Below are 57,671 nucleotides of genomic sequence, written 5' to 3'. Positions count from 1 at the left end.
GATATACTACAAAAAGTGCCCGAACGCTCCAGAAGGGTTTTTGAAATGAGCAGGATTGAAGGTTTTAAGTATAGGGAAATCGCAGAAATCCTGGGCATATCATACAGAACTGTGGAGCAGCATGTGGCCATCACCATCAGAACCATTAAAAACAACCTTACAGACCATTAAATGATACTCTAAAAAACCATGAAGATGAAAAAAATTGTAATTATAGCCTTAGCATTGTTGTCCCAGTTGGTGCATGCAAGAGGTAATGATACCGCCATCCCTGGAAAACACGATCAAAATGATCGAATAAACATCCATATTGATTCGGGAAATGTGGAGGACGTCCTACAGTTGATCGAAAAACAAACGACCGTCAAGTTTATCTATGTGACCAATGATCCAATAGTTAAGCACCCCATTTCCATGGATATGGAGAATGTACTTTTGGAAAATGTCCTGGATGCCCTGAGCAAAAAAACAGGGGTCAGCTTCAAAAAGACACAAAACGGCATTCTGGTAAAATCAGCAATGGGATCAGTGGAGAAATCCATTTTTCAACAAACCTTGAGAGGTAACGTAAAAGATGAGGCAGGAATGCCCATGCCCGGGGTTTCCATTGTGGTCATTGGAAGTTCCAATGGGACCATGACCGATTGGGAAGGTAATTTTGCCATTGAAGTTGAAGGGTTGCCTGCACAGCTCCAAGTCTCCCATATCGGATATGAAAGCCAAACCATCACCGTGGACAACAACCAGCCTTTGAACATAAACTTGATAGGAAGTCTTTCTGAGTTGGATGAGGTAGTTGTGACCGGTCAGGGTGCCGGGATCAACAAGAAACGGATATCCAGTAAAGTGGAAGTGATCAAAGCGGAGGATCTGGAAAACATTCCATCACAACGAATCGACCAATTGCTTTCTACAAAACTTCCCAATGCCCAGATCAATTTAACGGGAGGGCAGGCCGGAGCCTCTTCATTGATCAGGGTTCGCGGGGTGAACTCCGCTTTTTTGAGCTCTACTCCCATTTTCTATATCGATGGGGTAAGAATGGACAACCTGAACACACGGAGTTCCCTGGGAGGTGGAAGCTCGCAAGGAGCGGCCATCAGTTCCATTGCCGATATCCCCATGGATAACATTGAGCGGATCGAATACATCAACGGGGGTGCCGCAACAACCCTATATGGCTCAGATGCCGCCAATGGGGTCATCCAGATCTTTACCAAAAAAGGAGGGGCACAAGGAACAAAGGTCACCTTGGAATTGCAGTCCGGGGTCGAGACACCTACCACGGATTTCTTATATTTTGATAGAAGCAAGGATCTCTTGTTCCAGACCGGGCTTTACCAAAAATACCATATAGGTATCAATGGAGGCAATGAAGGTTTTGGCTTCAGTTTTTCTGGAAACTATTTGGACAATGAAGGTTCACAATATGCTGATAACAATTCCAATCGAAAAATTGATTTCAGTACCGGATTCAGGGCCAAGTTGGGGGAGAAAGTAGTGTACAACAGCTCTTTCATCTTTGTGAACAATACATATAAGAGAAACCGTAACGGGAACCAAGGGGGGTACACCGGACTCTGGTTCGCGGAAAGCGGCTCTTCCTCCTTGCAGGGATTCAACAATCGTTTGGATGAAATGACCGACAGCGAGTTCGAAGAAATAAAAGCATATGTACATCGGGCAGAGGAATTACAGGACAATGAGATTAATGTGAACCGGTTCACCACTTCGCAGGCCTTTACATATAGGCCCATCAATGATCTTGAGTTCAAGTTTACGGGTGGTATTGATTACAGGGTACAGTCCGATCAAAATGTGCAGACCAATGAATACCTGTCCCACACCACCCAGTCTGAAATAAATGATGAGGGAAGTATTTCGAATGTGGACCGAAAATATTTTGGCATCACATTGGAATTTACAGGACAGCACAAGTGGGATATCGGGGACTTTTCCCTTATTACGACCATAGGTGGGCAGTTGTTCAGGAACAAGGACCACCAGATCAGGTATGTGGGGACCAATATCAGGGATGGGGCCAGAACTATCAGTGATGCGGCCATAAAGACCAGTGATGAATTTTTGGTAGAGGTATTGAACTATGGTGTTTATGCCCAAGAGAACATAGGCTTTAAGGATAAGCTGTTCTTGGATCTGGGAGTCCGTGGGGATAGGAACCCTTCCTTCGGAGACAATATCGGCACGCAATATTATCCCAAGGTGGGTCTTTCCTACTTGCCGAGTTCTGAATCCTTCTTGGAAAATGTAAGTTGGTTGAACTCATTGAGGCTTCGTGGAAACTATGGTGTCGCAGGAAACCTTCCACCGGCATTTGTCAATGAAAGGACCGTAGCCTTTAATGGTTTTCAAGGGGAACAGGCCGCTTTTTTTGCCAACCCCGGCAATGATGACCTTAAGCCTGAAAAAACGACCACGTATGAAGCAGGTCTGGACCTGGCAGTGCTGAACAATAGGATCAACCTTTCTGTATCCAGATATAGTGCCAAAACAAAGGATGCCCTTTTTTATGTGCCACCCACACCGTCCACAGGTTTTGACCAGAGCCAATTGTACAACGTAGGGGAGATAGAGAACAAAGGATGGGAAATCAGTGCCAATGTGGTTCCCTTTCGAACGGATAAGGGGTCCTTGAGCCTCAATCTTTCCGTTAATACGTTAAAGAACCAAGTGTTGAGTTCAGGGGGCATTGCTCCATTCAACATCAATGGTTTTAGTGCCCGCACCATTCAGACTGTTGTTGAGGAGGGGCATCCGGTAGGTTACATTAGGGGAAATTTCGGTGTTTTTGATGAAAATGGGGTACTGGAAAGTACCACCGCCCAATCCTATCTGGGAACAACCTTGCCGGATCTCTACGGAAATATGGGACTGACGTTCAACCATGGAGGGTTTTCCCTTTATGCCAATGCAAGCTATCAGAAAGGGGCTTTTGCCAATAGTTTTGACCAGCAGTTCAGGTTTTTGTATGGTGCCTCGGAAGATAAGATCCCTGCTGCCGAAATTGAGGAAAATGGTAGGTCCAACTGGTTGAACTTTACCAATAGGTTTGTGGAAAAAACAGATTTCATCAAAGTGCGGGACATTGGTGCCAATTATACCATAAGCCCAAAATCAAGTACTGTCTTCCAAAACATTGTCATTGGCGCGAACGTGGTGAACCCATTCAACTTTGCCTCGTCATCATTTGATCCCGAAGCCACCATCAGTGGGGCTTCAACAGGACAGGGAGGAGCTTCCACGGGCGGCATCTCATATGCGACCTATTCTGCTCCCAGACAATTCCTGACCTCACTTCGAATCAACTTTAAATAATCTACAAACATCCCAGAAAATGAGACCAAGAAATATTTTTCTACTTTATTTGTCCATGCTCTTTATTGCCTGTGTGGACAATCCAAATGTGACCGAGGACATTTATCTGAACACTCCAGCCCCATCCAAAAGTTGGGTGAACGGTCTGAAAAGACAATTGGCTTTGACCATGAACAGCGTGTTGATCAACACGGAAATGACCTCGGACAATTATTTTAACAATTACACCCTGTACAGCAAAGTTTTTGACGGCCCCGTCATCAGTTATACGGACATCGATGTGAATGCCCTACAACAAGAGATAGGTAGATTGCGCGAGATGGCAGACTATGGATTGGAAACAGTCGTTACATCTGATGAATCCGTTGAGGCCGAAAACATTTCCTATATGCACTTTTGCAGGGGATTCGCCCTTTTGTTGGCCGGCGAAAACTTTACTGGACTACCGATTGAGCCATTGGGAGAAGTCTCCGATTGGAAGACTTTATTGCAAATTGCCATTGAGGAATTGGATTTGGCCATAGCGCAGTCGTCCGACCCAGATGCACTGGCCGCTTACCAACTCCTAAAGGCCAGAGCCTACTATCGCTTGGGGGATTTGGGCAATGCCAAGACCTTGGCCAATTCCCTTTTGAACAACACCTCTTTGCTCTTCACTGTGAGTTTTGATGGGGAGAACGGTGTGGGGAACGAAATGCAGAATGCCACTTTTACCAGTACCCAAAACCGTTTTGCACCACTGCCACGGTTGGATTTTCTGGATCCCAAATATTTTGACGAGGGCACTGCTGCTTCTGACCAGAAACCGGTCAGTTTGGCCAAGGCAGAAGAAGCTTACCTTATTGTAATGGAAGCCCTGTTGGCAGAGAATGACCTCAGTGCGGCAAAAACCGTTGGATTGGACCTCTTGGATGTCGTTGGAGCCCGCCCCACAGATGTGTTGGATGACAGTAGGGAACTGAGAAACGGAACCAACAGAACGGATTATCCATTGACAGCCGTTCAGGTTCGGGAAAGTGAGGAGGATGTTTATAAGGATGGCTATATCTTGGACCGTCAGGCTGGGGACATTACCGTTTATACGGTTTCAGGGACCAAAGTCACCGATGCCGACATTGAGGCTGCCTCCAATACAGATGAACTTTTGTATCTGGTCTATAGATTGCGTCAGGAAATCTTCATGAGCGAAGGAAGGCGAATGAACGATCTTGGCATCCGTTATCCTGTCTCCCAGACCGAACAGCTGAACAATCCGAATGTCGATGATGCCTACACCCAAGCTGTGGTGCCCAGTTTTATCCCATTGGATGGTGGTTTGGATGATTTTACAGTGGACGAAACCACGGGGAACATTACCATACTGTTTGACATGAACCAAGTAATCGTGAACCATAAAACCTCCGAAGATGTTGCACCGTTTCATTAAACTGATCTGTTTTTTATTGGGATTGGTCTTTTTCCAGTCCGCATTCTCACAAGATAGGCCCGGGCATGTAGTGGTCATAAGCATTGATGGGTTCCGTCCAGAGTTCTATTTGGACAGTTCCATGCCCACACCCAATCTGCAGGAAATGTATAAGCAAGGTGTTGCGGCCAAGGAAGTGACCGGTATTTTCCCAACGGTCACCTATCCTTCCCACACTACTTTGATTACAGGTGCCACACCAAAAGACCATGGAATCTACTATAATACCAAGATAGAGGAAGATGGTTCAGCAGGGGGATGGGTTTATGACTTTAAAGAGATCAAGAGCAAGACCCTTTGGCAGGCAGCCAAAGAAAAAGGGTTGGTTACAGCCTCTGTCTCTTGGCCCGTTTCTGTAAATGCGGAATATATAGACTATAACATACCCGAATTCTGGTCTTTTGAAAACCCCATGGATCGTAGGGGGGCCACATCGGAAAAGGCCCATCCCAAAGGGCTGTTCGAGGAGGTGGTCAAAAATGCCACGGGTACATTGGAAATCAATGATTATAACCTCAGCTCCATGAGCATGGACCAAAATTTGGCGCGCATTGCCGGATATCTTCTGAGAGAATACAAACCTAACCTACTGACCATACACCTACCCCTGACAGACGGAGCCCAACACCGTCAAGGGAGAAAGGGGAATTTGGTGCGAAAAGCCATTGCCGGGGCCGATACTTCAGTGGGTATTATCCGTGATGCTTTGGACAAGGCTGGGATTGGTAACGAGACCGTTATCATTGTCACGGGTGATCACGGATTTGTGGATGTGCACACCCAAATAGCACCTAATGTTATTTTAAGACAGCATGGTCTCCATCAGCAAAGCGAAGGAAGACCCAAGGCATTTTTCTTTTCGGCCGGAGGGTCCGCATTCCTGCATTTGGAGGATGGGAACGATAGGAAGACACTTGAGCGGATCAAACAGATTTTTGCTGGACTGCCATTGGAAGTACGGAGCACATTTGAGATCATCGAGGAGGACAAGATTTCCGAACGAGGAGGGGATCCCCGGGCCAAACTGGCATTGGGCGCCAAAAGAGGGTATAGCTTCAGTAACGATGCAGATGGAGATCTAATGACCTATAAAAGGGGTGGTAAACACGGGTTTTACCCCAATTTCCATGATATTGCCACTGGTTTTGTGGGATACGGAAAAGGAATGCAGGAAGGGGAAATCATTGAGAGCATGTATTTGGAGGACGTTGGCAAGATCGTTGCGTCATTACTACAGATAGAATTGAACCAAGGCACTACATTTTATCATAGCACCATTAAAAAATAAGAAAGAAAAGTAGATTCCGATCCGTTTTTTGTTTGAGTTAGTTTAGTTGCAGATTGGCGCAGTCTTGAAAAGCTGCGCCATTTTTTTTCGACAAGCGATGGATTTCAAGGCATGCAGGTCATTTGGGGACAGATCTTTCTAAAAATGGGCCTTGTGCCACCACCGTCGTCCAATTGCGAAAAAAAATGCGAAGGAACCTAACGAAGGATCACTCGACCCGTATTTCATTGTGGGTGTCTGCCGTGGCTTTTCCCCAACTTGCAATGGCATCCAATACAGGAATCAAGGTCTTTCCAAAAGAAGTTAATTCATACTCCACTTTCAAGGGTGGTTTACTTGTATAGACCCTACGAGAAACCAATCCATCAGACTCCAACTCTTTCAATTGTAGGCTCAATGTCCGCTCTGTAATGGTGGGGATTTCCTTTTTGAGCTCATTGTACCTTTTTTTTCCACGCGTAAGGTGAATAAGAATCACAGATTTCCATTTACCTCCTATGTACTTCATGGTCAGGCTAGTAGTGCAAGGATACTTTTTATCGTCTATACAATACATATGTTAATTGTTTTCCAAATGTCAAACTATACAATTTGACCGTTATTGCAAAGATATAAAACTATATATATGTTTGTAACTATAAAAAGTATAGTTTAAAAATCGACAATGGATTTCACCAAAATTGCAAACAACAGGTACAGCACCAAAAAGTATGATTCCACTAAAAAAGTTCCCGAAGAACAGATTGAAGCCTTAAAAAACATCCTGAGACTGAGCCCATCATCCATCAACAGTCAGCCATGGAAATTTGTGTTTGTTGCTGATTTGTCATTAAAATCAAGACTGGCAGAGCATTCCTGTTTTAACCGACAGCGTATAGAGGAAGCGAGTCATTTGATTGTTTTTACGGTCACCAAGGACAAAACGGAATTTGAACATCAAATGACGGACTATTTGGCGGATGGCAGCATTGCCTATTATGAAAATTTTTTGAAATCGCTGTCCGAAGCGGAAATCAAATCTTGGCTTTCCTACCAAGTCTATCTGTCATTGGGATACTTTTTAGGGGCCTGTGCGTCAATGGATATTGATTCCACGCCCATGGAAGGAATCCAAAAGGATAAGTATGATGAACTGTTGCAACTGAAAGGGTATACTTCATTGTTTGCTGTTGCCATTGGATATAGGGACAAAGAGGATGCAAACCAACCAACGTTTCGACCCAAATCGAGAAGGGATATGGCTTCGGTAATTCAATCCATTTGACCACTGATCTATTCAAATATTATTAATTGGGGACTGCATAGACTGTCCCTTGAACCATTTATTTTTTTATTGACATGAAACACGTACATATCATCAATGCACACCAATATTACAAGGGAATCTCTGAAGGAGAATTGACCCGGACCTTGACACAAACTACCAAAACCTTTTGCGAGGAAATGGGATACACTTATACCATGACCACCATAGATGAGGGATATGCCCCAGAGGAGGAAGTGGACCACTATGTAAAAGCTGATTATATTGTATTGCATACCCCGGTTTATTGGTTCAATACTCCATGGATACACAAAAAATATGTGGATGAGGTCTTTAATGCAGGGCTGGGCTCCGGGAAATTGCTTACCGATGATGGACGCACCCGAAAAGATCCGAAAAAAAACTATGGGACAGGTGGGTTGATGCAAGGCAGAAAAATGACCATGGTAACCTCTTGGAACGCCCCTGAAGAGTTTTCAGGGAACAACGACCAATACCTGTTGAGTGGAAGGACTGCCGATGATGTAATGTACAACGTGGGGGTCAACTACCGTTTCTGTGGATTTGAGGTATTGCCCTTTTTCCATTGTTTCAATGTGATCAAAGACCCTCAAGTGGATTCCTACTTGAATGATTATAGGAAACATTTGAACACTTATCTTGTATAAACCCTTAAAACACAAATACGATGAAAGTTTATATCAGTGCCATTATTACCAGCAAACCCGAATTTCAGGACGAGGTCAGGGAGGCCCTAATGGATTTGGTCAAGGCGACCCAGCAAGAGGAAGCTTGCATCCTGTATGACCTCCATCAAGACATTGATGATGGAAACCGTTTCCTGTTCTATGAAATCTGGGAAGACCAAGAGGGATTGGATAAGCACAATAAAATGCCCCATATCAAAACCTTTCAGGCATTTTCCCAAGGAAAACTACAAGTTCCGGTGATGGTATATAAAGCAATGAAAATCTGAAATACGGTAAAACCATAGTTCTTTCAAATGGACTTTGGTTTGAATTTTATAATTTTGGGACATGAAGGAGAGTGAATCTTTACAGGAGTTTTACCAAAGGGTACCAAAATTGGGGCAGGGGGCCGGCGGCTTGAACAATTCGGGGGCCGGGCACATCAATGTATTCTCAAGGGATAAGTGTAGACTGATCAGTCCCTACATGCGCCGGGATTTTTACAAGGTCACCTTGATCATTGGAGAGGGAACCATACAATATGCCAACAAGTGGATTGCCATAGACCGCCCTGCACTGTTGTTTTCCAACCCCATGGTGCCCTATGCCTGGGAGGCCACTTCAGAAGAGCAAAAAGGATGGTTTGCCCTGTTCTCGGAATCCTTTCTCCTTAATGGGGTCCAATCGACCAGTCTCCGGGAATCCCCCCTCTTCCGTGTGGGCAGTGACCCGGTCTTCTTTTTGAATGATGGACAATTGGATGAAATCTCCAGGATTTTCCAAAGAATGGAAAAGGAAATGCAATCGGATTACCAATTTAAATATGATGTGGTCCGAAGTCATTTGCACTTGATCATCCACGAGGCTATGAAATATAATCCGGCCAACAGTTTTGAAAGGAGCTATAACTCATCGGAGCGAATCGCCTCCCTGTTTCTGGAATTGTTGGAGCGGCAATTTCCCGTTGATTTTCCCAATGCTCCGTTGGAAATGAAATCCGCCAAGGATTATGCGGCCCATTTGTCGGTACATGTGAACCATCTGAACCGTATGGTCAAAAAACAGACCCAAAAAACCACTACGGAACATATCGCAGATCGTGTGTTGCGTGAGGCATTGGCCTTGTTGCAGCATAGTGACCAAAGCGTTTCGGAAATTGCCTACAGTCTAGGGTTTGATAACCCGGCCTATTTTACCAATTTCTTCAAAAGTAAAATAGGGGTCTCCCCCAATCAGGCCCGGGAAACCTATGCTTGAATTTTATAAGTGATGCTTTGAATTTTATAAGCCAACATTGTTGGGCTGTAAATACCTTTGAACAAAAAAGCAGGAAACATGATTTATAGAAATTTAGGTAGTACGGATGAAAAATTGTCCGCTTTGGGGTTGGGCTGCATGGGGATGAGTTTTGCCTATGGCCCTGCCAATGATGACGAAAGCGTTAAGGTTTTGCACCGGGCATTGGACCTGGGCATCAATTTTTGGGATACGGCAGATATGTATGGCAATGGTGCGAACGAGCTTTTGCTTTCACGGGTATTGAAAGAACATAGGAACAAGGTGTTTTTGGCCACCAAGTTCGGTTTTCGGTTTCGTTCCAATATGGCCTCGGATAGCAATTCTCCCAATACGTATTTTGACGGATCTCCAGAATATGTCAAACAGGCAGTGGAGGCCAGTTTGCGGCGATTGGACGTGGACGTCATCGATCTCTATTACGCACATAGGGTAGATCCACAAGTGCCAATAGAGGAAACGGTCGGGGCCATGGCCGATTTGGTCAAACAAGGTAAAGTAAGGTACCTGGGATTGAGCGAAGCGTCACCGGAGTCTATTCGACGGGCCAATGCAGTGCATCCCATTATGGCCCTTCAGAGCGAATATTCGCTTCTTACACGAGGAGTGGAAGGGAAGATTTTGGACACCATAAGGGAATTCAAGATGTCCTTAGTGCCCTATTCCCCATTGGCGAGAGGGTTGGTGACGGACACTTTTAAAGTGGACACTTTGGATGAAAAGGACTTCAGAAGGACCTTACCGCGATATCAGGGAGAAAATTTGGACAATAACCTCCATCTTAAATCCGAGCTGCAAGAATTGGCAAGCCACAAGGGGATTACCATGGCCCAATTGGCCTTGGCCTGGGTCTTGAACCAGGGAGATGATATATTGCCCATACCCGGCACCCGGAAAATTCACAGATTGGAAGAAAATGTGAAGGCTGTCGATGTGGTATTGTCACAAGAAGAACTCCACTCCATTACGGTAATATTGGAAAAGTATCCCAACGTGGGCGAGCGTTATAACGAAGGGGCCATGCGCTTGGTGAACAATTGACCAAAAAAACCAAAAATCCCTAGAAGGGCGATCATAATTTTGTTTTTCATACTCCATTAAAAGTACATTTCATTGGTAACAAAACCATATACCGAAGTCAAAAGATTACATGCCGATCATAAGAAAAAGGCAACCCTGATATCTTTTTTGATGATTCCCCTATCCGGGCTGGTGACGGACATCTATGCGCCTTCACTTCCCACTATGGCTTCCGAGCTCCAGCAATCGGAAGGAGCGGTTCAATTGACCCTCACACTTTTTTTGTTGAGCTACGCAGTGGTCCAGTTTTTTGCGGGCAGTATCATGGATAGCTATGGGCGCTATCGTATAACGCTGATATCGCTCGTCTTGTTCATCTTGAGCAATGTGGTGATAGCAATGTCCACCAGTTTAGGCCCAATTTATGCCATGCGGATTCTACAAGGCATCGCCATAGGCTGTATCGGTGTTGCCAAACGAAGTTTTTTTGTAGATGTGCATGAGGGGGACAAAAGAAAGCACTACTTGAGCATCATGTCCATAGTATGGTCCATTGCTCCCATAGTGGCCCCTTTCATTGGGGGATACCTACAGCATTACTTCAATTGGCAGGCCAGTTTTTATGTGTTGGCGGGCTATGCCTCGGTATTGTTTTTCTTGGAACTGCTATATTCAGGGGAGACCGTTCCGGAATTTCGGCCCTTCAAAAGAAAGGCCATTCTTAAGGACTATGGGACCATGCTGCGAACACCCATGTTTTTATATGGGGTCATATGTAGTGGATTGTGCTATGGGACCATTATGATATTCAATTTGTCCGGAGCCTTTATCGTGGAGCATGGGATGGGATTTCCACCTGTGGTTGCAGGATATGCCTCCTTGATCATGGGGATAGCATGGTTGTTGGGTGGTTTTATAGGAAAAAGCCTTATCGATAGACCCTTTGTCCCCAAGCTTAGGATCGCCAATATATTGGGAATCGCGGTAACTATCTTGATGATTCTCAGTGCAACGGTTTGGGAAAACCTATATAGCTTGATTTTGTTTGCTTTTCTGGTACATGTAGGGGTAGGGTTTATCTTCAACAACTATTTTGCGTATTGTATCGGAAGGTTTCCGAAAATGGCAGGAATTTCGGGCGGTTTTATCGGTGGGTCCGCGTTTTTTATTACATCCATATCCAGTTATGCCATAGTTGGATTGGTGCATCCCCAGGATCAATCCGGACTGGGTATAAGCTATTTGGCCATGGCCATGTTGATTATGGTGATCCTGTTGTTTTTGGTAAGGCCAAAGAAAGCCTAGAGAAACAATGCAGGAGGCTTCAGTTTTTTATAAACCATTTTAACCAAAGCTTTTGGTTTTGATCTACACTTTAAAGAACCATTTGGGTTTCCCGATCTTTCAAATAGAGGGGGATGGTTTTTTAGAATCGGAACAAATCCATACTTTTGACAATCCATGGGGTGTCCTGTTAAAACAGGGCTGAGATCATACCCGGAAGTTGACCACTTCACACCTGATCCAGATAATACTGGCGTAGGGAATTTGGCAAGGCTGTTTTGGTCTGAGTTCCATTTTGGGTATCCCATAAATTTGTAAAAACCCTCGGGGCCCGATAAAAATGGATTTTTTTTCACAATTGACCGTATTGCAATGGCTTGGAACGGCCTTTGGCGTGGTTCAAGTACTCTTGGCCCGTCAAAACAATATCCACAATTATCTTTTTGGGATCATTGCTATTCTGATCAGTATCTGGGTGCTGTACCATTCCCGGTTGTACGCCGATATTTTGCTCAATCTTTATTATTTGGTCATGAGTATATATGGGTGGTTCTATTGGAAAATGGGAAAACAGAAACAAGAATCCCCCATTGCCTACGCCACCAAGAAAGAGCATGGTATTGCGATAGGGATAGTGTTGGGCTGCTTTGTCCTTATGGCCTACTGGTTGGCCGGACATACAGATTCCGACGTCCCTTATTGGGATGCCGTGGTCTGTGCTTTTGCCTGGGCCGGTATGTGGTTGATGGCCAAGCGAAAGATAGAAAACTGGATCTATCTGAACATCAGTAACCTTATATCCGTCCCACTTTTGATCTACAAGGAACTCTATGTCTATGCAGGGTTGACCACCTTCCTGTTTTTAGTGGCGATATCAGGATACATCAAATGGAAAAAGATTTTGGAGAGGAAAAAACAAGAGGATGGTCGGGGATATGCAAAAACTTAGAGGACTTTGTTTGGGGCAAGAAGAGTTCCCGCAACAGATCATCGATTGGATCGAACAAAACAACCTTTGGAACCTATGGGTGCCCAAGGCTTATGGGGGATTGGAACTGTCATTGCCTGAAGGATTGAAAAAGCTGAGGTCTCTTGCCCAGATAGATGGTAGTCTTGGGTGGACAGTGACCTTGTGCGGTGGGGCGAACTTCTTTATTGGGAATCTGGAGGGCAAAGTGGCCAGTGAAATCTTTGGTGATCAGGAAAGAACGGTATGCTTTGGAGGCAGTGGGGGTGTTTTTGGGGTTGCCGATAAATTTGGGGATGGCTATACCATCACAGGAACGTGGAAATATGCCACTGGGGCACCGTACCTGACCCACTTTACCTTGAATGCAAAGATCCAAGAAGGAGGAAAGGACCTACTTCTGGATAATGGCGATCCAATGATTCGATCTTTTGTCCTAAAAAGAGAAGATGTTAGGGTAGTCAAGGACTGGGATGCCATGGGACTGAAAGCTACAGCAACACATTCCTTCGAGGTCAAGTCCAAATGGGTCCATGGAAAATATAGCTTTATGTATAACGACCTGCATCTTCCCCATTCCATTTTCAAAATACCATTTTCTGTGTTTGCCGATTTGACATTGTGGGTCAATTACATGGGTATGGCCGCATATATTTTGGAGGAGGCCCAAAAACTATCGATTCCAGATGTACCCTTGGACAAGCTGCTTGCTACGATTACAAGCGCCGACCAAAGTGCGATGGGATTTGCAACCCATGTGCAAACCTTGGTTGATAGTGATGGGGAGGTGCCGGAATCCTTAGTGGCCAAAATACATGAAGAAGCTTCGAATGTTGTGGAGTCCCTTTCCCATGAGATCATAGCGTTGTATCCGTTTTTGGGTATCCGGGCGGCTAGGGAGGACCATCCATTGAACCAGGGATTCAGGGACTATTTTACGGCAACGCAACACCATATTTTCAGTAAATTGGGGAGAAGAGACAGAGGTAGGTGATAATTCTGACGTTCCGATCATTACAATTGAAGGCTAAAAACGGCGAAAAATGATTCGGCTAACACCAAATCATATCTAAAAAACATTGACATCAAAAGAGAAATGGTTCCCAAACAATTTCATCCTGCCCTAGAGCGATAATTGGGCCATCATTTTAAGTTTTATAGATGTTTTGCTTTTCGGACATGTCCCTGAAAAACTTGAACCGCGCGACGGTCTCTTCTTTAAGAATGTTCGCCATGCTATAAAAAATGGCATTTACCACACTGTATGCCCCGACCATTCCACCAAAGTAAAAACTATGGGAACTATTGATCAAAATGGAAAGGTCGCTATGTTCCAACAATGGGGAGAGATTACTGTCCACAATTGCCACAGTGGTCGCATTTCTTTCCTTGGCAAACTTTAGGGCATCGATGGTCTGGTTCTGACATTTGTCCAAGCAAATACCCACCACCACATCTTTTTCACTGAAATGATCCATGTTCAAGAAAAGTTCACCATGGTATTCGGTACTGGCATGGATTTGGGGTACCGCAGACCTACAGATACGTTCCATATATCTGGCAACCAAACCAATATGTGCCAGCCCAACAATGTAAGTGTGATTGGAACCGATTATGGCCCGCGCAATTTTTTCCATGACATTAAACTCCATGGACTCATAGGTTTTCTGTAGCATCATGATGTCACCCAAAATAGCATCTTGGGCCACTTTTTGGGGATTGCCCTGGGATTTGACTTCCTGGATCATTCCTGTAAATACCGAATCTACCCTAGTGAGCTGCACTTCTTGCTTCAAGAGCTCCCTCAATTCAAAAAAACCATTAAGCCCCACGGCTTTACAGGCCTTTACGACCGTAGCTGGGTTGACGCCCAAATGATCGGCAAATTCTTTCATACGCATCAAGACCACCTTATCTGGAAAATCCAAGGCAAATTGTATGACCAGTTTTCTTTTACCGGAAAGCTTCGAAATGCAGATATCCTTGATTTTCTGTATACTCATAATTAGCAAGTTAGTCAAATGAATTGATGTTGAAGATTAAAAAGCAATATTAATAATGCTTTCTTGTAAAAAACAATTATAGTGATGTCAATTAAAGTTTTTTTTATAATTTGTTGAATATTTATTCATGCGGGGACATAATTGTCATTGGTTAAAAGATAGTTGCAAAGCATACAAACTAAGGAATATGCCTGTGTTTATCTATTGTGATGGTTGTGGATTGAAATTGTTCAAATCCAAAATGGAGAGCCATGAAAAAGTATGACGTTCTTGTTATAGGAGGCGGAATATTTGGTGTTACCGCAGCCGTGGAACTGGCCAAACGAAAATATAAGGTGGGATTGTTGAATCCGGACACATTGCCGCACCACATGGCAGCATCGACAGATGTTACCAAGGCGGTACGTATGGAGTATGGATCGGACCGGGAATATTTTAAGATGGCCGAACGGTCCATCCAACTTTGGCGGGAGTGGAACAATGTCTTCGGGAAGGAACTCTACCACGAAGTGGGTTTTTTGATGCTTTGCAGAAAATCCATTGAAAGTGGGGAGCAAAGCTTTGAAAAGTTTAGCTATAGGGAATTGTTGCGCAACGGGTATGAGGTAGAGCAATTACCACCATCGGAAATCCGAAAAAGATTTCCTGCGATAAATGCACAAACATATTCAGAGGCCATCTATAACCCGATAGGGGGATACGCAAATGCAACACTAACGCTAACGACCTTGATGGCCCATGCAAGGGAACTTGGTGTACATGTCCATGAAGGGCAGACAGTGAACAGGATTGATACCGACACCGGTATGGTGAAAGGGGTTGGGACGATGGAGAATGAAAAATATGCTGCAGACCGCGTATTGGTGGCGGCTGGTCCCCATACCCCGGTATTGATGCCAGAACTGCGGCCCTATATGAAATCCACAGGGCACCCTGTTTTCTGGTTGAGGCCGAATGACACGAAAAAATTTAGTGGGGATAACTTTCCGGTTTTTACGGCAGATATTTCCAATACAGGATGGTATGGATTCCCTTACTTGGAAGAACAGGGGATTGTGAAGCTTGCCAAGCATTCAAATGGTAGCGAGATAGACCCGGAAAAGGGGGACAGACGGGTTTCCGATGCAGAGGTAGAGGAGATGAGGTCTTTTGTGAAGGAATCCTTTCCCGGGTTGGCAAATGCACCATTGGTGTATACCCGTAGGTGTTTATACACGGATACATTGGATGGGCATTTCTGGATAGATAACCATCCAACTATAAAAGGACTGTCCGTGAGTTCGGGAGGAAGTGGACACGGATTGAAGATGGCCCCGCTATTGGGCCCGATGGCTGCAGATATCGTGGAAGGGAAAACCCATGAATTTTCCAGTAGGTACAGGTGGAGGCATCTTACCAAGGATACGGTTCAAGTGGAAGAAGCAAGATATGTGATAGACCGTAAAATTTAAGAATATACGTTATTGCCTAGATCAAGACTGGCCAACCTTTAAAAATAACATGGACCAAAAGAGCTATCATAACGAAAATTACCTCGTTGAGCAGCTAAGAAAAGGCTCAGAGGAAGCCTATGGCCATTTGTTCAAGCAATACCATCGGGAACTGTGTAATTACATAGCTGCCATTTCAGGGGATATGCGGGTGTCGGAAGATGTTGTGCAACAGGCCTTTATAAAGATGTGGTCCAACCGGGAAAAGCTCTTTATCAAGGAGAACAGCCTCAAAAAATACCTCTTCAAGATAGCCTACAATTTATTTTTGGACAGCAAAAGAAAAGAAAAAAAGGAGTTTCAACTCTTGGAGAGCTTGAAACAGGAAGCTTATCTTGGGTTGATGGAAACCGATACTTCCCTTTTTGAGGAACGGCTCAAGAAAGTAGAGGCAGAAATAGAAAATTTACCTGAGCAGTGTAAAATGGTATTTATCCTGAGCAAAAAGGAAGGTCTTAAATACAAAGAAATTTCCGAGAAACTCCATATTTCCATAAAAACAGTTGAGGTGCATATGGCCAAAGCACTAAAACGGCTAAAGGCACAACTCTCCCTATTTTTCTAGGCCTACACCCATGATTTCCATTTGTACTTCTTCTATCCTTTTTAAGGATAAATGGGCATTTCTATATTTTAAATGTTAAAATTTTACGATAGGGTAAGGGTTTTTTTTAAAACATGCGTCTGTTTAGTAAAGAGACAACATATATCCAATGACCAGACTCGATATCAGGAGGATTATTACCAAGTACATCAACCAAGAGGCGACCCCTGAGGAAATGACCATTTTATATGAATGGGTCAAGAAAGGGAACAACCAAGAGGTCTTTAAAAAATTAGTGCAGGCTGACTTTCTTATCAATTATCAAAACCGTTCATGGGAAACGGAAGAGGCTTTCAAACAATTCTTGGAAACCATCAAGGAAAAGGAAAGCAGGAAGGTCCGCACCTTGTACATGGGCAGACAGGTCTTGAAATATGCTGCCGCTATTGTTATACTCGTCGCATCTGCAGCCTATTTTATCCTACAAAAAAATTCGCCATCAGTTTTGGAGCCCCGATTGGATTCCGATCAAATAACCCTTCAGTTGGATAATGGGGAAATCATCAGTTTTGATCCCGATAGCGACGCAACTGTCAAGAGCAAAAGTGGAAAAACGGTAGTTTCATTGGTAAAAGGGGTATTGTCCCAGAATGCCGAGGCCGATACCAAGGGCAAGGTGAAAAAAAACGTCCTTAGGGTACCATTTGGTAAAAGTCTTTCCCTGACCCTGCAGGATGGTTCGGTGGTAAGGCTCAACTCTGGGTCCACCCTAACCTACCCATCTTCATTTGTAGGGATGGACAAAAGAGAGGTACAATTGGAGGGAGAGGCATTTTTTGAGGTGGCGAAGAACCCAGAGCAACCATTCATAGTAGGCACTAAGAACATGTACACCCAAGTTTTTGGTACCGTGTTTAATATTTCGGCTTATGATGAGGATAACATTTCTGAAGTTGTTCTCGTGGAAGGGTCGGTTGGGATCGGTTCCACAGAACATACCGTGGCCGGAAGTTTACAGATGCTAAAACCTTCCCAGAGGGCATCGAACAAGGAAGGGAGCGGAGATCGGTTCGTCATTGAGGATGTGGATGTGACCCCATATATTTCTTGGACCCAGGGCGTATTGTCGTTCGAGAACGAGGAAATGTCGGAAATCATTAAAAGACTTCAACGACAGTTCAATATCAAGATTGTCAACAAGCATGAAAAGCTCGGGGAGCGGAGGTTCACCGGGATGTTCGATGAGGAAGACCTTGATCGCATTCTACGGACCATACAGGCCCATACCCATTTTAGCTATTCCAAAGAAGGGAACACGATAACTATTACAGAACCCGAAAAACAGTGATGCCTATGATGTGAAACTTTAAAAACCAAAAAAAAACAAATACTAACTGACTAGACTAAAATAATCATGAAAGAAAACCAAACTATATGTGCCTGGGCTAAAAAGCTCAGTAAGAATGTATTGTGCTGTTTGTCCTTGCTACTTTTTTTCAGTTTTGGCAACGCCACCAATTGTGCACAGGACGATGTCGTCACCATGAGCTTTGAAAACCAACAAGTTGGGGACATCTTTGAGACCATTACAAAATCCACCGGATACAAGTTTTTTTATGAGGCTTCTGAAGTGGACCTTACTAGAAAGGTCACCATTTTTCATAAAAATTTGTGCATTGAGGATTTTTTGAAACAACTTTTTAAAGGTTCAGGATTGAGCTATGAGGTAATCGCAAGGCAGATTGTCATCAAAAAGGTTGGAGAACCCACCCTCCCTTCATTGGTGCCCCAAAAGAAAATTGAGATCCAAGACCCCCAATCGATGCTTACAGGTACGGTTGTGGACGAAAATGGGGTCCCGTTGCCAGGGGCAAGCATCATTGCCAAAGGAACCACAGTGGGGACAACTACCGATTTTGATGGGAAGTTCGAACTCTCATTGCCTTCTGGGACCACCGTTATACAGGTAACCTACATTGGCTATAAGCCCAAAGAAGTCAGTGTTGCCGGTCTAACTACCGTAACTGTTAGGATGGAGCCTGATGCAGCCGCTTTGGAAGAAGTGGTAGTTGTGGGGTATGGTACACTCGCAAAAACAAAAGTAACGGGTTCCGTAGTTTCCATCCAACCGGAAACCATAGTAAACGTTCCTACGATTACACCAGAAGGAGCACTTATTGGACAAGTGGCAGGTGTGCAGGTCCAGGAAGTTTCAGGTGAACCGGGAGCGGCCCCCAATATTAGGATCAGGGGTTCAGGTTCCATTTCCGCTGGTAACGATCCATTGTTCGTAGTGGATGGAATACCAATTTCCCGAAACCTTACATCATCCAGCCAATTGGGTTCCTTGTCCAATCAGTCACAGGCATTTCAACCGCCGACCATCAACCCATTGGGAACCCTTAACCCGAACGATATTGAATCCATGCAGGTATTGAAAGATGCCAGCGCCGCCGCAATTTATGGATCTAGAGGTGGTAACGGGGTATTGCTCATCACCACAAAAAAAGGTTCAAGTACCGAAGAAGGAGTCTTCTCTTTTGATTCCTACGTGAGCATCCAATCGGTGGCCAACAAGATAGACCTAATGAATGCCGCTGAACTTATCGATTATACAAGGGATGCCAGGAACAACAATTATTTGGTGGATATCCCAGGAGCTTCGGTCGATGATCCCATAGGACCTGGTGATCGTGGGAATACAAATTATGAAATGCCTGCATCCTATGTGAACTGGGATGGTACCGATACGGATTGGCAAGATTTGATTTTTAAGACAGGAGTCGTCCAGAGCTATAACTTCTCCTATGCATCCCCGATCAGGAACAAGACAAGTTTCTATACTTCCGCAGGGTATTTCTCCCAAAACGGAATCATAGAAAAATCAAAATTTGAAAGGTATTCTGTGCTGATGAACCTCAACTCCCAATTGACCGAGAAGTTGAACCTAGATCTAAGGTTGGCCCCTACAGTGACCGAAAACCAAAGGGTGCCTGCAAATTCACCATACTTTGCGACCCCTCCAGGAATTGTATACTCGGCCATAGTGCATTCCCCGGTGGTGAAACCTTACAATGCGGATGGAACCATCAATCAGTTGGACAACCAATCCCACTTGGCAGGAGGAACCACCACGGCCAGTAACCCCTTGGCGATCATAGAGGGAGTGGACGATCAGATATTCCAATTTCAGAACAGGGGAACCCTTGGTTTGACCTACGATATCCTACCCGATCTGAGCTTTAAAACCTTGGGAGGTGTTTACATCAACTTGTTCAACCAAGATTTTTACCGGGCCAATACATTGTTGCTGCGTAACTCCACTGTAGGAAATCCTTATGGGCAGGCATCTACGTCTACCGAGACCAACTGGTTGTGGGAGAATACATTGAGTTGGAAAAAGGAAATCGGGGACCACTACGTGGATGCCGTTTTGGGATATACCGCCCAAAAGGACAATGTAAGACTGGAAAGGGTTGTGGCCAATAACTATCCCGATGATCTGGTGACCACCATTAGCGGTGGACAGGTATATGCCGGAACATCAGTGAAGGAACAATGGTCCTTACTCTCTTCGCTGTTCAGGGTCAACTATAGTTTTAAGGACAAATACCTCTTTACAGGAACCATCCGTTCCGATAAATCTTCCCGTTTTGGTAAGAACAACCAAACTGGATATTTCCCTTCATTCTCAGTTGGGTGGAGATTGAACGAGGAATCTTTCCTATCCTCTTCGGAGACCATCTCCGAATTGAAACTTAGAATGAGTTGGGGGCAGACAGGTAACTTTGAGATACCAAATTATGGAGCTGTAGGTCTATTGTCCCCACAGAACTATAACCTGGCCGGCAATGAGGTCAACGGAATCATCCAGTCCACCATTCCAAACCCCAATTTGACTTGGGAAAAATCCGAGCAAGTGGATGTGGGTCTGGAGTTGGGACTCTTCAACAACAGGGTGTTCCTGTTGGCGGACTACTATGACACCAAAACCAGGGATCTCTTGCTGAACGTGGCCATTTCATCCGTATCTGGCTTTGAGACCACTTTGAGAAATCTTGGTAAGGTCCAGAACAAAGGTTTTGAAATTGCTTTGAGCACCAAAAACTTTGTGGGCGATTTCAGCTGGGATACCGATATCAACTTCTCTACCAACAAAAATGAAGTGCTAGCACTCAATGAGGGCAATGAACCCATATATTCCACAGGTAGTGCGGGTATCCGCCACGTAACAAGGGTAGGGGACCCTATAGGCAGCTACTACGGTTATGTTGTGGAAGGTATTTATCAGACTCAAGAGGAAATTGATAATGCTCCAGTCGATACTCAGGCTCCCAATCCCGGCCCAGGGGACTTCAAGTTCAAGGATGTAGACGGTGATGGTCAGATTACCCCAGATGATAGGACCGTTACGGGAAGTTATTTTCCAGACTTTACTTGGGGTATCAACAACAGGCTAAGTTTTAAGGGCGTTGATTTCGGTTTCTTGATACAAGGGGTCGAGGGCAATGAGATACTCAACCTTACCGGAAGGCACTTGTTGAATGGAGAGGCCAACTTTAACTCATATGCAGCGTTCAATGATCGTTGGCGATCGGCCTCCGACCCAGGAAATGGGTGGGTTCCAAGAGCGGACAGGGGAACTGGTAACCACGGTAACAACCAAAGACCATCATCTTTTCAGGTTGAGGATGGGTCCTATATCCGTTTGAGAAATGTTACACTAGGGTACACTTTGCCGACCGATAATCTGTTCGGCAACAAGATCCAAAAACTACGTTTCTACATCACCGGTACCAACTTGTTTACCATTACAGACTATATGGGCTACAACCCTGAGGTTAGTAGCATTACAACCAATAGTTTGACTCCGGGAGAAGATTATGGCGCTTTTCCATTGACCAAGTCCTTTACAATGGGAGTAAACCTAAAGTTCTAACCTAAAAACGGAAAAAAATGAAACGAATTCTATATATAATGCTATGTACGGTACTATTTACCGGATGTAGCGAAGATTTTACCGATCTCGCACCGATCTCTAACAGAAACGAGGCCGATTTCTATAAATCCGCGGATGATTTCGAAGTGGCCATCAATGCCAGTTATAGGGGATTGCAGAGTACAGGCATTTACGGACGGGGCTATTGGACCATGTTCGAGATGAGGAGCGATAACACCGATCAAGGACCTGATGCAACAGGTCTTGCACGACAGTACACCGAAATCAATGCTTTCACGGAGGATGCCTTGAACGAACAGGTATCAACGGCCTGGAGTGAATCCTACAAGGTAATTGCAAATTGCAATGTCATATTGGAACGCATTTCTTCTGTTGAAATGGATGCGTCCACTCGGGACCGAATTGCTGGAGAAGCCCTTTTTATCCGTTCCCTGATGTACTATCACCTGGCCATTGCCTTTGGGAATGTACCATTGCAGTTGGAGCCCTATGTGGCCGGCGACGAATTGGTCCAGGTCTCGGAAACTGTTATCTTGGAACAAATGGTGACCGACCTGGAAACGGCGGAAGGTTACCTCCCCGTTTCATATCCTTCCAGCAGCGTTGGCAAAGCCACAAAAGGGGCAGCGGCCACATTGCTGGCCAAGGTGCAGCTTACTTTGGGGAACAATACCGCCGCAGAGACCGTGTTGCGTAGGATCATCTCAAGTTACGGATATGATTTGGTGCCTGAATATGCAGATCTGTGGGGTGTGGACAACGAGAACAATGAAGAATCCATATTCGAGGTACAGTTCATGAGCGGTGGAATAGGCCAAGGAAGTCTGTTCACCAATGACTTTTCCCCAAGTTCCGCTTTGCAGGCAGGTGCAGGGTACGGAAGGAACAGGCCAACGGTGTCCATGCAAGAAGCTTATGAGGATGGAGATTCCAGGTATGATGCCTCCATGGGAGATTCTTATATAAACTTGGATGCTGAAGTGGTAGAGGCATTGTACATCAAGAAATACCAAGCGGACATAGCCATAGAAAATGATTCGGACATCAACTTTGTGGTCTTTAGGTATGCCGATGTGCTGCTGATGTTGGCCGAGGCTCTGGGTGAGACCGATGAAAGCTATGACTTGATCAATGAAGTCAGGGAAAGGGCAGATTTGGGAGAGATAAATGCGGCCACACCAGGCACATTCGAAGAGAAACTGCTCCATGAAAGAAGGGTGGAACTCGCCTTTGAAAACCACAGATGGGCCGATTTGAGACGTTTCAATGCCATCAACAAGGTGATTGAAGCAGAACCGGTCATTACAGGAACCCGTGAATATTTCTTTATTCCGCAACGCGAGATGGATATCAATCCAAATTTTACGCAGAATTAGGATTTAAAAGATTGGAAGTTAGCGTTTTCTATATATTGAGTTAGTTTGATTGATAGCCCCAACCATGGATTGCCTACTTATGGTTCTATGGTCCCAACTCAATTGGAGGATGCAGCATTTTTTAATATGAAAGTTGCTTGGAAAGAAGTGACCTGGGATTTGATTGCAATAAAATAATAAACCAAATACAGATAAAGACAATGAGAAAATTGACAATGGCAATATGCCTGTGCTTTGCCTTCGTGGTAATGCAAGCACAAGAAAAAAAAGTGTTGAACATCATAGCCATTGGGGCGCACCCCGATGATTGCGATTCCAAATTTGGAGGTACGGCGGCCCTTTTTGCAAAAATGGGACACAACGTAAAATTCCTTGCATTGACCAACGGTGATGCAGGTCACCAGAGCATGGGAGGCGGACCATTGGCCAAAAAGCGCAGACAAGAGGCCAAGGATGCGGCAAAGGCCTTGGGAATTGCCGAATATGAAGTATTGGACAACCACGACGGGGAATTGTTCCCAACATTGAACGTCCGTTTGGAAGTGATTCGAAGGATTCGTGGTTGGGATGCGGATATCGTTTTGGGACTTAGACCGAACGATTACCACCCAGACCATAGGAATGCAGGATCCGTAGTTCAAGATGCGGCCTACATGAACATTGTGCCCAACGTGGCCCCTGATACCCCTCCTTTGGAGAAAAACCCGGTTTTTCTTTATATGAGCGATCATTTTCAAAAACCCTATCCATTCCAGAAGGACATAGCAGTAATAGTGGATGAAGTCATTGATACCAAAGTTGCCGGATTGGCGGCCCACGATTCGCAAATGTTCGAATGGCTGCCATGGACCGCAGGTACCGATTTGTCGACCATACCCACAGGAAAAGAAGAACGCTTGGCATGGCTCAAGAACAGATGGATGAACAGAAAACCAGATGCAAGCACTTTGGAAGCGGCCAAGAAATGGTATCCGGGCAGGGATATGTCCAAAGTACAACAAGTTGAGTTCTTTGAGATATGTGAGTACGGTAAGCAACCTACAGAAGAAGAGATCAAACAATTGTTCCCTATGTTGGGGAGCAAATAGAACCCAAACCAAGCAAACCAAGCCCAGGAAGAGCATCCAATTAATAACCAACTAACTACCAATGGAGAATAGCAAGCCCACGACCAAGAGATACTATCATATCATTGGGCTGGTAATGCTGGTATTCTTTGTAATATCATTCATTACCAACATACTCAATTCTATTATAGTCGACGTAAAGGACAGTTTTGATCTAAGCCTTACTTTAACGGGCTTACTGCCATTCACTTTCTTTATCGCGTATGGGATCATGTCCATTCCGGCGGGATTCCTCTCCGAGAAGTATAGTGAAAGGACCTTGTTGTCCGTATCGTTCTTGGTCATGGCGCTTGCTTCCCTGGGTTTTGCCCTTGTGCCCCAATACGGCATGTTCAGTATCACACTGTTCACTTTGGGTTGCTGCATGGCCGTTTTGCAGGTCATTATAAACCCAATGCTGAGGGTTGCTGGTGGCGAGGAACACTTTGCGTTCAATTCTGTACTGGCACAGTTGGTGTTCGGTGCAGCTTCATTTTTGAGCCCTTATCTATATAAATATTTGGTGGATAGGGATGGTACTCAAGGAGATGCCATAGCAGAAACATTACGTTCGTGGGTGCCAGAAAACCTGCCATGGGTTTCATTATATATTGTGTTTGCCGCCATATCGGTCTTGCTCTTCATCTATGTTTTTATGACGAGATATCCCAAGTTTGAAAAAACAGCGGATGAGAAGGCAGGGGATGGTAGTTCCTATTGGGACCTCTTGAAAAACAAATGGACCATCTTGTATTTCTTGGGGATCTTTTGTTATGTGGGTACCGAGCAAGGGGTAGGCAATTGGATTTCCCAGTTTTTATACCAATACCATGGGTTGGACCCGCAAACCGTGGGAGCGGACACAGTTTCCTATTTTTGGGCCATGTTGACCGTAGGTTGTCTTTTGGGCCTCGTGCTCTTGAAATTTATGGACAGCCGTAAACTGTTGATATTTGCTACGGCCATAACCATGGTGTTCTTGGTATTGGCCTTGACAGGTTCTTCCCAAATGGCCTTGATCGGGTTTCCGATGGTCGGGTTTTTTATTTCGGTCATGTATTCCATCATTTTTTCATTGGCCCTCAATTCAGTCAAGGAACACCACGGCTCACTTTCGGGGATTCTTTGCACCGGAATTGCTGGTGGGGCGGTCATCCCGTTCATTGTTGGCGGCCTAGGGGAGATGACTACCCTAAGGTCTGGAATGTTCTTTTTGTTGATTCCACTGGCATTCATATTTACCATAGGCTTTTGGGCAAAACCATTGGTCAACAACAAGACCATTAGCCTTAAAAAAGAAAGCTAGTTCCATGCAAAAGGAATTCATAGGGGTTGATATTGGGGGTACCAACATGAAGGCAGGTAAAGTGGTCAATGGATCGGTATTGCAAAGCCATTTGGTGGAGGTTGACCGAAATGACATGGAAGAAGCAACCCTTGATAAACTCTTTGAAATTATAAATAAAGTAATGACCGATTCTGTGGAGGCCATTGGCATTGGAGTCCCGGCAGTGGTGGACCCAGAATCCGGTATTGTGTACGATGTGCAGAACATTCCTGCATGGACCAAAGTGGCCCTGAAGGATTTGGTATATCAAAAGTATAAGGTGCCTGTGTTCATAAACAACGATGCCAATTGTTTTGCACTGGGCGAAAAATACTTCGGAAAGGCGCAAGCATATACCAATTGCGTGGCACTTTCCTTAGGTACGGGACTCGGTATGGGGATTTTAATAGACAACAAGCTGTACAATGGTGTTTTGTGCGGTGCAGGGGAAATAGGCATGCTTCCCTATAAAAATGGTATCATGGAGCATTACACGGGCAGTTTTTTCTTTGAGGAAACATATGGGGAATCTGCCAAAGCACTTTTCAATAAAGCTTTGGAAGAGGATACTGTGGCCCTGGGAGCATTCAACGAATATGGAAAGCACTTGGGAGAGGCCATAAAGGCCATTCTCTACCTGTTTGCGCCCGAGATGATCGTTCTTGGGGGGTCCATCAGCAATGCATACCCATTTTTCAAGGATGCCGTAATGCATTCCCTTGGTTCATTTGCCTATCAAAAACAACTGGAACATTTTAAAATTGAAACATCAGATCTGGTGGATTCACCCATTTTGGGTGCAGCTGCACTATGTCTGTAAAACAAATAACCTTATAAAAATGAGAATAGTTATAACAGTACTGCTCGCATGTTTCTTGCTAAAGTCCTGTGCGAAACCAGAACCTGGCAAACAGGTAAGCATCACCATTGAGAACAACAAAAAAGGCGCACCCGTAACGTTGGGGATCCCTTTTCCCAAAGGGGCACTGTACTCAGTGGACAACCTTCGGTTGTTGACTGCCGATGGCACAGAGATTCCATGCCAGACCACGGAGGTATCCAATTGGGGTCCAATAGATGAGAGCATCAAGTGGGTTTGGGTGTTCTTTTTCTCTGAAGAAGGTTCAGATTATGTGCTGGAGTATGGGGACAGTGTAGCGCCCATGCTTCCAAAGGAAAAGATCATATCCACCAATAACATGAGACCACAAGGTGGGATTGATGTGAACACGGGGCCGCTCTCTTTTTCCATCCATAAGAGGGGCAACGGATTTTTGGATGAGGTATATCTGGATTCCGACCAAGACGGAAAATTTGCGGATAATGAATTAATCGGGTCGTCAAAGGGGGAGAATCGGGGGTCTTTCTTCGATATTTTGGATGATGCTGGGATCGATGCCTCAAAAGCGGTCATCAATGAGGTTTTCAGGGAAAAAGGCTCAGGACCGATGCATTCCATTTTTAGGATAGAGGGGACCTATACCTATAATAGGCCAGACAACAACATATCCCCCTTCTCCATTTGGTTGCACACTTATGCGGGAAAAAGCTATATTAAAGTGCTTCATACCATGACCTATACGGGCATCCCCGACAAACATAAAATTCAGGATGGCCAGCATGCCAACATAGCGACGCAGAACAAAAAGATCTTATCCGAACAAACTGCAGATGATCCGGGATGGACCCAGCCCAATGACCAGATAGCCGGGGTCGGGCTTCAGCTCAAGTACCATTTGGATAATAATGTAAGCGTTTCCATGCCCATGTATGATGGGGATTGGAAGGATGAGGATGCCAAGACCGTCATCGAAAAAGTAACGGTGGGCGGCAGTGAAACTGTCCAATTGTTGCAAAAAGGGCCCGAGGGTAAAAAAAGCCCAAGCCTTAGAAGCCTATATATGAGTGGTTTTAAAAAAGAGGAAGATCAAAAAGATGAAGAACTACAACCAAGCTTTGTGGCCACTGTGGACAAGGCCGGCGACAATGTCGCCCAGGCCCAAAAGGCAAAGGGATGGATAAATGTTTCCGACGGGAAAAGAGGGGTTGGTGTCGGCATAAAGAATTTCTTGAAGGAATATCCCAAAGGGATAGAACTGGACGCTTCCACATCTACGTTGACAGGAAGTATCTGGCCCAAGGAAAATGGCCCAAAAAGTTTTGCTAGGGCAAACACTGAGAGCGATGGCGAAATGTTGGACAATTTTGCCCAGGGCATCACCAAAACAACGGAGTTCATTTATTATTTCCATGACAATGACTCCCCTGAAGGAGTGGGTCAGAAAATGGACTATGTTTTGGATGCTCCCGTGGCACATGCTTCCCCAGAATGGTACACCGGTTCTAAGGTGTATGGCAATATGGCCCCTTTTTCCGAAAAGCATCCAGAGTTTGAAAACGCATTGCAGTACAAGTATCAGTGGTGGACCTATAACCAAGAGAACGAACCATGGTACGGTATATTTGACTACGGTGATGGCAAGACCTATTTCTTCAATGGAAGATGGGTCATGTGGACCAATAACGAGCCCACGACCGATTTCATGCTTTGGACCAATTTTATGCGAACCGGGGATCCCAAATTCTTCAATCTGGCACAGGCCATGAGCAGACATACCATGGATGTGGATAATATCCACTGGCCAAGAAAGCGCACCTATTATGGGGAGATCAATGATGCGATAGATTTTTGGAACTATGAGGACGAACCGGAATCCACCCCTTATCTGGGTATAGGCAGAAGGCATGCAAACGAGCATTGGAATGCCCTTTTGAGTGCACACGTTTGGATCCAGGGATGGATTGCGGATTACTATCTGGCAGCCGACCATCGGGCTCTTGAAGTGGCCAAAATGACCGGAGACACCTATATCAATAGAATTTGGGGGGAACACGACCTAAGGGGAAGAAGACTCTATCTGTCCGTTCTCAATTTGGTCGAACTTTATGATGCCACCAAACTCAAAAAATATAAGGATGAACTGGATGATAGGGTGAACATCATGTTGGAATTGCAAGAGAGACAAGGGGGCAACCTTCTATTGGACAGATATGGATATAGCCAAACCTATGTGGCCCAAGGATTATACAAATACCAACAGATCACAGGGGACGAAAGGGTGAAAAAAGCTCTGGTTAACCACGCAAGATGGGTTCGCGACGTACCCCCATTGAACCACGAAATGGAATCGTACCTAGCAACGATCTATCCATTGCTGATCGGGTATGAGTTCAGTGGAGAAAAAGTATACCTGAATGAGGCACTTGCTAGAGCAGAGGTACTTAAGATTGGTGAACTGCCCAAAAAACCGGAGGAATATGAAAATGCCGTAGCATATAGCGATGATCTGGTCAAAATTTCGAACCTTCCAGAAAGTAAAGGACGCTTTACCAACTGGCAAACCAACCAAGGGCTTCGTGTGTTTGGCTGGACGCATGCCTATAACATTCCCTATTTGTTGTACTGGCTGGACCAGGAGAATATCGACTAAGAACAACGGATTAAAAAAGGGAGCGCCGGTCATGGATTGGGATGCTCCCTTTTTTATTGTGCACATGTACTAAACAACTCGTAATATAATGCTCTATAAACGTTTGGGCTTTGTCCTTGGCCCCTTACTTTTTGTCTTTATTCATTTATTTTTTAAAGGGGAAGGCCTTTCTGATCAAGGAAGGGACCTGCTTGCGGCCACGGTCTGGATAGGTGTTTGGTGGGTCTTGGAGGTGTTGCCCATTGCCGCCACTGCCCTGTTGCCGATTATTCTGTTCCCTTTGTTGGATACGATAAGCCTTGGAGATACCACGGCCAGCTACGGGCATAAATATGTTTTTCTGTATATGGGCGGATTTATGTTGGCAGTGGCCATTGAAAGATGGAATTTGCATAAGCGCATTGCATTGAATATTATAAGGATCATTGGCACCAATATGTACACCATCGTCCTTGGATTTATGGTGGCAACGGCATTCCTTTCCATGTGGATTTCAAATACGGCGACCACTGTGATGGTCATGCCCATGGCAGTATCCATCATCAAACAGTTAAAGGACAACCCCGTAACCCCACAGGACGAGAATGAGATATTCGGCAAGATGCTGATGCTGGCCATTGCTTATTCCGCTTCCATAGGAGGTATTGCCACCTTGATCGGCACACCCCCCAATTTGGTCTTTGCCGGATTTGTTCAAAAAACCTATGGTGTGGATGTCAGTTTTTGGCAGTGGATGAAATTTGGGCTTCCCGTGGCCACCATATTGCTCGTTCTGGCTTGGCTATACCTTACCCGAATTGCCTACCCCTTGAGGCAGGGAAGATTTCCCGGGGGGAAAGAGGAAATAAACCGGCTTCTACATGACCTGGGACCAATGGGAAGGGAAGAAAGGATTGTGCTTGGGATCTTTGTGCTCACGGCCTTTTGTTGGATTACCCGTTCCTTCCTGTTACAACATTTCATACCGGCCATAGACGATACCATGATAGCCATAGCATCTGCAGTGGTACTTTTTGCATTGCCCACCGGAAACGGAAAAGGTTCTATTCTCCGTTGGGAAGAAGCGGTTCAGATTCCTTGGGGCATTATTTTGCTCTTTGGAGGTGGAATGGCCATTGCAAAAGGGTTTGAGGATACAGGGCTGGCAAGTTATATAGGGGCTCAGATGGCTTTTTTTGATGGACTACCATTGTTGGTTTTGTTGTTGTTGGTCATTACCTGCATCAATTTCCTGACAGAGGTCACATCGAATCTGGCCACTACGGCCATGATGCTCCCGGTTCTGGCACCTTTGGCACTTACGCTGGGAATAGATCCCTTTGTATTGATGGTAGCTTGTACTTCTGCGGCATCCTGTGCGTTCATGTTGCCCGTCGCCACTCCACCAAATGCAGTGGTTTTTGGATCGGGATATCTGAGGATACCGGATATGGTGAGATCGGGCTTTTTCATGAACCTTGTTTCCATAGTTGTGGTGGCCCTTTTCATCTACTTTTTTCTGCCGCTGTTATGGGGGCTATAGAGGGCTTGGTTTGTTGGATGCTAAAGGATAGGTTCATGCAGATCCTCGGTAAAAAACGATGCTACTCCCTATTGGTTAAATATAACGGACATTTTTTGTTGGGGATTCCCGTTTTTCCAAATGGGGTAATGGTATTTGGGATCGATTACCATTCACCATTATATACTTCCGTTAAGATTTCGGCCAGTTTGTTTTCAAAAACGGGTTTTACGACATATCCTGTGAGTTCTTCAAATTCTTGTGCCCGTTTAAGATCATTCGGGTCGTTGGATGAAGTGACCAAGAAGATGTTCACATTTTGGTCGGGGAGCTTCGGTTTCATTTTTTTGAACTCGGATAAAAATCCCCATCCATCCATGAACGGCATGTTGATGTCCAATAATATGATCTCGGGCAGCTCAACGGTTTCCTGAATGCACAAAGTAATGTATTCAATGGCCTTTTCACCATCCGTAAAGGTGTTGATCAAAATGTCCTTGGACAGATTGGACAAGATTTTTTTAGTGACAAAGAGGTAGACCTCGTCATCATCCACTAAGAGAATGTTGGGTTTTTTCATGATCTTTTGAATTTGATCTTAAACGTTGTACCTATGTTTTCTGTACTCTCCACCTCGATTGTGGCATCCATGGCCTCAAGTTGGGATTTGGCGATGAACAGTCCCATCCCTTTTCCGGAAACATTACGATGGAACCTTTTATACAACTTGAACAGGTTGTCCCCATGGCGGTTTAAGTCCATGCCAAGTCCATTGTCCCTTATATAGAGTACTTTTCTTTCGTTTTCCCAGCAAGTTTCAAAAATCACGTGCGGGGACACGTCCATTCTTCTGTATTTTATGGCATTGGACAAGAAATTGTGTAAAATACTCTTCATGTAAAACTTTGAACATTTGAGCGTATGCCACGCATCTAGCTTGTAAATGGTTTCGAAATCTTTGCGTTCGTTGTCCAAAAGTGTCTCCGCAAAATCATTTTCGACTTCTTTCAAAAGTAAAAGGAGGTTTACATTTTCGAGATCCAAGTCCTTATTGCTCAAAATGGAGATATAGGTCTGTACATCTTCGGTAAGTGTACTGATGCTGGAGGAAATGGTCTCCAATTTCGGGAACAGCTCTTTAAACGTTTCCTGGTCGCCAGATTTGCTCAGCATATCCACTATGATGGACATGCTGCTCACAGGTGCCTTGAGGTTATGGGCCACCACATAGTTAAAGTCCTCCAACTGCCTATTGCGTAACTGCAACCTTTCATTGGATTGTTTTACTAGCCGGTTGGTGGACTTCAACTTGGCCTGGCTTTCCAATAGAGCCTTGTTCTTTTTTTTCAATTCGTTTATAAAGTTTTTTTTCTCCTTTTGCGTACGTGCGTAACCCAAGGCGATGAGTGCGATCACTATCAGGGTCAGCACATTGAAAAGTATCAGGTTCCTTCTAATGGTCTGCAATTGCTTGCGTATATAGCTAGGTGGGGTTTCCTGGATAATGGCCCAATCGTTTTCCGTTACGACCCTGGTCAAATCCGTATAACGGTTCATGCCGACATTCTTTTCAAACCCGATATCGACATTTTGATATACCCACAGGCTTCCCTTTTCCATAAAAAAAGTATCCTTTTCAAAAATGAGACTCTTCAGTTGCAGTTTCCTCTGGATCGATGAATCCAACTTGCTCATCTTGGCCTGATGGGGAAGGATGCTTTCAGATAGGTTTGTAGTGATCACGTTCCGGTCCTTGTCCACCAAATAAAAATTATCCTCCGAGATCCTGCCCTTCATCAGGCCAAAAACCTTGTTCATGTTAAAATTGGTGACGGCCAGCCCCACTTGGTTCTTGTTGCTATCAAATATCGGGGTCACGCCCCTGATCACGGGTTTGTGCGGAACTTCTATCACACCATGTTCCTTGTTCAGTTCAATTGGCGAAATGTAGACCTGGCCCTTTTGGAGCGATAGTCCCTTCTGGAAATAATCACGGTGCACTTTGTTTTGCAATTCTCCGGCACCCATGGAGTCTTTGTTTACTCTTTCATATCGCAACACTTCGTTCCCGTGTAGGTCCAAGAACCTGAGTTGGTCATACACTTCATCTTTCTGTATGATCCTGATATATTCATTGATGAAGACGGAATCTATAGGTCTTCCCTCTGAGAAAGTTGGGAGAAAGACAGCGTTGGACCAGTAGGAAGTGATATCTATGAGGGATTCACATTGATCGGCCAAATGATAGCTTTTGTTGAGTATGTTCCGTCGCTGTATGAGGGCTATACTGTTAATGAGGTCCTGTTTTTGTAAATATCCCCATGCAAGAGTGAAGATCAGGAGCGGGATATAAAGGGCCAAGGATGTTTTTATGATCCTGTTCCACATACGGATGGGTAGATTTCTAACTGTGCACATTACCAAATGGGCACAGTTCATTTTGTAAAATAATTACCTTTTTGTTGTAGGGGAATTTTGCAACAATTTATGATATATTTTACATTATATGTAATTTTTTAGGTAATTACCATGTTTTTCTCTTCCGCAACAAAGATTTTTTACCCTATTGATTCGGGGTTTTAATGGTTCAATCCCATGATCTGTTATGAAAAGGTCCAATTGGTGGTGAAACTTTAATTCCCGCCCTTGGCGGGCGCCTTTATAATTCCAAAAAGAGAGTCCCAGTATATGTCCATACACTTGTTTCACTAATTTCTCTGAAGAGATTGCTCTCTGTTTTAATCAATCAAATTGATGAAATTACTAATGGCAAGCCCTACGATCAAGAGTAGCCCCAATGCTCCCCAAATCTTGGTGATGGGCGAATTGACATTCTGCCCCATGATGGCCTTGTCGTTTCCGATCAAATACATGGTGATGCCAATGAAAGGGACCAAGAATATGGTGATGCTCTGGGCAAACACGATGAGTTCCAAGGGCAGGCTCCCAAAAACCAAAGCGATGATGGACCCGGCAATCATGACAATGGATATGAACACCTTTACCATTCGGTGGTTCAAATCGCTATTGTATCCGAGCGTATCCCCAAGAAGGGATCCTCCCAATACGGCATTCCCTATCAATGATGAAAACGACCCCCCGAACAGTCCGATCAAAAAGAGGAACGAGGCATGGTCACCAAGAAGCGGTTCAAGTGCTTTCCCCATGTCACTGGCCGAGGTCACCTTTATGCCTTGGGGATGAAGGACGCTTGCCGCACAGATCATGACAGCAGCGCTCATTACCCCCAAAATGATGATGCCTACACGACTACTTAGTCTTTCGGTTCCATCCGAATCATTGGTTTTGGATAATTTTTTTCTTTCCTGCACAAGGTAGGACTGGTAAAAGGCGCCAACGAGGGAGAAACAAGAAGCGATAAAAGCAACGATGAGACCTATGGAACCTTTTGGAGCGTTTGGCACCAATCCCTTCAGTACCTCCAATAAGTTGGGCCGTATCAAGATGGCAGTGGACAAAAACGACAACAACATCAATATCACCAAAGCGATCATTATCTTTTCCAACACCTTATAGAAAGATTTGAAGAACAAGAGCAATATTCCAACAATGTTGAAGACCACGATCCATATCTTCGGATCGGTGCCAGAAGCCTCTGCAATTGAAATGGACACACCTGTCGAGTTGCCGGCCTGAAAGGAAATGGCCACCAGAAATATCCCTAGACCTATTAAAACAGAAACGGGCTTGCCAAACTTCTTCTTGATCAGCGTCAACAGTGTTTCCTTGTTTTGGGCACCTATCCTTGCGCCCATTGTGGTGAAGACCATCATAAAGAATATGGCCACGACAATCACCCACAGCAGATCATTGTTGTAATCTGCACCCATTTTAGATGTTATGGTCATCTTGCTGGGGCCAAATACCAGAGCAGCTGTGATGATGCCCGGACCTAAGATGAGTAGCCAATTTGTACTAGGGGATTTTTTTTGTGTTGACATGATGTATGGGTTAGATAGGTTTTTTGCTTTGGATTGGTTATATAGGCTTGATCAAATAGGGGTCACTTCAATTTAATGGATGGATTAAGAGTATTGTTATTTTCAAATGTAGAAAAATCATACAGAATAACACTAATTATGTATACATTATATTGTCGATATGGATTTCAAATGAAAGTATCACCAGACGCCCCCATGTAGATAAAAACCATATTTTAGGCTTTTTGGAGGTTATTTTTTGTTAAATTCTAGCAATTATTTTTTTTGTATACAAAATATTTATATGTTAGTATACATAATTACAAAATGCAGCTCAAATTCATGTGAAGGATTCCACGTTTTAGAATTCTGTTTGAGATCGTTGTGAAACATCAAATGCTTGAAAACGAGGTGGTATTTGTAGAAAATAGGGAAGATCATTAAACAATTACTGAGAACTATGAAGAAAAAAACGTAAACAATTTGGGTGAGAATTTCAGTTTAACAAATAACTATAACCATGATAACTAATGAAAACAGACTTTAAAGGTAGAGAAAACAAGATGCGGAGCAAAACAAAGGTAGTCCTTCTTGTTGTTCTTGTGTTCAACTTCAATGTAATGGCCCCATTGAAGTTGCAGGCCATGGAAAGCGAAAATGAGGCATTGCCTTTTAATGAACAGAATACCATGACCGGACGGATCACGGACATCAGTGGCAATCCTCTTCCGGATGTGGAAATATTTAATTTGACTACGGGGCAAGCCGTGCTTTCCAATGCAGATGGAGTCTACTCCATAGCAGGTGAGGAAAGCGATGTCCTACAATTTAGTCTGGTAGGCTTTATGGACCAAATGCTCCAGGCCGAGAACGCTGCCTTGGTGGTGCTGGCCTCTGCGCCCAAGGAATTGGATGAGGTTGTTGTGGTAGGGTATGGTACACAAAAGAAAGAGAACCTTACCGGTGCTGTAAATTCAGTGGTGTTCAATGAGTCCACAAGTAGCCGACCCAATATGAACCTTTCATCTGCTCTGGTGGGCTTGAGTTCGGGACTTAATGTTTCGCAAACCTCGGCAGCTCCTGGAGCGGAAGGCTTTAATATATTGGTAAGGGGTAGGGGAACCATGAACGATGCCTCACCTTTGGTGGTCATTGATGGTATCCCCGGAAACCTTAATGATGTGAACCCCAACGATGTGGAGAGCATATCAGTGCTGAAAGATGCTGCATCGTCCGCAATCTATGGATCTCGGGCTGCCAATGGTGTTATCTTGGTCACGACCAAAAGAGGTAAGGGGGAGCAATTCAAGGTCACCTATAGTGGATATACAGGACAGGTATCCGCAGCCAAACGGATTGACTTCATTTCGGATATGGCCACCCACATGGAGTTGGTCAATGAATCTGAAGGAAGGGAAAAATACCCCATTGCCCTGATCGATGAATGGAGAAGGGAGTCTGCAAATGGAAATCCACTGTATCCCAATACGGATTGGTATGACGAAATGCTTAAAAATTCAATACTTACGGAGCACAATCTGTCCGTGCGTGGTGGAGGTGAAAAAGGAAACTTCGCCATTTCATTGGGATATTTGAAAAACGAAGGGATTTTGGACAAGTCCGACTATACCAGATATAACTTCCGTATAAATGCGGACGCAAAAGTAAAGGACTTCTTTACGCTGGGTGGAAATGTTTTCGGCTCATGGTCGGATAGGGGCCCTATTGATGTGGGGAGCTTTTTCTCAAGTATACGAAACACAACGCCAGGCGTGATCCCAGTGTATGACGATGGAAGATATGGAGGGGAAATGTTCCAAGGTCTTCCCGAAGGTTCAAACCCAAGGGCCTTGGTGGACAATGCCAGGGGCAATTACGAAAAATTGCAGTTGGGTCTAAAGTTCTATGGTATCATTGACATTTTCAAGAACTTGGAATGGGAAAACAGCTTTGGGTTGAACTATGCCAACAATAGGGATTGGATCTACGTCAGGCCATTCTCCCTTTGGAATTTCCAGACCGGTTTTGAATATCAAAAGAAACCAAGTATCAATAGCCTCTTCAACGAGAGCAGGAGAAGTTACTCCACTGTGGTGACCTCGCTCTTGCGCTTCAACGAAACCTTCAATGGAACTCACAGTCTTTCCGCTTTGGTGGGCTTTGACCAACAATACAACCGTATGGATAGGTTCAATGCAAAGAAGAACGATATTTTGGGGGATGATGCCATTTATATCTTGGATGCGGGGACCAATCTTGAATCGGCCAATGGATCTGGAACGGATGATGCCCTAAGATCTTATTTTGGAAGGTTGAACTACAACTACAAAGGAAAGTATCTGTTCGAGGCCAATGCCCGTTACGATGGTTCCTCACGATTTGCAGAGGACAATAGATGGGGATTCTTCCCATCATTTTCGGCAGGTTGGAGAATTTTGGAAGAATCGTTTGCCAGCAAGCTGAAGAATACGTTTGACGAGATTAAAATAAGGGGCTCTTGGGGAAAACTTGGGAACAATAGGATCGGTGATTATTCGTATCAGGAAGTGTACGGATCCTACCTCTACCCATTTGGCGGTTCGCTCCAGCAAGGGGTTGCGCCTGTGGAATTGGCAAACAGCAGGTTGAAATGGGAGACCACGACCATCACCAACGTTGGCTTGGACTTGTCGTTACTGTCCAGAAGATTGAACTTGTCCATGGAATATTACAACAAAACGACCAGTGATATTTTGACCAAAATCCCTATTCCATTGGTGTTGGGCAATTTTTCACCACCATGGCAAAATATTGCGGAGATGGACAACTCCGGCTTTGAGTTCCAGTTGGGATATCAAGGAAATATTGGTCAGGATTTCACCTACAACATAGCGGGTAACCTCTCCACGGTGAAGAACAATGTGACCAAGTTCAATGGGGACAGATCCATAAACGCCGCCACCATTACCGAAGAAGGCAGTGCGTTCAACAGTTTTTATCTTTTGGAATTTGACAGGATCATCCAAGATCAATCCGAGGTCGATGCATTGATTGCAGATGGCTATACCTTCGGTTCGTATGTTGGCGGTACACCTGGACCAGGTGATATGCTGTACAAGGACACCAACGGGGACATGGTCTTCGATGATCAAGATAGAGTGGTCAAGGACTATTCATCCTTACCCAAAATAACCTATGGGTTCAATTTCAATGTTGGATACAAAGGTTTTGACTTGAACGTTGTGGCCCAAGGTACGGAAGGAGTAAAACAGTACTGGGGAAATGATGGTTTCAATACGTTCAATATAAATGAAGGCTTTTTGCAGCGGAAGGAAATTCTGAACCGTTGGACACCTGAAAACCCATCAACGGTATATCCTAGATTACATACATCGGGATCGGCATTGAACACGGCCTATAGTGATTACTGGTTGTACGATACATCCTATTTCCGAATCAAATCGTTGCAGTTGGGGTATGTTCTTCCGCAGGACGTGACCTCTAAATTCAAAGTGGACAGGCTAAGGATATACACCAACCTTGAGAACTATTTTACGTTCACGAAATTTGATGGATACAACCCAGAGAATGCAGGAATTTCATATCCTTTGATGAAGCAGTGGGTAGTTGGATTGAATTTAACATTTTAAAAGAAAAGTGATGATTAAAAAGATAAATAGAATACTACTGGCATTACTTTCCATTTGTACTTTGGGTTCATGTAGCGATGATTTTCTAGATAGGGATTCATTGGTGGGCCTATCCGAAGGGGGATTCTGGAAATCGGAACAGGATGCCATCATGGGGGTGAACGCGCTTTACGACGCCAACCGTGAATTCACCAACAGCATAGTGATCTATGGCATGATGGATGACTTTACCGATATTTCCTATCAGTCATGGGCCACGGGTCTCACAACCGGTAATTTCCCTTCCAACGCCTCATTTTACTCCAATTCTTGGGGTATATTTTACAAGGGCATATACAGGGCCAATACGGTTTTGGAGAATGTACCTGAAATCGAAATGAACCAAGACACGAAGAACCGTATTTTGGGTGAGGCGAAGTTCTTCAGGGGCTATTTTTATTTCAAGTTATGGGATTTCTTTGGAGGGGTGCCGCTCTATGACACCGCAATGAACGTGGATGAGACCTATAAACCAAGGAATACCGAGGAAGAGGTATACAATTTTATTGTGAACGATATGACCGAGGCCTTTGATCTTTTGTCCGAGAACTATGACCAGTCCAACAAAGGCCGTGCTACAAAGTGGGCGGCACTGGCCATGCGTGGTAAGGCACATCTTTGGGCAGAACAGTATGAAGAGGCTGCGGAAGACTTCAAATACCTGATGGACAACAGCGACAGGACTTTGATAGACGATTTCCATAGCTTGTTCCGAGTGGCCGGTAACAATAACGATGAGGTCATTTTTGATGTGCAGTACATAGCCGAGCAAGGTTATGGTTTGGCCACAGACCGAAACTATGGTAATGCCAGAGGGGCTACCTCTGGTTCGCAGCGGACCAGACCTACCCCTAAATTGGTCAACGCCTACGAAATGATCGATGGAACACCGTTCGATTTTGCAAACTTTACGGACGCAGGAGGGGATACTTTTGACCCGAACGATCCTGCGGATTGGCAAGATGAAGAATCGGTAAGAAGGCTTTTTGAAAATAGGGATCCCCGCATGCAACAAGCCATTGTGGTGCCGTGGTCTACATTTGTGGGTAGAAACGAAGTGGAGTACCTTTATAAGTTCCCAGTGGATACGTCGGACCCTTTGGCCTACGTTCCTATTTGGACGGCAGGAAGCTATGCATGGAGGAAATTTGTGGAAACAGGCTCAGTGTACACTTTGCAGAACAACATGCCCCAAAATTTCCCGCTCATCAGGTTGGCCGATGTTATTTTGATGTATGCCGAGGCAAAGAATGAAGCGAGCCCTGGTGACCAGAGTATCTATGATGCGGTCAACGCCGTCCGCGAAAGGGCCGGTTTGCCCGATTTGCCCACTGGCTTGAGTCAAGATGAGATGCGGGAAAGGATCAGGCATGAGCGTATGGTGGAACTGTGCGGTGAGGGCCAACGGTATTCCGATATCCGCAGATGGGGCATCGCCAAAGATGTTGTCGATGGGGTATGGATGACCGAGTTTACCGGAGTGAATATAAGACAGAGGGGATTCCCCGACCATTACTATCTATGGCCAATTCCGCAAACAGAAATTGATGTGAATCCGGCCTTGACGCAGAACCCAGGTTGGTAGGTATTTTGGCTGTCCATTTTTGGACAGCTGCCTATGGCCTTGGCATGTTTAATTTGAATTAGAAAATGTTCAATAAGTATATTTTAATAGTAGCCTTTGTATTGTGGACATTGCAAGCGGTAGGGCAGGAGAGTTTTTCTTCTGTCCTTCCATTGCATAAAGGGGATATCAACGAAAAAACCACAAAAACACGAAAGGTAAACGTAGGGGAAGAGGAAACATATGGTGTTGCCCTTAAAAAGCATCTTGCCAATCCCGACAAAAGGGTACAGCCCGATGTTGAGGTGGAATTGGAAGTGCCCCAAGAGGGTATATATGTTTTGGAAGCTGAGGCATATCCAATCCATATGGAATTGCTAAAAAAGAAGGACACTACAGGTCTCTGGACGGTGAATGCCTTTTTTCAGTTGGGGGACTCAAGACGAACCAAACGTATCGTCTTTGATCGCTACAAAGGAGGTCATCAGGAGTTGGGAAAATTTGAGATTTCCGAAAAGCGGCAAAAGCTGAAAATTTGGCTCCCAAACAACTTGGCCCTTTCCACCATTGCCATAAAACCCTATGTGGCCCCCACCGCACCCCCGGAAGCAGAGGCCTATATGCCTAAAATAAAACCAAGCGAAGACCGGCCAAGACTATGGGTAAACAAGGAGAGCCTACCCATTGTAAAAAGACGTTTGACTTCTTCCGAAAACAAAGAGGCTTGGGAAAAGGTAAAAAAAGCAGCATTAAGTCCTTATTCGTTCGACTTTGACTTGGATAAGGAAATATTCCATGATGAACAACTGGAGAAAGTAATCGAACAAAAGGCATTTTATTACCTGATGACCCAAGATGCCACGGTCGGCAAGGAAGCTGTACAGTTGCTTGTGGACTACCTCTCGGTACTTGAATTTGGCAATGTAACCTATGGCGACATTACACGCGAAGTGGGTAGGGCACTCTATACAGGGGCATTGGTCTATGATTGGTGTTACCCGTTGTTGGATGAAAAAACAAAATCCATCTTACAAAAAGACTTTAAACGCTTGGTGCGTGACATGGAAATTGGTTGGCCCCCATTCTATGGCCTGGAGAGCATCATAAACGGACACGGAAATGAGGCCCAGATCTGTAGGGATATGTTGGCCTGGAGTTTGGCCGTATATGATGAGGACCCCGAACCCTACAAGTATGTCTCGTATACCATTTTGGAACAATTGGTGCCCATGCGCAAGTTTGAATACCAATCCCCACGGCATAACCAAGGGATTGACTATGGTGGATACCGTTTTGGCTGGGAAATGCATGCGGTATGGCTGTACTATCGGATGCTGGGGTATTCCGTCTTCGATGACAATATCAAGAACATGACCGATTATTGGTTGTATATGCGCACACCCGATGGTAAAATGCTGAGGGATGGCGACATGTTCAGCGTCAAGTATTCCAACAGTGATGGATTTTACTGGAGCAATCCACAGACCATGCTTTTGTGCTATGCGTTTTCCGGGAACCCATTGATCAAGGGTGAGTTTTACAAGCAAGGAGCACTGCCGAACAATCCGGTCCTGTTCCTGTTGCTCAACGACCCCCAACTGAAACCTGATTTTGATTTGGACCAGCTTCCGTTGACCAAGGATTTTGGACCAGTATTGGGATCTATGGTCGCCCGGACCGGTTGGGACCAAAACAAGGATAGTGGTAACGTAGTGGCGGAAATCAAAGGTGGTGGATACCATTTTGGAAATCACCAGCACGCCGATGCCGGAGCGTTACAGATTTATTACCGGGGAATACAAGTGGGTGATCTTGGGCTTTATTTGTCCTACGGGTCACCGTATGATTTCAATTTCAACAAGCGTTCCATTTCGCACAGTATGATGCTGGCCGTTGATCCCAATGAAGAACTGCTATTTCGCACCAAGACCAACGATGGAGGGACACGCTTTAGCCAAAGGTTTCCCAAGACGCCCGAGGAGGCACAAACAGATCCGTGGTTCAATGTTGGCTTTGTGCGGTCGTCAGCAGTTGGGAAGGATGCCAAGGCCCCATCGTTTAGCTATTACAATATGGACTTGACGGCAGCCTATTCTTCAAAAATGGAGTCCTATTCCAGAGGTTTTCTGTTCTTGAATCTAGAACGTGAAGATGTGCCCGCGGCCATAATCCTGACGGACGATATGCAGGTCCAGGACTCTACCTTTCAGAAATACTGGCAGATCAATACCCTGAATGCTCCTGTAACATTGGAAGATAGGTTGGTATTGAGCAGTGAGCTGGATGATAAAGTGGGGAAAACCTATGTGGATATGTTGGTTCCCAAGCCGGAAGACCGTACACTGCAAGTGCTTGGTGGAAAAGAATCGACCCATGTTTTCGGGACCAAATATGAAGTCAATTCCAATTGGCCCGAGGCCAACGGCTATCGGATCATGTACTCCCCTAAAAAGCAACGTCAAACCGATAAATTCTTGACGGTCTTTCAAATGGTGGACGGAGAAGCCAGTGCACTCAAGGTCGATTTTGAGGAGTTTGACACATATTACCTTGTCCGTTTGGCCAATAAAATGGTCTACATTTCAAAAGGAAAGGACTTGATTGAGGAACCTATCAAGCTGATAATACCAAGTGAAGGAAGGGAAGTGGAGGTAATCTTTGCGGGGATGAAGGAAGGATATTGGAACGTATACGATAAAAAAAGCGGATTGAATTCCAATGTTCTGGTTGATTTCGGGAAAAATGTAGTAAGTTTCAGGACCGTGGGAGGAGAATATGTTGTTGGGCCCGGTCGTTCATACAATGCCTCGGAATCGATTTTGCCGGAAAACAAGTAAATCGATTTGATGGTTGGATGGGTGATGACAGGAAGTATCTTTAAATTAATCATTCGATAATATAATATGAAGTTCATATGCCTATTTTTGGGTTAAAATGAATACAAAATGAAGGAAGATTCGTTGTCATATAAAACGTATTTGGAAATACGAAAAAAAATACTGTCCAATCAGCTTGTAGGAGGTGTAAGGCTGGTTGAAAGTGCTTGGGCAAAAAAGCTGGATGTTAGTCGTGTCGCTATTCGTGAGGCATTTATGAGATTGGCCGGGGAACATTTGGTCGAGTTTGGGGAAAAAGGAGGCTGCTTCGTCAAAAAAATAACCCCTGACGACATCAAGGAAATACGCGAACTGCGCGAGTTGATTGAGGTCGGGGCCTTGAAAATATTGTTCAATAAAAGGGACAAGGAAGTCATTAAAGAGCTCGAGTTGATCTGTGACGACTTCACATCCATGGTGGAAAAAGGATATTTCGGAGGGGCCTGCGAGGCCGATGTCCGATTTCACGAAAAAATCATTGAATCAACGGGAAATGAACGTTTGGTCCAAATCTACAACAACAGCAACATTCCCTTGTTTCATCTTAAATTGGGGAATGCATTGAGCCATATGGACGATTACAAGCAAACCGATATGGAGCATCGCAAGATTGTCGAGGCGCTAAAAAAAGGAGATTTTGGACAATCGGTTGATACACTCATTGAACATTTGGACCGCGGGGAAAGAGAGTCCATCGAATTCTAGATTTTTGTGTTGTAAAATAATGGCTGTAGCTCTATGGGCCAAATTTTATAGGATTCCCCTAAGCGTTGTTTTGTAACTGATCAGTTGTCCTTTTTCTGCTTCAGTGATGACAAGTCCCAGCCTTCCATAAGGGTCAAAGGCACAGTTGGTAGGATTGGCCCCAGGCAGATTAATTTCCCTATGCAGTTTTCCATTTTGTTGGTATACATGCACTTTTGACGAGCCAAACACGGCTACATAAAGTAAACCTTCTTCATCAAAAGCGATTCCATCCGGTCCTATGGGGCCACCCGTATTGGTGAATATTTCGGGGTTCTTCCAAGTGAAGTCCCCGCTATCCCACTGGCCTTTCCAGATATGTTTTGTCCCAGTTTCTGCAACATATAGTACGGTTTTGTCCTGGTCAAAGGCAAGACCGTTTGGATAAAAAGGAACGGAGTCTATTTTTACCAATCCCTTTGTGGGGCTCCAAGCACAAAAATACCCATCTCCCTTATGGAGTTCTTTCCCGGAACAAGTAAATAAAAGATTTCCCTGTGCATCAAAGGCCAGATCGTTCGGAAGGTTGAGAGTTTCGCTTCCCAAATGAGAGATTACAGTTTTGGTGGAATCGGAAACAGGGTCATAGGTCCGTATCTCATTGCGAAGGGAGTCGCAGAACCATAGCAATCCTTCCCAATCAAAAGCAATGCCGTTGGGGCGACCACCCACTATATGACGCTTCAGTTCGCCATCGGAATACTCGCTCAAGCTTCCATTTTGCTGTTCAACAAACCATAGTGTGCCTTTAGAATCGAACGCCGGTCCTTCCGGGAACTGGAGATTTTCGAGCAAAACGGACATGTCTGAGAGTTTATTCATAAAAATAAATTAAAATTAATTATAATTGTATACAAAAAATACATAATTTAGTATTCATTAAATATAATGAATGGTAGTCATTATGTTTTGATGTTCAAAAAAGTTCAATCGGTATTTACATCTTTTACGAGCCATGTCCATGCAGAAAACATTAGAAGAAAATAATAATATAAAGAATATGATCAGATCAAAATCTAATAACATTTTATTGGAAAATGAGAAGTGGATACCCGGAGGCGTGGTATCCTTGAACAGAAAGGCAGATCCCAATATTTGTTTTAAGAGCGGCAGAGGAAGTAGGGTCTTGGATGTGGACGGAAAAGAATATATTGATTACCAGGCAGGCTTCGCGGCCTCATTTTTGGGCCATAACGACCCGGATATCAACCAAGCGGTAGAGGAGGCACTGAAGAGCAGTTCCATTTTGATGGGGGCAGGGCCAACTACCTTGGAAGGTGAGTTTGCCGAACTGTTTTGCAAAAGTGTCCCTTATGCGGATAGTGTACAGATTACGAACACAGGTTCGGAAGCAACATTCCACGCCATTCGGATAGCTAGGGCCGCGACAGGTCGCGACCATGTCATCGTGATGCAAGGAGGTTACAATGGCTGGCATAATGATGTGGCCTGCAATGTGATAAGCGCAAAGGCGGATATCGGTGAGCGTGTCTCGCCGGGGGAATACCCTTTTGATTCCTTGTCCGCAGGTGTCCCTGATGTGCATAAATCATTGGTGCACGTGGTCAACTACAATGACCTGGAATCCATAGCCTATGTCCTTAAGCGTTACGAGGTTGCCTGTGTACTATTGGAGCCTGTCCTGCAAAACATAGGTATCGTAAAGCCAGAGCCGGGTTATCTGGAGGGTCTGCGTAAACTTGCCGATGAGCATGGATTTTTACTTGTTTTTGATGAGGTGAAAACAGGTTTTAGGCATGCCTTGGGCGGTTATCAATCCATTTGTGGGGTTCGGCCCGACCTTTCCACCTTTGGAAAAGCGGTCGCCAACGGTTATCCCTTTGGTGTGATTGCGGGAAAAAAGGAATACATGGATTATTTCATCCATCCGGAGAAGAGCAAAAGGGTCTTGATTGCAGGCACCTTCAATGCCTTCCCATTGACCACGGCAGCAGCAATCGCGACCTTGAAAAAGCTTGCCGACCCTGTCGTGGACGTGTATGGGCATGTGGAGCGATTGGGGAAATTGATGGAAGATGGATTGAAGGATATTTTCACGGCAAAGGGAATCACCCATCACATTGCAAGGCAAGGGTCCGCTTTTTGTGCATACTTTATGGACCATGCCCCGGTTGATTTTCACGATATTTTGAACAACCATGATTTTCAATACGACACCGAATACCGCAAAAAATTGATTGAAAACGGTATATTTAATTTCCCTGTGGCAATCAAACAGAACAGTATATCTTTTGCACATTCGGAAGAGGACATTGAAGTGACCTTGGATAATGTGAAAAAGGTGGTTGGTCAACTATAAATTTGCGGAAATGAAAATTACAGCGATAGAAGCTCATGTGTGCAATGCACGGATGCGGAACTGGATCTTTGTGAAAGTGGTCACCGATCAACCCGGACTTTGGGGTTGGGGAGAAGCTACGTTGGAATGGCACACCAAAGGTGTGGTAGGGGCCATTGAGGACATCTCCCAACTTTTGGTGGGTGAAGATCCCAGACGAATAGAGCACCTTTGGCAGATGATGTACCGCCAGCATTTTTGGCATGGAAACGGTATTGTAAGGGGAACGGCCATCAGTGGAATTGACATTGCACTATGGGATATCCTGGGCAAGATCCACAATGTGCCTTGCCATGAACTATGGGGAGGCCGCGTACGGGATTATGTCCGTCTGTATTGCCATCTTGGAGGTGGAAAAATGGAAGATTTTTATGAGACTGCTCCCGACAACGCCAAGCGCTTTGCCGAACTGGCCCAGCAGGCCGTGGAAGAAGGCTTTACCGCCTTCAAGTCCATGGCTGTCCCCGAGACAATGTCCTTAGAAGGGCTAAAACCGATAAAGTCCGCAGAGTCATGTGTGCGCGCCATGCGCGAAGCTGTGGGTGACGATATTGATATCATGGTGGATTGCCATGCAAGACCAACCCCTCGCATGGGTCTCATGTTTGCCAAGGCACTGGAGCCTTACGGGCTGTATTTTTTTGAAGAGCCCTGTTGGCCGGAAACCATGGATGATATTGCATTGATCCAGCGTTCGGTTACAACTCCCATTGCTTCGGGAGAACGTTTGGTGGGAGTGCATGCCTTTAGGGAGCTATTGGAGAAAAGGGCCGTGAGCGTTCTTCAACCCGATATCACTCACTGTGGTGGTCTTTCAGAGGCACGCCGTATCGGAGCATTGGCAGAGGCCTATAAAGTATCCATGGCACCCCATAACCCACAAGGGCCTGTAAGTACTGCGGCGTCCTTGGAGTTGGGATTTGCCACACCGTCCTATATCATTTGTGAAAGTGTGCATAATGATGTGGAGTGGAGGCAAGATGTGGTTTCCGAAGGTTTTGAGGTAAAAAAGGAGGGAAGAATAGTGCTTCCGAACAAACGTCCCGGACTGGGAATCGAGATTAATGAAGAGGAAATCAAAAAACATCCATTTCAGCAGGAAGTACTGCAACGTACCTTTTATAAAGATGGTAGCGTAGGGGATTGGTAGCAATAAGATAAGGACATGGAAAGCAATAGTTTTAAAGACAAGGTCGTATTGATATCCGGCGGAATGGGTGACATTGGTCAAGCAGTGGCACTGGAATTTGGAAAGATGGGGGCGAAGATTGGAATATCGGATATCCTTGATCCAACAACCGCAGCCGCAAAACTTTCTTCGATGGGCAATCTGGGAGTGACCTACCGTTATACTCAGGTGGATGTCTCGAATGCGGATGAAGTTGAAGGATGGATCCAGGATGTTGAGGATCAATGGGGCCAGGTGGATATCGCTATTGTGAATGCCGCAACGGTTACATTGAAAGATGTACAGGAGATCACAGCCAAAGAATGGGAACGGGAGATTCAGGTAAATCTTAACGGTTCCTTTTTCATGGCCAATGCGGTGTGTAGGTCCTTTGTGAAAAAAGAAGTGGCCGGCAACATTGTGTTTTTGGGAAGTTGGGCAGCCCATGCCGCCCATATCAATATCCCTGCCTATTCCGTGTCAAAGGCCGCTTTGAGGATGTTGTGCAAGACCATGGCCTTGAGCTATGCCGAAAAAGGAATCCGGGTGAATGAAATTGCCCCAGGATATGTCAATGCCGGATTGAGCAAAGAGGTGTGGGACAAAGACCCAGCTTCTGCAGCCGAAGCAAGGAACCGTGTCCCCATGGGCAAGCTGATTGAAGCAGATGAAGTGGCCAAACAAGTTTTGTGGCTTTGTGATCCATCCAACCGGCATACGACCGGGAGCACCTTGCTCATGGATGGAGGTCTCTCACTCCTAAGGACTAAATGACGAATCAAACCGCAGTAATGACCCCCAACAAAAACCAAATAACCCCCAACAGTACCTTCTCCGGTAGTTTTTCAGTGGTCACTGCCGATATCACACCACCATTGTCCATATATGCCCGTAACTGGGGTGCTTCCGCACATGACCGGGCAGAAGCCGTACATAGACCCTTATGGATGCAATGTTTTCTGATGCAGTCTGTCAACGATGAAATGTTGGTATGGTTTACGGCCGATCTGGGGTGGTGGAAGAACAACTCGGACGAGCTGAACCTAAGGAACTACATTCTAACAAAAGCGAATTTAAAGGAAGAGCAGGTGCTTTTCTGTTTATCACATACACATGCAGGTCCCAGTATTTGTTCGGCCGATAAGGATAAACCGGGAGGCGACCAGATAGCACCCTATCTGAAGTTTTTGGCCGAGACCGCGGTCAGCTTGTATGAAGAGGGAAGCCGCAAAATGCAAAAGGGAACGCTTACCTGGGGATATGGCAGCTGCGATTTGGCCACTAAAAGGGATTTTTATGTGGACGGAACCTATCTCATCGGCTATGACCCTACCCAAAGGGCAGATGACACTTTGCTGGTCGGGGCCGTGAGGGATGAAAAGGGGAAACAATTGGCGACTTTGGTGAACTATGCTTGCCACCCGACCACCTTTGCCCATGAAAATAAAATGCTGTCCCCGGATTACATTGGTTCACTTCGGGAAGTCGTGGAAGCCTATTCGGGATGCTCTTGTTTATTTTTCCAAGGAGCATCTGGGGATTTGGCTCCCAAGGAACAATATGTTGCCGACCCGGCCATTGTGGACAGTCATGGACGCCGTTTGGGCCATGCCACTATAGCCACTTTGGAGTCCATTCCGCAGAACAATATGGGCTTTGAGTTTAAAGAGGCCTTGATTTCAGGGGCTCCACTTGCACTATGGAAACCAGTGGAAAAAGCTCCGAACCATCAAATGGGGGCACAGATCATCCATGTTGAGATAGACTATAAAAAACTACCTTCTGTGGAAGAACTGCTGGAGGCGTATGAAAAATGCGAAGACCGAGTGCTCAAAGACAGACTTTGGAGGAAGATCAATACGCGGAGGGCCATCGGTGAGAAAAAGACGGAAAAGGTTCCTGTTTGGATATGGCAACTTGGTAACGCTGTCGTGATTGCGCAGGCCAATGAAACCTATTCCGTGATACAGGAACAATTGCGTTCTGCTTTTCCGGACAACAATATTGTATTTATAAACATAGCCAATGGCTATGTTGGGTACCTCCCACCTTCAGATCTGTATGACAAGGATATGTATGCCGTTTGGCAAACGCCTTATGCAAAAGGCAGTCTTGAGAAAATGATCGGTCGAATAACTGAAGCCATCCAAACACTGAACTTATGAAGCTGGGAACCATAGACATCACCATATTTGCTATTTATATATTGGCCATATTGGTATTGGGACTATATGCTTCCCGCTTTAACACCAAGACAAAGAAGGGCTACTTTCTGGCAGGGGACAAATTGCCTTGGTGGATGATCGGCGGTAGCATCATTGCCGCCAATATCAGTAGCCATCATTTGGTCGGGGCAATGGGTGTGGCCTACAGCAGGGGCTTTGTGGCAATAACCTTGGAGTGGGCAGCCATACTTTTGGGATTCAATGCCCTTTTGTGGGTGTTCTTGCCCTATTACCTCCGCAATGGGTTCTATACCATCCCTGAATACTTACAGGTCCGGTATGGAAACCTGACCAGGGCGGTCTATGCTGTACTGATCCTTTTCACCTATATTTTTGTGGAAATCGGTGCGGTTCTCTTTCTGGGGGCACTTTCATTGTATGCCCTGTTCGATATTCCCATAATCTACAGTATTCTCTCCTTGGCCATATTGACCGGGATATACACTATCATTGGGGGGCTGCGGGCGGTGGTCTGGACAGAGATGGTCCAATTGATCGTTCTCGTGACAGGTGGGATCATCCTTACGTTCGCAACGGTAAAAGAAGCCGGAGGTATCCAAACGGTCATCGACTCTGCCCAGAACTGGAAGATGATCTACCCGGCAGATGACCCCGATTTTCCATGGACCATGTACCTAGGAGGACTGTTATGTATCAGTGTGTTCTATTGTGCCACCAACCAATTCATCGTGCAGCGCATTTTGGCGGCCAAAAATGAATGGCATGGCAGGATGGGGGTCATTTTTGGGAACTACCTTAAATTTTTGGTCCCCTTGATCATAACGGTGCCGGCCTTGGTCGCCCCTTTGTTCCTGCCAGATTTGGACAAACCGGACCTGTTGTTTGCCACCTTGGTGGAGAAACTACTCCCCACAGGTTTGATCGGCTTGGTCATGGCCGGTCTCATTTCGGCGATCATGTCCCATATCTCTGGAGCCATCAATTCGTGCACCACGATCCTTACGGTGGATATATACATGGAATATTTCAATAAAAATGCCTCTGATTCACAGGCCATCCGCTTTGGTAAAAAATCTGGAATCGTGATCATTATGTTGGGAATAGTAAGTTCCATTCTATTGATCAGCTATTCGGACAAACCGGTGTTCCTGTATTTGATGAACCTCTATGGACTGTTCACCCCGGGAATCGCAACCATGTTCTTGATGGGCGTTTTTTGGAAAAGGACGACCGCTTCAGGTGCCTTGGTGGCCGGTCTCATTACGATACCTCTTTCCTTGTTGATCGAATTCCTTTTGCCCGACATGCCCTTTTTTAATCGGACCGGTATCGTGTTTTGGACCTGCATGTTGTCCTGTTTTGTTGTGAGTCTGCTCACAAAACCAAAGACGGATGCAGAGTTGGAAGGATTGATATGGAACAAGGAAAGTTTAAAGTTGCCTGTAAAAGAAAGATCATTGTATAAAGGAATTAGGAACCCTTTTTACTGGTGGTTGCTCATAACGGTCATAGTCCTGTATTTCTACGTAAGATATTTTTAACGGTATGAAGAACGACATTATAGGATTGACAAGGGCTCTTGTGGCCCAGGATACCATAAACCCTCCGGGGAACGAAGCCTCTTTGGCCTTGATGGTCGGAAAGTTATTGGCCGAGAATGGTTTCAAGGTCGAGTACGTTCCCTTTGGTCCAGATCGCCTCCATGTCATTGCCGAGCGAGGACTTGATGGAAAGCAACTGCCCATAGTTTTTACGGGACATTTCGATACAGTGCCCTTGGGCAACCAAAAATGGACTATGGATCCTTTTGCAGGAGAGATCAAGGACGGCAAGATCTATGGACGGGGCACCACCGACATGAAAGGGGCGGTTGCGGCGATGACCATTGCGGCAATTGAAGCCTTTGAAAAAGGAGTCCCGTCCGGTGGCATACGTTTGGTGCTTACCGCGGGAGAAGAGTTAGGATGCCAAGGTGCCATGGACCTGGTAAAAACATATATGGGATTGGGACAGGCAAGGGGAATCATTGTTGGGGAACCCACGGGAAATATCCCGGCCATTGGACATAAAGGGGCACTTTACCTTAACCTGGAAGCCTCGGGTATAACAGCGCATTCCTCCATGCCCCAGTTAGGCGATAATGCCATTTACAAAGTGGCCAGGGCCATTGTAAGAATGGAGCAGTTTGATTTTGGGCAGGAGGAAGACCCGCTACTGGGATATTCCACCATCAATGTGGGCAAGGTTTCAGGCGGATTGAACATCAACTCCGTACCCGATCGTGCAGGGTTCACCATTGATGCCAGGATCACTTCGAACTTGCGTAACAGTGACGTCCTTGAGCAGATCAAAAAGGAATTGGGAAATGATATAGAGGTGGAGGTACTGGTGAATCTTCCGGCAGTTGCAAATGACCCCGATGCTGCATTCATACGTGGAGTTTATGACGCTTGTGGCATCTCAGATGAAGAGAGGAGCGCACCAAAGACAATGCCCTACCTCACCGATGGTTCCGTCCTGCAAAAGGCATACGGCGGCATACCTACGGTGATCATTGGCCCCGGGGAACCTGAAATGGCACATAAGATTGATGAATACTGCTATGTTTCAAAGCTGGAAGAGGCAGTGGACATTTATAAAAAAATAATATATAATACCTGAAAGATGAAGATGGAAAAAGATAGCATGTTGGACGAATCAAGCTTGGAATTACTCTTGTCGCAACCGGATGATTCCACTGTGGAAATGTTCAAGCAATGGGAAGGGGATATCATTTTCTTGGGCATTGGCGGAAAAATAGGTCCCTCGTTGGCGCACATGGCGAAACGTGCTTGTGAATTGGCGGGCGTAACAAAGAGGATCATCGGGGTATCCCGTTTTAGTGATCCCAATGAACAGACCTATATTGAATCCTTGGGAATTGAGACCATAAAAGGTGACCTGCTGGATGAGGATTTTCTCAATAGCCTGCCCGACGTAAAGAATGTGTTCTTTTTGGCAGGGATGAAGTTTGGATCCGAGACCAATTTGTCCTTGACTTGGGCCATGAATGCCCTTTTGCCCGGAATGGTTGCCAAACGGTACCAGAATTCCAAGATCGTGGCATATTCCACTGGTTGTGTATATCCCATGGTTCCCATTGCTTCTGGGGGATCCAAAGAAACGGACAGGCCCATTGCCGTGGGGGAATATGCACAGTCCTGCCTAGGGCGCGAGCGAATGTTCGAATACGGCAGCAGCAAGAACAATACACCAACCGCACTGATACGATTGAATTATGCGGTGGAACCCCGTTACGGAGTTTTGGTGGACATTGCCACCAAGGTGAAGAACAATGAGCCAGTGGATTTGGAAATGGGCTATTTCAATGCCATATGGCAAGGAGATGCCAATACTATGGTGCTGCGATCCCTCGAACAGACATCGGTTCCCGCCAACATCATCAACGTAACCGGAGAGGAAACCTTGTCCGTACGTGCTGTGGCGGAGGAGTTTGGAAAACATTTCGGAATCCGCCCACAATTTACGGGCGTGGAATCGGATACCGCTCTTTTGAACAATGCGACCAAGTCGTTCGAGCTTTTTGGTGAACCCAAGATAGCTATCAAAAAAGTAATCGAATGGACGGCGAATTGGATGAAAATGGAAAAAAAGACCCTGGACAAGCCCACCCATTTTGAGGTAAGGGACGGAAAGTATTAAATCAATGCCAGAGCTGGACAAGATGCTGGTAGAAATAGATAGATCAATTTTAACCGACTGAGATGGATTATACGGAGATACCCTACAATATTCTGGAGGAATTTCAAAAAGGAATGGTGATTCCTGCATTGCCGCTGGCCCTGACAAAGGAGCGAAAACTGGACGAGGCCAGACAAAGGGCCCTGATGCGGTATTATCTGGATGCCAGGGCAGGAGGTGTGGCCGTTGGGGTGCATTCTACCCAGTTTGAAATCCGTTTGCCGGAACATAACCTTTACAGTACCGTACTTGAAATTGCCAAGGAGGAATTTGACCGATATTCCAAAGTGAACGATAGACCAATTATTAGGATTGCTGGTATCATCGGAAAAACAGAACAAGCCATTGCCGAAGCCCAGACCGCAGTCGGTTTGGGATACCACGCAGCATTGATCAGTGTTGCGGCGTTCAAAGGGGCACCCAACCAAGAAATCCTTGAACACTGCCGAACGGTTGCCAAAGTGATTCCGTTGGTTGGTTTTTACCTTCAGCCAGCCGTGGGGGGCAGAAAATTGGATGTGGAATTTTGGAAAGGCTTTGCAAGTATTCCCAATGTCATTGCTATAAAGATGGCTCCGTTCAACCGTTACCAAACATTGGATGTGGTGAGAGGGGTAGCAGAGTCGGGAAGGGCCGATGAAATAGCATTGTATACAGGAAATGATGATAACATTTTGGTTGATCTTCTGTCGGAGTTCAAGATAAAAACAGAAGGAAAAACCATTAAAAAGCGTATTGTGGGAGGACTGCTGGGCCATTGGGCCGTCTGGACCAAATCCGCAGTCGATTTGCTCGAACAGGTGCACAACGGAGAATTTGAACATGATATAAAAGGAACGCTCACCAGGGCCATTGAGATCACGGACAGCAATGCAGCCTTTTTTGACGCGGCCAATGCTTTTGAGGGATGCATTCCCGGAATCCATGAAGTCCTTAGGCGACAGGGACTGTTGGAAGGAATTTGGACCTTGAATGAAAAAGAGGTCCTTTCCGAAGGGCAGATGGAGGAAATTGATAGGATCTATGTGGCCTATCCACATTTGAACGATGATGCATTCGTCAAGGAAAACCTGGATAAGTGGCTTTCATAAACCGGCCATCTTTTGATTGAAAATGGGAACGAGAAGAAATTTTGTGGGTACAACGTTATTGGCAGGTCTTGGCCTTGGTCTGACCGAGGTCGCCGGGTCACCCCTGTTCAAAATGATGGGCAAGGGAAAGAGAGTGGGAATAATCGGTTTGGACACCTCTCACGCCCCAGCGTTCACCAAAATGCTCAACGCCGATGAACCCAGCCTGGATTTTATGGGCTATAAGGTGGTTGCGGCATATCCTTGGGGAAGCAAGGACATTGAATCCAGTCGTGATCGTATCCCAAAATTTACGGAAGAAGTCGCTACAATGGGGGTCCATATCGCCAAAAGCATTGATGAGGTTATGGACCAAGTGGATGTAGTGCTTCTGGAGACCCATGACGGCAACCTGCGCCTGAAACAGGCCAAAAAGATTCTGAAGTACGGGAAACCGGTGTTCATGGATACCCCTTTCGCTGCTTCCATGCCCGATATCAAGACCATTGTGGAGTTGTCGGAAAAGTATGGAACACCCATTTTTTCTGCTTCATCCTTGCGGTATACGGATAAGGCGATGGAAATCGCGGAAGGAAAGGTAGTGGGAAAGGTGATGGGGGCCAGTACCTACGGACCAGCGAACATAGAACCCTCACACCCCGATCTATTCTGGTACGGGATACACGGAGTGGAATTACTATATACCCTAATGGGGACAGGTTGTGAAACGGTCAATTGTATTTCTACGGATGCTACCGAAGTGGTAACAGGAGTTTGGAAAGATGGGAGATTGGGAACCTTTCGGGGAGAGCGACAAAGAGATATAGGTTTTGGGGGTATGGCCTTTGGTGAAAATGGAAATGCCTTGGTAGGGGAGTACAAGGGATACCGACCCTTGTTGGTTAAGATCATCGATTTTTTTGAAACAGGAATTGCACCGGTATCACCACAGGAAACCATGGAAATATATGCCTTTATGCAGGCTGCCCATGATAGCAAAAGACAAGGGGGCGAACAAATTCCTTTGGACAGTGTGTATTGAAAATTATGGGGAAAACCAATTGGAAGAAATGAAGAAAGGATATCAAAAACATGTGCTGTATCTCCTAGGGTGTCTACTCATTATGGGATGCAAAACAGATAAAGAAAAGAGTGAAACGGCGGACATCTTCCACGATTCTTCGGGAAACCCGATAGAAGAGTGGATTGCCCTCGATTCGACCATTATCGGTAGAAGTACGGTGGCTGAAAATTTGGATGTGCCTTGGGAGATTACATGGGGACCCGATGATAACATTTGGTTCACCGAACAGGGTGGACGCGTAAGCCGTTTGGACCCGAACACAGGACAAGTCCATGTTTTATTGGAAATACAGGATGTTTTTAGGAAAAGGACCACTGGACTATTGGGATTGGCGATTCACCCCGATTTCAAGAAATCACCTTATGTTTTTTTGAATTACACCACCAAAAATGAAAAAACCATCACTTCAAGGTTGATGCGATATGAATATGCCAATGATACACTGATCAATCCTAAAACGATATTGGAGATTCCCGGACATACGGCACATAACGGTACCCGGTTGACCATTTCCCCCGATAAAAAACTGATATGGGCCACAGGCGATATCGGTCCGGATGTGGACAACGCCCAAAATGTAAAATCATTGAACGGGAAGATATTGCGTTTCAACTTGGATGGTTCCATCCCCGATGACAATCCCTTTGCCAACAGCCCGGTGTGGTCATGGGGACAACGCAATGTACAGGGAATGGCTTATGGAGCCAAAGGACTCTTGTACACCTCCGAGCATGGGGATGCCACGGACGATGAGGTAAACCTCATGCAAAAGGGCCGTAATTATGGATGGCCGAACGTCAGTGGATATTGCAATGATGCAACGGGGAATCCATCCTTCTGCAAAGATTCCGCTGTGGTGGAACCTATGAAGGCCTGGACCCCGACCATAGCCCCGGCAGGAATCGATTATTATGCTTCAAGATCCATTCCCGAATGGAACAATTCTTTGCTGCTCGTCACCTTGAAAGAGAGTGATTTTCGGGTATTGGGGCTGAATGGCACAGGCGACTCCATTGTATCCGAAACCATTTTGTTTGACAATGTATTGGGAAGGATCAGGGACCTATGTATTTCCCCCAAGGGAGATGTTTTCATTTCTACAAGCAACCAGGATTGGAACCCCAAAGAGGGCTTCCCAAAAGAAACGGACGATAGGATCATCCGCATATTCAAGGTAGGGGATACTGCCAATGCAGCATTGTTCAAACAGGTTTCCAAAGGAAAAGAAAGCGGGGAAGAAGTGAAAATGGCCGGCACAGCAGGCAAAAAAAGCTACAATATGTATTGTGCAGCTTGTCACAAAACCGATGGGAAAGGGGTCGAAAATTCCTTTCCACCATTGATAGGCTCAGATATCGTGAACGGCCCGAATGAGGGATTGATCCGATTCACGTTGGGAGGAGCCGCAAGGTCGACCAATGGTGCTGCGGATGGATACGGGGAAGCGATGCCATCATTTGCCTTTTTATCAGATGCGGATATCGCCGACATACTCACATTCATCAAGGGTGAATTTGCCGAGGAAGCTGAAAAAATCACCGCTGATGAGGTATTGAAAGTAAGGACAGAATATGCTGAAAAATAGTAGAAAGCCGCTACAATGAGATTTAAAGTTTTATACAATCATAATTCAAATTCATAAATGAGACCCAATCAAAGAAAATCGCTAAGTGTCTTCACACTTTTAGTAGGGATGGCATTGTTCATCGCTTGCAAAAACCAATCGAAACCGACAGAAGAAACAACAACCGCCCAACCTGAAGAGAAGAAAGCCGAATGGGTCCATCTTTTTGACGGTACCAGTCTGGAAGGTTGGAGAGGATACAACATGGACTCCCTGCCCCCCGGATGGACCATCAGGGACAGCATCCTGACCTTCGACACCGAACTGGGCATGGAACAGGACTATACCGGTGGAAAGGACATCATATATGGTGCCGAGGAGTTCGACAATTTCGAGCTCTATCTGGAATGGAAGATCCCCGAAGGGGCCAACAGTGGCATTTTCTACCATGTGAAGGAAGGCTATGACGGCCCCCCCGTGGTGGCCCCGGAATATCAGATCATCGATGACGAGAACTATGCCAGGATACATGATCTGACAGGGTACAACTCGCAATTTGGTGCCGAGCACCCCGAGCTGCTCCAGGACTGGCAGAGGACAGGGGCGGACTATGCCATGCACGTGGCGGACGAATCCCAGAAACAGTTGAACCCGGTAGGGGAATGGAATTCTTCCAAGATCGTGTTCACCCCCGAAAAGGTGGAGCACTGGCTCAATGGCAAGAAACTGTTGGAGTTCGTGCCGTGGTCCGAGGAATGGAACGCCAAGAAGGCCTCGGGGAAATGGGACAATGCCCCCGATTACGGAAAATTCAAAACGGGCTACATCGCTTTGCAAGACCATTCGAGCCCCATTTGGTTCAGAAACATAAAAATCAAGAAACTATAACCTCCAATACCTAACCATGAACAAAAGAGAATTCATCAAAAAAAGCAGTGTGGGAGCCCTAGGGATCATGTTGGCACCTTCTATTTTAAAAGCAGGTTTCCCAAAAGAAAAGTTACGAACGGCCCACATTGGCGTGGGCAATATGGGGATGGAGGATCTCAAGGCGATTTCATCGCATGCCTCGGTCGAGGTGGTCGCCCTCTGCGATGTGGATGCCATCAACCTGTCCACAGCACACAAAATGCACCCCGGTGCCCGTGTGTTTTTTGATTACCGTGCCATGTTGGAGGAAATGGGCGACGAAATCGATGCCGTGATCGTTTCCACACCGGACCATACCCATGCGCCAGCTTCGTTGATGGCGATGAACATGAACAAACCTGTGTACTGTCAAAAACCATTGACCCACTA

44 protein-coding genes (1 of these 44 running past the window's edge) are annotated in these 57,671 nt (G+C 45.4%); 38 read left to right on the top strand and 6 right to left on the bottom strand.

Features of this window, described 5'->3' with window-relative positions:
• The 4 genes in view from D2V93_RS07450 to D2V93_RS07435 are tightly spaced (at most 24 nt apart) and all read left to right on the top strand, a layout consistent with a single transcriptional unit that may run on beyond the window.
• Positions 1 to 171 carry the final stretch of a sigma-70 family RNA polymerase sigma factor gene (locus tag D2V93_RS07450; RefSeq protein WP_119618999.1) on the top strand. The gene continues 414 nt to the left of window position 1, outside the view, so 171 of the gene's 585 nt are visible here — the last part of the coding sequence; its start codon lies beyond the left edge, outside the window; the stop codon is at positions 169 to 171.
• Positions 172 to 195: 24 nt separating this feature from the next.
• Positions 196 to 3,336, top strand: coding sequence for a TonB-dependent receptor domain-containing protein (locus tag D2V93_RS07445; RefSeq protein WP_220473624.1), 3,141 nt, complete (start codon positions 196 to 198; stop codon positions 3,334 to 3,336).
• A 19-nt stretch (positions 3,337 to 3,355) separates the two neighbouring features.
• A complete protein-coding gene (locus D2V93_RS07440; RefSeq protein WP_119618997.1) occupies positions 3,356 to 4,762 on the top strand; it encodes a tetratricopeptide repeat protein in 1,407 nt (468 codons plus the stop codon).
• On the top strand, positions 4,743 to 6,089 hold the full coding sequence (locus D2V93_RS07435; protein ID WP_119618996.1) for an alkaline phosphatase family protein: 1,347 nt from the start codon (positions 4,743 to 4,745) through the stop codon (positions 6,087 to 6,089). The genes D2V93_RS07440 and D2V93_RS07435 overlap by 20 nt, the downstream gene beginning before the upstream one ends.
• Positions 6,090 to 6,297: 208 nt before the next feature.
• Here the strand turns inward: D2V93_RS07435 and D2V93_RS07430 are convergent, their stop codons facing one another.
• Positions 6,298 to 6,645 (bottom strand): winged helix-turn-helix transcriptional regulator, encoded by a 348-nt coding sequence (locus D2V93_RS07430; RefSeq protein WP_119618995.1) that lies wholly within the window; start codon positions 6,643 to 6,645, stop codon positions 6,298 to 6,300.
• A gap of 108 nt (positions 6,646 to 6,753) precedes the next feature.
• On the opposite strand from D2V93_RS07430, the gene D2V93_RS07425 reads away from it, so the two are divergent.
• The 8 genes from D2V93_RS07425 (at position 6,754) to D2V93_RS07390 (ending at position 13,603) form a co-directional block, all read left to right on the top strand.
• Positions 6,754 to 7,353: a nitroreductase family protein gene (locus D2V93_RS07425; protein ID WP_119618994.1), complete on the top strand. Its 600-nt coding sequence runs from the start codon at positions 6,754 to 6,756 to the stop codon at positions 7,351 to 7,353.
• A 74-nt stretch (positions 7,354 to 7,427) separates the two neighbouring features.
• Positions 7,428 to 8,021 carry an NAD(P)H-dependent oxidoreductase gene (locus tag D2V93_RS07420; protein ID WP_119618993.1) on the top strand — a complete coding sequence of 198 codons (594 nt, stop codon included), beginning with the start codon at positions 7,428 to 7,430 and terminating at the stop codon, positions 8,019 to 8,021.
• Positions 8,022 to 8,041: 20 nt separating this feature from the next.
• Complete coding sequence (locus D2V93_RS07415) at positions 8,042 to 8,329, top strand: putative quinol monooxygenase (RefSeq protein WP_119618992.1); 288 nt, start codon at positions 8,042 to 8,044, stop codon at positions 8,327 to 8,329.
• A gap of 61 nt (positions 8,330 to 8,390) precedes the next feature.
• On the top strand, positions 8,391 to 9,299 hold the full coding sequence (locus D2V93_RS07410; protein ID WP_119618991.1) for a helix-turn-helix domain-containing protein: 909 nt from the start codon (positions 8,391 to 8,393) through the stop codon (positions 9,297 to 9,299).
• Positions 9,300 to 9,377: 78 nt separating this feature from the next.
• Positions 9,378 to 10,379, top strand: coding sequence for an aldo/keto reductase (locus D2V93_RS07405; RefSeq protein ID WP_119619073.1), 1,002 nt, complete (start codon positions 9,378 to 9,380; stop codon positions 10,377 to 10,379).
• 150 nt (positions 10,380 to 10,529) lie between these two features.
• Entirely contained in the window at positions 10,530 to 11,663 is a 1,134-nt protein-coding gene (locus tag D2V93_RS07400; protein WP_119619072.1) for an MFS transporter, read from the top strand.
• Between the two features lie 319 nt (positions 11,664 to 11,982).
• Positions 11,983 to 12,591: a nicotinamide riboside transporter PnuC gene (gene pnuC, locus D2V93_RS07395; RefSeq protein ID WP_119618990.1), complete on the top strand. Its 609-nt coding sequence runs from the start codon at positions 11,983 to 11,985 to the stop codon at positions 12,589 to 12,591.
• Positions 12,578 to 13,603: an acyl-CoA dehydrogenase family protein gene (locus D2V93_RS07390; RefSeq protein ID WP_119618989.1), complete on the top strand. Its 1,026-nt coding sequence runs from the start codon at positions 12,578 to 12,580 to the stop codon at positions 13,601 to 13,603. The genes pnuC and D2V93_RS07390 overlap by 14 nt, the downstream gene beginning before the upstream one ends.
• Before the next feature lie 154 nt (positions 13,604 to 13,757).
• On the opposite strand, the gene D2V93_RS07385 is transcribed toward D2V93_RS07390, so the two are convergent.
• Complete coding sequence (locus D2V93_RS07385) at positions 13,758 to 14,612, bottom strand: MurR/RpiR family transcriptional regulator (protein WP_119618988.1); 855 nt, start codon at positions 14,610 to 14,612, stop codon at positions 13,758 to 13,760.
• Positions 14,613 to 14,863: 251 nt separating this feature from the next.
• Here D2V93_RS07385 and D2V93_RS07380 point away from each other — a divergent pair, with 251 nt between their 5' ends.
• The 10 genes from D2V93_RS07380 (at position 14,864) to D2V93_RS07335 (ending at position 30,428) form a co-directional block, all read left to right on the top strand.
• Complete coding sequence (locus D2V93_RS07380; protein WP_119618987.1) at positions 14,864 to 16,063, top strand: FAD-dependent oxidoreductase; 1,200 nt, start codon at positions 14,864 to 14,866, stop codon at positions 16,061 to 16,063.
• 49 nt (positions 16,064 to 16,112) lie between these two features.
• Complete coding sequence (locus D2V93_RS07375) at positions 16,113 to 16,667, top strand: RNA polymerase sigma factor (protein WP_072880024.1); 555 nt, start codon at positions 16,113 to 16,115, stop codon at positions 16,665 to 16,667.
• Positions 16,668 to 16,815: 148 nt separating this feature from the next.
• Positions 16,816 to 17,994 (top strand): FecR family protein, encoded by a 1,179-nt coding sequence (locus tag D2V93_RS07370; RefSeq protein ID WP_119618986.1) that lies wholly within the window; start codon positions 16,816 to 16,818, stop codon positions 17,992 to 17,994.
• Positions 17,995 to 18,060: 66 nt separating this feature from the next.
• A complete protein-coding gene (locus D2V93_RS07365; RefSeq protein ID WP_072880020.1) occupies positions 18,061 to 21,585 on the top strand; it encodes a TonB-dependent receptor in 3,525 nt (1,174 codons plus the stop codon).
• A 17-nt stretch (positions 21,586 to 21,602) separates the two neighbouring features.
• Positions 21,603 to 22,982, top strand: coding sequence for a RagB/SusD family nutrient uptake outer membrane protein (locus D2V93_RS07360; protein WP_072880018.1), 1,380 nt, complete (start codon positions 21,603 to 21,605; stop codon positions 22,980 to 22,982).
• A gap of 200 nt (positions 22,983 to 23,182) precedes the next feature.
• On the top strand, positions 23,183 to 24,070 hold the full coding sequence (locus D2V93_RS07355) for a PIG-L deacetylase family protein (RefSeq protein WP_072880454.1): 888 nt from the start codon (positions 23,183 to 23,185) through the stop codon (positions 24,068 to 24,070).
• Positions 24,071 to 24,131: 61 nt separating this feature from the next.
• Positions 24,132 to 25,394 (top strand): MFS transporter, encoded by a 1,263-nt coding sequence (locus D2V93_RS07350; protein WP_119618985.1) that lies wholly within the window; start codon positions 24,132 to 24,134, stop codon positions 25,392 to 25,394.
• 4 nt (positions 25,395 to 25,398) lie between these two features.
• Entirely contained in the window at positions 25,399 to 26,235 is an 837-nt protein-coding gene (locus D2V93_RS07345) for an ROK family protein (RefSeq protein ID WP_119618984.1), read from the top strand.
• A gap of 19 nt (positions 26,236 to 26,254) precedes the next feature.
• Positions 26,255 to 28,906, top strand: a complete 2,652-nt coding sequence (locus D2V93_RS07340) for an exo-rhamnogalacturonan lyase family protein (protein ID WP_182849961.1) — start codon at positions 26,255 to 26,257, stop codon at positions 28,904 to 28,906.
• 88 nt (positions 28,907 to 28,994) lie between these two features.
• Positions 28,995 to 30,428 carry an SLC13 family permease gene (locus tag D2V93_RS07335; RefSeq protein WP_119618983.1) on the top strand — a complete coding sequence of 478 codons (1,434 nt, stop codon included), beginning with the start codon at positions 28,995 to 28,997 and terminating at the stop codon, positions 30,426 to 30,428.
• Between the two features lie 145 nt (positions 30,429 to 30,573).
• Here the strand turns inward: D2V93_RS07335 and D2V93_RS07330 are convergent, their stop codons facing one another.
• The 3 genes from D2V93_RS07330 to D2V93_RS07320 all read right to left on the bottom strand — a co-directional run bounded on the left by D2V93_RS07330 (position 30,574) and on the right by D2V93_RS07320 (position 34,369).
• Positions 30,574 to 30,987, bottom strand: coding sequence for a response regulator (locus D2V93_RS07330; RefSeq protein WP_072880010.1), 414 nt, complete (start codon positions 30,985 to 30,987; stop codon positions 30,574 to 30,576).
• A complete protein-coding gene (locus D2V93_RS07325; protein WP_182849960.1) occupies positions 30,984 to 32,825 on the bottom strand; it encodes a sensor histidine kinase in 1,842 nt (613 codons plus the stop codon). The genes D2V93_RS07330 and D2V93_RS07325 overlap by 4 nt, the downstream gene beginning before the upstream one ends.
• A gap of 320 nt (positions 32,826 to 33,145) precedes the next feature.
• On the bottom strand, positions 33,146 to 34,369 hold the full coding sequence (locus tag D2V93_RS07320; RefSeq protein ID WP_119618981.1) for an Nramp family divalent metal transporter: 1,224 nt from the start codon (positions 34,367 to 34,369) through the stop codon (positions 33,146 to 33,148).
• A 509-nt stretch (positions 34,370 to 34,878) separates the two neighbouring features.
• Here D2V93_RS07320 and D2V93_RS07315 point away from each other — a divergent pair.
• From D2V93_RS07315 to D2V93_RS07300, 4 genes are all read left to right on the top strand, one after another.
• The gene (locus D2V93_RS07315; RefSeq protein WP_119618980.1) at positions 34,879 to 37,977 is read left to right on the top strand and encodes a SusC/RagA family TonB-linked outer membrane protein; all 3,099 of its coding nucleotides are present in this window, start codon (positions 34,879 to 34,881) and stop codon (positions 37,975 to 37,977) included.
• A 10-nt stretch (positions 37,978 to 37,987) separates the two neighbouring features.
• Positions 37,988 to 39,601, top strand: a complete 1,614-nt coding sequence (locus tag D2V93_RS07310; RefSeq protein ID WP_072880002.1) for a RagB/SusD family nutrient uptake outer membrane protein — start codon at positions 37,988 to 37,990, stop codon at positions 39,599 to 39,601.
• Positions 39,602 to 39,666: 65 nt separating this feature from the next.
• Entirely contained in the window at positions 39,667 to 42,417 is a 2,751-nt protein-coding gene (locus tag D2V93_RS07305; protein ID WP_119618979.1) for a hypothetical protein, read from the top strand.
• Positions 42,418 to 42,525: 108 nt separating this feature from the next.
• On the top strand, positions 42,526 to 43,161 hold the full coding sequence (locus D2V93_RS07300; protein ID WP_072879998.1) for a GntR family transcriptional regulator: 636 nt from the start codon (positions 42,526 to 42,528) through the stop codon (positions 43,159 to 43,161).
• 45 nt (positions 43,162 to 43,206) lie between these two features.
• On the opposite strand, the gene D2V93_RS07295 is transcribed toward D2V93_RS07300, so the two are convergent.
• Positions 43,207 to 44,022, bottom strand: a complete 816-nt coding sequence (locus tag D2V93_RS07295) for an SMP-30/gluconolactonase/LRE family protein (protein ID WP_119618978.1) — start codon at positions 44,020 to 44,022, stop codon at positions 43,207 to 43,209.
• 178 nt (positions 44,023 to 44,200) lie between these two features.
• Between D2V93_RS07295 and D2V93_RS07290 the strand changes: the two genes are divergently transcribed.
• The 12 genes from D2V93_RS07290 to D2V93_RS07235 form a co-directional block, all read left to right on the top strand.
• Complete coding sequence (locus D2V93_RS07290; protein ID WP_072880450.1) at positions 44,201 to 45,520, top strand: aspartate aminotransferase family protein; 1,320 nt, start codon at positions 44,201 to 44,203, stop codon at positions 45,518 to 45,520.
• Positions 45,521 to 45,530: 10 nt separating this feature from the next.
• Complete coding sequence (gene dgoD, locus D2V93_RS07285) at positions 45,531 to 46,709, top strand: galactonate dehydratase (RefSeq protein ID WP_119619070.1); 1,179 nt, start codon at positions 45,531 to 45,533, stop codon at positions 46,707 to 46,709.
• Positions 46,710 to 46,724: 15 nt separating this feature from the next.
• On the top strand, positions 46,725 to 47,501 hold the full coding sequence (locus tag D2V93_RS07280) for an SDR family NAD(P)-dependent oxidoreductase (RefSeq protein ID WP_119618977.1): 777 nt from the start codon (positions 46,725 to 46,727) through the stop codon (positions 47,499 to 47,501).
• A 17-nt stretch (positions 47,502 to 47,518) separates the two neighbouring features.
• The gene (locus D2V93_RS07275) at positions 47,519 to 48,892 is read left to right on the top strand and encodes a hypothetical protein (RefSeq protein ID WP_119619069.1); all 1,374 of its coding nucleotides are present in this window, start codon (positions 47,519 to 47,521) and stop codon (positions 48,890 to 48,892) included.
• Positions 48,889 to 50,454 carry an SLC5 family protein gene (locus tag D2V93_RS07270; RefSeq protein ID WP_119618976.1) on the top strand — a complete coding sequence of 522 codons (1,566 nt, stop codon included), beginning with the start codon at positions 48,889 to 48,891 and terminating at the stop codon, positions 50,452 to 50,454. Before D2V93_RS07275 ends, D2V93_RS07270 begins: the two co-directional genes overlap by 4 nt.
• Positions 50,455 to 50,458: 4 nt before the next feature.
• The gene (locus D2V93_RS07265; protein WP_119618975.1) at positions 50,459 to 51,574 is read left to right on the top strand and encodes a M20 family metallopeptidase; all 1,116 of its coding nucleotides are present in this window, start codon (positions 50,459 to 50,461) and stop codon (positions 51,572 to 51,574) included.
• 3 nt (positions 51,575 to 51,577) lie between these two features.
• The gene (locus tag D2V93_RS07260) at positions 51,578 to 52,615 is read left to right on the top strand and encodes an NAD-dependent epimerase/dehydratase family protein (RefSeq protein ID WP_220473623.1); all 1,038 of its coding nucleotides are present in this window, start codon (positions 51,578 to 51,580) and stop codon (positions 52,613 to 52,615) included.
• Positions 52,616 to 52,677: 62 nt separating this feature from the next.
• Positions 52,678 to 53,745: a dihydrodipicolinate synthase family protein gene (locus D2V93_RS07255; RefSeq protein ID WP_119618974.1), complete on the top strand. Its 1,068-nt coding sequence runs from the start codon at positions 52,678 to 52,680 to the stop codon at positions 53,743 to 53,745.
• Positions 53,746 to 53,767: 22 nt separating this feature from the next.
• Positions 53,768 to 54,766 (top strand): Gfo/Idh/MocA family protein, encoded by a 999-nt coding sequence (locus D2V93_RS07250; protein ID WP_119618973.1) that lies wholly within the window; start codon positions 53,768 to 53,770, stop codon positions 54,764 to 54,766.
• Positions 54,714 to 56,393 carry a PQQ-dependent sugar dehydrogenase gene (locus D2V93_RS07245; protein ID WP_220473622.1) on the top strand — a complete coding sequence of 560 codons (1,680 nt, stop codon included), beginning with the start codon at positions 54,714 to 54,716 and terminating at the stop codon, positions 56,391 to 56,393. The genes D2V93_RS07250 and D2V93_RS07245 overlap by 53 nt, the downstream gene beginning before the upstream one ends.
• 57 nt (positions 56,394 to 56,450) lie before the next feature.
• A complete protein-coding gene (locus D2V93_RS07240; RefSeq protein WP_220473621.1) occupies positions 56,451 to 57,260 on the top strand; it encodes a 3-keto-disaccharide hydrolase in 810 nt (269 codons plus the stop codon).
• Positions 57,261 to 57,276: 16 nt separating this feature from the next.
• On the top strand, positions 57,277 to 57,671 hold a 395-nt coding region (locus D2V93_RS07235; RefSeq protein WP_147377383.1), incomplete at its 3' end, for a Gfo/Idh/MocA family protein.

Source organism: Flagellimonas taeanensis (genome assembly GCF_003584105.1).
GTDB lineage: Bacteria > Bacteroidota > Bacteroidia > Flavobacteriales > Flavobacteriaceae > Flagellimonas > Flagellimonas taeanensis.
The sequence above is the reverse complement of the archived record's forward strand: the minus strand, read 5'-3'. Positions and strand labels throughout refer to the sequence as shown.

Bases quoted from the DNA above. Each gene is read 5' to 3' on its own strand.
- pnuC (WP_119618990.1), top strand. From the start codon at position 11,983: ATGGATTTTTTTTCACAATTGACCGTATTGCAATGGCTTGGAACGGCC.
- D2V93_RS07405 (WP_119619073.1), top strand. From the start codon at position 9,378: ATGATTTATAGAAATTTAGGTAGTACGGATGAAAAATTGTCCGCTTTG.
- D2V93_RS07390 (WP_119618989.1), top strand. From the start codon at position 12,578: ATGCAAAAACTTAGAGGACTTTGTTTGGGGCAAGAAGAGTTCCCGCAA.
- D2V93_RS07440 (WP_119618997.1), top strand. From the start codon at position 3,356: ATGAGACCAAGAAATATTTTTCTACTTTATTTGTCCATGCTCTTTATT.
- D2V93_RS07425 (WP_119618994.1), top strand. From the start codon at position 6,754: ATGGATTTCACCAAAATTGCAAACAACAGGTACAGCACCAAAAAGTAT.
- D2V93_RS07300 (WP_072879998.1), top strand. From the start codon at position 42,526: ATGAAGGAAGATTCGTTGTCATATAAAACGTATTTGGAAATACGAAAA.
- D2V93_RS07350 (WP_119618985.1), top strand. From the start codon at position 24,132: ATGGAGAATAGCAAGCCCACGACCAAGAGATACTATCATATCATTGGG.
- D2V93_RS07410 (WP_119618991.1), top strand. From the start codon at position 8,391: ATGAAGGAGAGTGAATCTTTACAGGAGTTTTACCAAAGGGTACCAAAA.
- D2V93_RS07280 (WP_119618977.1), top strand. From the start codon at position 46,725: ATGGAAAGCAATAGTTTTAAAGACAAGGTCGTATTGATATCCGGCGGA.
- D2V93_RS07335 (WP_119618983.1), top strand. From the start codon at position 28,995: ATGCTCTATAAACGTTTGGGCTTTGTCCTTGGCCCCTTACTTTTTGTC.
- D2V93_RS07400 (WP_119619072.1), top strand. From the start codon at position 10,530: ATGATTCCCCTATCCGGGCTGGTGACGGACATCTATGCGCCTTCACTT.
- D2V93_RS07380 (WP_119618987.1), top strand. From the start codon at position 14,864: ATGAAAAAGTATGACGTTCTTGTTATAGGAGGCGGAATATTTGGTGTT.
- D2V93_RS07260 (WP_220473623.1), top strand. From the start codon at position 51,578: ATGAAGATGGAAAAAGATAGCATGTTGGACGAATCAAGCTTGGAATTA.
- D2V93_RS07420 (WP_119618993.1), top strand. From the start codon at position 7,428: ATGAAACACGTACATATCATCAATGCACACCAATATTACAAGGGAATC.
- D2V93_RS07435 (WP_119618996.1), top strand. From the start codon at position 4,743: ATGTTGCACCGTTTCATTAAACTGATCTGTTTTTTATTGGGATTGGTC.
- dgoD (WP_119619070.1), top strand. From the start codon at position 45,531: ATGAAAATTACAGCGATAGAAGCTCATGTGTGCAATGCACGGATGCGG.
- D2V93_RS07315 (WP_119618980.1), top strand. From the start codon at position 34,879: ATGAAAACAGACTTTAAAGGTAGAGAAAACAAGATGCGGAGCAAAACA.
- D2V93_RS07295 (WP_119618978.1), bottom strand. From the start codon at position 44,022: ATGAATAAACTCTCAGACATGTCCGTTTTGCTCGAAAATCTCCAGTTC.
- D2V93_RS07265 (WP_119618975.1), top strand. From the start codon at position 50,459: ATGAAGAACGACATTATAGGATTGACAAGGGCTCTTGTGGCCCAGGAT.
- D2V93_RS07340 (WP_182849961.1), top strand. From the start codon at position 26,255: ATGAGAATAGTTATAACAGTACTGCTCGCATGTTTCTTGCTAAAGTCC.
- D2V93_RS07305 (WP_119618979.1), top strand. From the start codon at position 39,667: ATGTTCAATAAGTATATTTTAATAGTAGCCTTTGTATTGTGGACATTG.
- D2V93_RS07355 (WP_072880454.1), top strand. From the start codon at position 23,183: ATGAGAAAATTGACAATGGCAATATGCCTGTGCTTTGCCTTCGTGGTA.
- D2V93_RS07365 (WP_072880020.1), top strand. From the start codon at position 18,061: ATGAAAGAAAACCAAACTATATGTGCCTGGGCTAAAAAGCTCAGTAAG.
- D2V93_RS07240 (WP_220473621.1), top strand. From the start codon at position 56,451: ATGAGACCCAATCAAAGAAAATCGCTAAGTGTCTTCACACTTTTAGTA.
- D2V93_RS07385 (WP_119618988.1), bottom strand. From the start codon at position 14,612: ATGAGTATACAGAAAATCAAGGATATCTGCATTTCGAAGCTTTCCGGT.
- D2V93_RS07250 (WP_119618973.1), top strand. From the start codon at position 53,768: ATGGGAACGAGAAGAAATTTTGTGGGTACAACGTTATTGGCAGGTCTT.
- D2V93_RS07415 (WP_119618992.1), top strand. From the start codon at position 8,042: ATGAAAGTTTATATCAGTGCCATTATTACCAGCAAACCCGAATTTCAG.
- D2V93_RS07270 (WP_119618976.1), top strand. From the start codon at position 48,889: ATGAAGCTGGGAACCATAGACATCACCATATTTGCTATTTATATATTG.
- D2V93_RS07445 (WP_220473624.1), top strand. From the start codon at position 196: ATGAAAAAAATTGTAATTATAGCCTTAGCATTGTTGTCCCAGTTGGTG.
- D2V93_RS07275 (WP_119619069.1), top strand. From the start codon at position 47,519: ATGACCCCCAACAAAAACCAAATAACCCCCAACAGTACCTTCTCCGGT.
- D2V93_RS07325 (WP_182849960.1), bottom strand. From the start codon at position 32,825: ATGTGCACAGTTAGAAATCTACCCATCCGTATGTGGAACAGGATCATA.
- D2V93_RS07360 (WP_072880018.1), top strand. From the start codon at position 21,603: ATGAAACGAATTCTATATATAATGCTATGTACGGTACTATTTACCGGA.
- D2V93_RS07320 (WP_119618981.1), bottom strand. From the start codon at position 34,369: ATGTCAACACAAAAAAAATCCCCTAGTACAAATTGGCTACTCATCTTA.
- D2V93_RS07310 (WP_072880002.1), top strand. From the start codon at position 37,988: ATGATTAAAAAGATAAATAGAATACTACTGGCATTACTTTCCATTTGT.
- D2V93_RS07345 (WP_119618984.1), top strand. From the start codon at position 25,399: ATGCAAAAGGAATTCATAGGGGTTGATATTGGGGGTACCAACATGAAG.
- D2V93_RS07430 (WP_119618995.1), bottom strand. From the start codon at position 6,645: ATGTATTGTATAGACGATAAAAAGTATCCTTGCACTACTAGCCTGACC.
- D2V93_RS07375 (WP_072880024.1), top strand. From the start codon at position 16,113: ATGGACCAAAAGAGCTATCATAACGAAAATTACCTCGTTGAGCAGCTA.
- D2V93_RS07370 (WP_119618986.1), top strand. From the start codon at position 16,816: ATGACCAGACTCGATATCAGGAGGATTATTACCAAGTACATCAACCAA.
- D2V93_RS07255 (WP_119618974.1), top strand. From the start codon at position 52,678: ATGGATTATACGGAGATACCCTACAATATTCTGGAGGAATTTCAAAAA.
- D2V93_RS07245 (WP_220473622.1), top strand. From the start codon at position 54,714: ATGATAGCAAAAGACAAGGGGGCGAACAAATTCCTTTGGACAGTGTGT.
- D2V93_RS07290 (WP_072880450.1), top strand. From the start codon at position 44,201: ATGATCAGATCAAAATCTAATAACATTTTATTGGAAAATGAGAAGTGG.
- D2V93_RS07330 (WP_072880010.1), bottom strand. From the start codon at position 30,987: ATGAAAAAACCCAACATTCTCTTAGTGGATGATGACGAGGTCTACCTC.